Raw genomic sequence first — 56,786 nt, 5'->3', positions numbered from 1 at the left:
TCGCCACCACCGAGCCCGGCGCGGGCTCCGACGCCGCGTCGATCGTGACAACGGCGACCCGCACGGACGGGGGATACCTGCTCAATGGCCAGAAGTCCTGGATCTCCAACGCGGGGGAGGCCGAGCAGTACGTCGTCTTCGCCAAGACGGACCCGGCGCGGCGCTCCCGGGGCGTCACCGCCTTCCTCCTCCGCAAGGACACCACCGGGGTCGCCTTCGGCGAGCCGATGCGGAAGATGGGACAGCGCGCCATCGTCTGCCGGGAGATCTTCTTCGCCGACGCCTTCGTGCCCGAGGAGAACCGCCTCGGCGGGGAGGGGCAGGGCTTCCACGGGCTCATGCGGACCTTCGACATCTCGCGCGCCGTCCTCGGCGCGGCGGCGACCGGCGTGGCGAGGGCCGCGTACGAGTACGCACGCGACTACGCCCGTACCCGGCAGCAGTTCGGCAAGCCGATCGTCGAGCACCAGGCGGTGGCGTTCCGGCTCGCCGACATGCGGACCCGCATCGAGCAGGCCCGGCTGATGACCTGGCGCGCGGCCAAGCGCCTCGACGCCGGTCTGACCGCGACGACCGAGGCCGCCATGGCCAAGCTGACGGCCTCGGAGACGGCCGCGTACTGCACCTGGGCGGCGGTGCAGACGCTGGGAGGCTGGGGCTACTCGCGCGAGTACCCGGTGGAGCAGTGGATGCGGGACGCCAGGCTGGAGGAGATCGAGGAGGGCACCTCGGACATCATGCGGCTCGTGATCGCGAGGGAACTGTGATGACCCCGGCCCTCACCGGCGGCGAGGCGCTCGCCCGCGCACTGGCCGCACACGGCGTCACCCGGGCCTTCGGCATCCCCGGCACCCACAATCTGGAGCTGTACCGGCATCTCCAGCCGTACGGCATACGGCATCTGACCGCTCGTCATGAGCAAGGCGCGGGCTACGCGGCCGACGCGTACGCCCGGGTGAGCGGCCGGCCCGGCACCGCGATCACCACCACCGGGCCCGCACTGCTGAACATCGCGGCGGCGGTGGGACAGGCCTACTCCGACAGCGTGCCGCTGCTCGTCGTCTCGCCCGGCATGCCGCTGCGCCACCCCCGGCAGTCCACCGGCCTCCTGCACGAAATGCGCAGCCAGACGCAGGCGTTGCGGGGCGTCGCGGCCTTCAGCCACCGGGTCGCGTCGGTCGACGAGATCGGCGCGGCCGTGGCCCGTGCCTTCACGCTGTTCCGCCGGGAGCGGCCGCGGCCGGCGCACATCGAGGTGCCGCTGGACCTGCTGGAGACCGCGGAGCCGGTGGGCCCGACGCGGCACGCGCCGCCCGCCGGGCCACCGCCGCCGGACGAGCCGGCGGTGGGGCAGGCGGCGGACGCCCTGCACGGGGCGCGCCGCCCGGTGCTGGTCCTCGGCGGAGGAGCACGGGCTGCGGCCGCCCCCTGCCGGGCGCTCGCCGAGGAACTGGGGGCGCCGGTGGTGACCACCGCCAACGGCAAGGGCGTGGTGGACGAACGCCACCCGCTGTCGCTGGGCGTGTCGCTGCACAGCCCGGCCGTGCGGAAGTGGCTGGCGGACCGTGACGTGGTCCTCGCCGTCGGCACGGAGCTGGCCGAGTCCGACGTCTGGGGTCCGCTCCCGGCCCTGACGGGCACCCTGATCCGCGTCGACGTGGACCCCGCCCAGATGTACGCCGGCCTCCCGGCGGACGTGGCCCTGGTCGGCGACGCACGCCCCCTGCTGGACGCGCTGCTCGCGGCGTACCGCGAGCGAGGACCGCGCAAGGCCGCCGAACCCACCGCCGAACCCGCCGGTGTCACCGCGCTGCGCGCCGCGCGCGACGACGAGACCCGCGGCCGGGACGCACGTTGGACGCCGTACCTCCGGGCCGTGCGCCGCGTCCTCGCAGAGGACGCCGTCATCACCTCCGACAGCGCCCAGTGCTGTTACTACGGAGCCCTGCCCCATCTGCCCGTCGGCCCCCAAGGCCGCTATCTGCACCCCACCGGTTTCGGGACCCTCGGCTACGCCCTGCCCGCCGCGATCGGCGCCAAGACCGCATGCCCCGAGCGGCAGGTCGTCGCGCTCAGCGGCGACGGCGGTCTGCAGTTCTCCGTGCAGGAGCTCGCCACCGCCGCCCAGCTCGGGCTGCCGCTCCCCGTCGTGGTCTTCGACAACGGCGGCTACGGCGAGATCCGCGAGGAGATGGCGGCCCGCGGGGACACCCCCACGGCAGTCGACCTGCCGCCCGTCGACCTGCCCGCGCTCGCCCGCGCCTACGGCGGGCACGGCACGGCGGTCCGCTCGCCGGAGGAGCTCGCCGACGCCCTGGCCGACGCGCTGGACACCTCCGGACCCACCCTCGTCACCGTCCCCGAGGAGATCTCCCGATGACCACCGCCCCTCTCATCTCCCTCACCTGGACGGACCATGTCACCGGGCGCCAGGGCCATCTGGTGATCGACCGGCTGGTGCGCGGCGTGTCCAGCGGCGGGCTGCGCATGCGCGAGGGCTGCACCCTCGACGAGGTCACCGGGCTGGCCCGGGGCATGACGATGAAGGAGGCCCTCCACTACGACCCCCGGAAGCGGTACATCCCGCTCGGCGGGGCCAAGGGCGGCATCGACTGCGACCCGCGCGACCCGCAGGCGTACGGGGTGCTGGTGCGCTACCTGCGGGCGATGCGCCCGTACATCGAGCGCTTCTGGACCACCGGCGAGGACCTCGGTCTCACCCAGGACATCGTCGACAGGGCGGTGGCCGAGGCCGGTCTCGTCTCCTCCGTCCAGGCCGTCTATCCGCTGCTCGACGACGAGGCCGCGGCGCGTCGCCGGCTCGCGGACGCGTTCGCCGTGGAGGTGGACGGCATCGGGCTCGACGAGCTGGCGGGCGGCTGCGGGGTCGCCGAGTCGGTGCTGACGGCACTGGACCGGGCCGGCGTCTCCCGCGAGGGCACCCGCGTCGCCGTCCAGGGCTTCGGGACGATGGGCGGGGCGACCGCCCGTTTCCTGGCGCGGGCCGGGCTGAAGGTGGTCGCCGTGGCGGACGTCAAGGGAACGATCGCCAACCCCGAGGGCCTGGACGTGGAGGCGCTGCTGGCCGCGCGCGACGCGTACGGGACCGTGCACCGCACCGCCCTGCGGGCGCACGACGCCGAACTGCCCGCCGGTGCCTGGCTGTCCGCGGACGCCGAGGTGCTGGTCCCGGCCGCCGTCTCGTACGCGGTCGACACGGCCAACCAGGCGCGGGTCACGGCCCGCTGGATCGTCGAGGCGGCCAACATGCCGGTGCTGCCGGACGCCGAGGACCTGCTGTCGGCACGCGGCATCACCGTGCTGCCCGACGTGGTCGTCAACTCCGCCACCAACGCCTGGTGGTGGTGGACGCTCTTCGGCGACATCGGCGCCGACGCGGACGAGGCGTTCGCCCACATCCGGCGCTCCATGCGCGCCCTGGTCGAGCAGGTGCTGACACGGGCCGAGCGCGACGGGACCAGCCCGCGCGTCGCGGCACACGCGGTCGTGGCGGACCGGCTTCCCGTCATCGCCGAACGCCTCGGCTGGTACGCATGAGCCTGGACACCCTCTTCGACCCGCGCTCCGTCGCCGTCGTCGGAGCCTCCGCCAACCCCGCCAAGTGGGGCTACCGGCTGGCGTCCGGCGCCCTCGCCGGACGTTCCCGGCGCACCGTCCACCTGGTCAACCAGCGGGGCGGCGGGCTCGACGGCGTGCCCTTCCTGCCCGCCCTAGGCTGCCTGCCGACCGTCCCCGAGCACGTCGTGGTGGCGGTGCCGCCGCAGCAGGTGCGGCCCGTGGTCGTCGAGGGACTCGCGGCGGGCGCGCGGTGCTTCACCGTGATCACGTCCGGCGGGGCAGGCGCCGACGAGGAACGCGAACTCGCCGCCCTCGTCACCGCGCACGGCGGTCGGCTGCTCGGCCCCAACTGCATGGGCGTCGTCGACACCACCACCGAACTCAGGCTCAGCTGGGGCGACTTCCCGGCGGGTGCGGTGGGGCTCGTGTCGCAGAGCGGCAACCTCGCGCTCGAGATCGGCCGGCTCCTCGCGCGCGCCGGACAGGGATTCTCCCGTTTCGTCTCGCTCGGCAACCAGCGCGACATCGACGCGGCGGACGCGCTGGGCGCACTGATCGCGCACGACGCGACACGGGTCGTCGCCGCATACGTGGAGGACTTCCGCGACGGGCGCCGCCTGGCCCGCACCCTGGCCACCGCCCACACGGCAGGAAAGCCCGTCCTGCTGCTGTCGCTCGGTCGCAGCGAGGCATCCCGTCGCGCGGCGGCCTCCCACACGGGAGCGCTGGTGAGCGCCCGGGCGGTGGTGGAGGCGGTGTGCCGCGACACGGGGGCGCTGCTGCTGGAGTCGGCGGGCGAACTCGTGGACACGGCGGTGCTCCTGACCGCGGCCGGCCGCCGCACCGGGCTCGCCCGGCCGCGCGCCGTCCGTACCGCCGGGACCCAGGGGCCGTCGTCACCGGCCCCGGCCGACGGCGCCCCACCACAGGCCCGCAGGCGACGGGCCCTGCGCGTCGCGGTCGTCGGGGACAGCGGGGGGCAGGGAGCGCTGGCCGCCGACGCGCTGTCCGCCCGCGGACTCCACGTCCCCGTACTGGACGAAGCGACCCGGGCCGCCGTCCGCGGGCACCTGCCCGGCCGGAGCGGATGCGGCAACCCCGTCGACCTCGCGGGCGCCGGGGAGGCCGACCTCCGCAACTACGCCCGCATCGCACGGGCGCTGCTCCACGGAGGGGACACCGACGCCACCGTCCTCACCGGCTACTTCGGCGACTACGCCACCGCCGACCCGGACCAGGCCGACCAGGAGTGCGCGGTCGCCCGGGAGCTGGGGGAGGCCGCACGAGCGTCGGGCCGGCTGCTCGTCGTCCACACCATGGCCAGGGACACCCCCGCCCTGAGAGTGCTCCGCGAGCACGGCGTACCGGTCTACGAGCGCATCGAGCAGGCCGCGACCGCCCTGGCCCAGGCGGCGCGGCAGGACCGGACGGCACCGCAGGCGCCGCCCCCGCTGCCGCCCCCCGCCCCGAGCGGCCTCCCCGACGGGGACTACGAGACCGTCCGTACGCTCCTCGGATCCCGCGGAATCACCTTCCCAGCCGCCGAGTTCGTCACCACCGCCGACGAGGCGGCCACCGCCGCCCGCCGCACCGGCTATCCGCTCGCCCTCAAGGCCATGGGCCTGGCCCACAAGACCGAGGCGGGCGGGGTGGCCCTGGGCATCGCCGACGAGACCGCGCTGCGCACCGCCTTCGCCCGAATGCGTGACGCCACGGGCGCCACGCGGTACGCGGTCGAGCAGATGGTCGCCCACCGGCACTCCGTCGAACTCATCGCGGGGGTCCGGCGCGACCCGTCGTTCGGGCCCGTCGCCATGGTCGGGCTCGGCGGGGTCACCGCCGAGCTGCTCGCCGACACGGCGCTCGCCCTCGCCCCCCTCACCCCGGAACGGGCCCGCGGCCTGCTGCTCTCGCTCCGCCACGCGCCGCTGTTCACCGGCTGGCGCGGCGCCCCCGCCGTCGACATCGACGCCGCCGCGGACGCGCTGTGCGCACTGGCACGGGCCGCGGCCGAACACCCCGAGCTCGCCGAGCTCGAAGTCAACCCACTGCTCGTCCACCCGGACGGCGCGGTCGCCCTCGACGCCCATGGAGTGCTGACATGACCTCGGAGTCCGGCCGCTTCGCGGACCGTACCTACCTCGTGACCGGCGGCGGCAGCGGCATCGGCCGCGCGATCACGCTCGCGCTGTGTGCGGCGGGCGCGCGCGTCGCGGTCGCGGGCCGTACCCCCGAGCGGCTGGAGGAGACGGTCGCCCTGGTCGAGAAGACCGGCGGCGAGGCCCTCGCGGTGCCGACGGACGTACGGGACCCGGAGGCCGTGGACGCGCTGGTGTCCGCGTCGGTGGAGCGCTTCGGCCGGCTGGACGGCCTGGTCAACAACGCGGCCGGCAACTTCGTGGTGCCGGGCATCGACCTCTCCCCGGGCGGCTGGCGGGCGGTCGTGGACATCGTCCTCAACGGCTCGTACTACTGCACCCGGGCGGTCGCCCGCCGCCTGCGCGAGCAGGGTACGGGCGGATCCATCCTCTCGGTGATCGCCGCCTACGCCTGGCACGGGCATCCGGGGACCGTCCACTCGGCCGCCGCGAAGGCCGGTGTCCTGGCCATGACCCGGACGCTCGCGGTGGAACTCGCCCCGCTGGGCATCCGGCTGAACTGCATTGCCCCGGGCCCCACGGAGACGGCAGGCGCGGGCGCCGCCCTGTGGGCCACTCCCGAGGCGCGCGAGCAGGTCCTGGCCACGGTTCCGGCGGGCCGGCTCGCCGACCCCGCGGAGATCGCCGAGGCGTCGCTGTTCCTGCTGGGCGACGGGGCGTCGTACCTGACGGGCGAGTGCCTGACGGTGGACGGCGGCCAGTGGCTGGGCAAGCAGGTGTACGGACGCACGGGCGCCTAGGGCGCGTATCGAGTCGTGATCATCGGGTGGTCCTGATGAGGTCTTTGATCCAGATCATCGAGGCGTGCAGGTGGAGACTGGGGAGATAGCTGTCGGGAGTCTTGTTCGTATCGGGTGTCTCACCGTCCCGGTTCCGGCCTCCTGGTACGTCCCGCTCCGGGGCGGGTGCGGCACGTGGAGCCGACGTGAGCCGACCGGTGCACTGATGTCCGGGCGGGGACTCATGGGACATGGCCCGGCACCCGGCTCAGGTTCCGGGGAGGATACGGCGCGTTTCGTAGGCCCACATCGCGATCTCGACCCGGTTGCGGGCGCCGAGTTTGGCCATCAGGCTGGCCAGATGCGTCTTCACCGTGCTGAGGCTGATGTGCAGTGCATCGGCGATCTCGGTGTTGGTCAGCCCGCGAGCGACGGCGAGGAGCACCTGCTCCTCGCGGGCGGTGACGGGTGAGACCGGCTGGGCCACGGGCCGGCCGGCGGGCAGGTCCGCGAATGCCTGGAGCAGACGGACGGTGACGCTGGGCGCGATGAGCGCCTCACCGCCGGACGCCGACCGTACGGCCTGGGCCAGAAGGTCTGGTCCCGTGTCCTTGAGCAGGAATCCGCGGGCGCCGGCACGCAGCGCGCCGTAGACGTACTCGTCGAGGTCGAACGTGGTGATGACGACCACGGCCAGCGGGTCGGCGACGCCCGGGCCGGCGACCAGCCGGGTGGCCCCGAGCCCGTCGAGTACGGGCATGCGGATGTCGAACAGGCAGACGTCGGGGCGTAGTTCGCGGGCCAGACGTACCGCTTCCCGCCCGTCGGCGGCCTCGCCGACCACCTCGATGCCGGGCTGGGCGTTCAGCATGATCCGCAACCCGGTGCGGATGATCGTCTGGTCGTCAGCGACGAGGACGCGAATGGACACCGCTCTCGCTCCTCGCTCTCGGCAGTTCGGCTTCGACATGCCAGCCCCGGTCGGTACCCGGGCCGGCTCGTAGTGTGCCGCCGAGCAGGGTCGCACGCTCGCGCAGTCCGGTAAGTCCGTATCCGTCGCGACCCCGGCCGGTGCGCCGGCCGTTGTCGCACACGCTCACCCGTACCGTGTGCCGTTCCGCGGCGACCCGGACGACGAGCTCGGTCGCGTCGACCGCATGGCGCAGCGCGTTGGTCACCGACTCCTGCACGATCCGGTAGACGGCCGCGTCCACGGCCGGGGGCAGCGCGTCCAGTTCGCCGTCGAGCCCCAGGTCGACCCTGAGGCGACCACCCGGGGTGCGCACCAGGCGCTCCAGATCCGCGACACCGGCAGGCGGCGCCAGCTCGGCGCCGACCCCGCGGTCGCGCAGCGCGGCGACCATGGCCCGCATTTCCTCCAGCGTGCGCGCCCCTTCCTCCTCGACCCCCTCCAGCGCCTCGACGGCGGCGGACGGGTCGGTGCCCGCGAGCACCCGGCCCGCCTGGGCGATGATCACCATGGCCGACACGTGGTGGGCCACCGTGTCGTGCAGTTCCCGGGCGAGCTGCTCGCGCTCGCGGGAGCGCACCTGCTCCAACTGCCGCTCGCGAGCGGTCACCCGGAACCGCACGGCAGCCCCGACCACGCCGGGCAGCAGCAGGAAGACGAAGCCCACGACCTTTTCGACGACCGGGGTCTCGTCCGTGACGACACACAGCGCGCCGGCCGCGAGGATCACCGCGCCGCCCAGCACGATCTCGCGTCCCGATCCCCACCGGGGCAGCGCGTACACCAGCACGAGCACGACCGCGCCGGTGTACAGGCCGACGGGCTCGCGCGGTGCGGCGACGAGCGAGGCCACCGGAAGCAGGATCACCGAGCCGAACGCCAGCGTCACCATCGCCAGCGGGCGGGTCCGGCGCCACAGGGGCAGCAGGCACAGCCATACGGCGAACACCACCGCCACCGGCCGCCACACGACGTTCTCGCGCAGGGTGGCCTCCAGCGCCACACCGGCAAGGCCCGCGGCGAGCAGTGCCCAGTCCCGCCACACCCGGGCGGGCGCGTCGGGCGGCCGGGGTTCGGTCCACAGGGTTCGCAGGTCGTCTCGGAGCACGGTTCTCAGCCTAGGGACCGCGGCGTGCCGCGCATCGGCCGAAAGGACGGGTCGTCACTCCGCCCCGGGGCCGACGGATCCGCGGCCCGCGGGCCGATGCCGCGGAGCGCCGTGGCGACGAGCCTCGGCATCGGCGGCCGTACAAGGACGGCCGACGAGGTGGTTGGAGGACCCCGATGCTCTCGAAAGCCCTGTTGCGCCTGGGCGCAAGCTCCGCCCGCCATCCCTGGCGGGTGATCGCGGCATGGCTGATCGCCGCCACGCTCGCCGTCCTCGCCGCCGTCGCCTTCGGCGGGCGGACCGCGGACTCGATGACCGCTCCGGGACTGGACTCCCGACGGGCCGCTGAACTGATCGAGCGGGCAGGCACCGGCCAGGAGGGGATGACCGCCCAAGTGGTCGTCACCCCCCTCGACGACGGTGCGACGTTCTTCGACGACGACGGCGCGCGCACCGCTCTCACGCGGCTGCGGGCCGAGGTGCAGCGGCTGCCGCACGTGCTCGGCACGAGCGACCCGGCGGGGGCGCTCGACGAGGGCGGGGACACCGCCGTGCGCGGCGGCCTCGTTTCGGCCGACGGGCGGATCGCGGTCGTCCGGGTGCAGTACCCCGACCAGAGCCGGCTGTCGGCCGAAGACCTCGACGCCCTCGTCGATCTGGGCGACCGGCTGCGGGCCGAGCTGCCGCTGCGCATCGAGATGGGCGGGAACCTCTTCTACGTCTTCTCCGACCCCGACGGCGGCGCGAGCGAGCTGATCGGCCTCCTCGCCGCGGCCGCGATCCTGTTCCTGGCGTTCGGTTCGCTCGTCGCCGCCGCGCTGCCGATCGGCATGGCGGTCTTCGGGCTGACTGTCGGGGTCGCCACGATGACGGTACTGGCGGGGGTGACAGAGGTCCCCACCTTCGCACCGGTCCTGGGCAGCATGGTCGGGCTCGGAGTGGGCATCGACTACGCACTGTTCGTGCTCGCCAGGCACCGGGAGTACCTCGCGTGCGGCCTCGATCCGCAGGCGGCGGCCGGACGGGCGGTGGCAACGTCGGGGCGGCCGGTGGTCTTCGCCGGCGGCACCGTCGTCGTGTCGATCCTCGGCCTGGCGGTCGCGAATGTGCCGTTCATGACGGTGGGCGGGGTTGCCGTCTCGATCGTCGTCCTGACGATGGTGCTCGCGTCGGTGACGCTGCTGCCGGCCTTCCTCGGCGCGGCGGGCCCGCGGCTGGGCCGGGCCGGCCGGATCGGCCGGGCACTTCGGGCCGGGCGGTCGGGCCGCCTCGGCCGACGGCTGGACACGGCGGCGGGCGCCGTCCCCGCCGTCGGGTGGCGGCGCTGGCTCGGGCACGTCGGCCGGCATCCGGTGCCGTACGCGGTCGGCGCGGCGGCGCTGCTGCTGACGGCGACGCTGCCCGTGCTCGGCCTGCGCGTCGGCCTGCCCGACGACGGCTCACTGCCGCAGAGCCGTACCGAGCGCCGGGCCTACGAACTCGTCGCCGAGGGATTCGGCCCGGGCACCAACGGTCCCCTCGTCATCGCCGCGGACCCCGCCGGTGATCCGGGAGTGGTGGACCGTCTCGTCGCGCGGGTCGCGGCGGATCCGGGGATCGCGTCCGTCGCGCCGGTGCGCATCGATCGGGCCAGCGGCGTCGCGACCCTCGTGGTGTTCCCGACCACCAGCCCTCAGGACGAGGCCACGGCCGACACCATCGCCCGGCTGCGCGCCGAGGTGCTGCCCGCGGCGATCGGGCAGGGCCCGGCCGGGGCCCACGTCGGCGGGGCCGCCGCGAGCCTGTCCGATGTGGGCCGACGCACCAGCGAACGTCTGCCGGTGTTCGTCGCCGCCGTGCTGGCGATGTCGTTCCTGCTGCTGATGCTGGTCTTCCGCTCGGTCGTCGTACCGCTCAAGGCGGTACTGCTGAATCTGCTGAGCATCGGCGCGGCCTACGGCATCATGGTCGCGGTCTTCCAGTGGGGCTGGGGAGGCGCACTCATCGGGCTGGAGGCGACGGTTCCGATCGTTTCGTTCATCCCGATGTTCCTCTTCGCCATCCTGTTCGGCCTGTCGATGGACTACGAGGTGTTCCTCCTCTCCCGCGTACGCGAGGAGTACCTGCGCACCGGCGACAACGGCACCGCGATCGTTGAGGGCGTCTCGCGCACCGCCCGGATCATCACCTCGGCCGCCCTCATCATGGTGGCGGTCTTCCTGTCCTTCGCCGTCGCCGAGGACCCCTCCACCAAGATGTTCGGGCTCGGCCTGGCCACCGCGATCTTCATCGACGCCACGGTCGTACGCATGGTGCTGGTACCGGCGACCATGACACTCCTCGGCCGGACCAACTGGTGGCTGCCGAAGTGGCTGGACCGGATGCTTCCCCGCGGCCCGGTCGGCACCGACGACACCGACGCGGAATCCACGGGTGAGGCCCCGCGTCCACGGCTGGTTGACCGTTGACTCGACTCCTGCCCGCCCATGGCGTCCGGCGCTTCAGCGCGTCACCTGGGGCCAAATCGGGTCGTGATCATCGGGTGGTCCTGGTGAGGTCCTTGATCCAGATCATCGAGGCGCGCAGGTGGAGACCGGCGAGGTAGCTGTCGGGAGTCTTGTCGTATCACCTCACCCCGCTTCGCGGCTTCCGTGATCAGGCCCTCCAGAAGGGCCTCGAAGACGCCGGCGTCACGCCACTGCCGGAAGCGGTTGTGGACGGTCGACCAGGCGCCGAACTCCGTCGGCATCTCCCGCACTGCCCGCCCGTCTTGAACCGCCGGATCACGCCCTCGAACTGCTGCCGCAGTCGCTCGGGGTACGGGCCGCACTCGCCGATCGGCAGGTACGACTCGATGAACTCCCCATCCCGATCGGTCAGTTGTACTCGCGTCACGTAAGACCGTCTATCGGACCAGACCGTGCCACGAAGGCACATCCCGCAAATTGATCACGACTCGCTGCGCGCCCTGGTGCCGGACCGGAGCGCAAAGCGACAACAGGGGGGACGGTCCGAGGCCGTCCCCCCTGTCGCTGTGCGGGAGCAGTCCCGCCGGATGCTCAGTTCTTGGTACGCCGCGTCTTCGCCCCCAGAGAGTAGAAGACGAGGCCGATGCCCGCGATCACGAGGAGGGGTACGACCTGGCTCAGTGTGTACGCGAGGCGCTGGCCGGCGAAGGCCTCGGGCAGCGAGTCGGCGGAGGAGCCCTCCGTGCCGAACCAGCCCACCCCGAAGCCCGGCCAGATCAGCACCACCACCGTGAAGGCGACCAGGCCGGTCGCGAGGACGGTGACCGTCCAGGCCCCGAAGCGTCCGCCCGGCACGGAGTACGGACGCGGCGTGTCAGGGTACTTGCGGCGCAGTACCACCAGGCTGGGGAAGGTGATGACGTACGAGATGAAGGTCGAGCAGATCGTCAGGCCGAGCCCCGCGGCGAAGTACTTCTCGCCGTCGCCTTCGGTGAGGTTGAGCGCGACCACGAGCAGGACGGACGCGAGGACCGCGGACAGCAGGTTCACCCGCACCGGCGTGCCCCTCTTCTCGGAGATCGTGCCGAGCCAGGCGGGCCCGGCGCCGTCCGCGCACGCGACTGCCTGGGCGCGGTGCGCACCCATCGCCCAGGTGACGCCGGAGGTGAGCAGGCCGATGATGAGGCCCGCGGCGGCGATGCCGCCGAAGACCGCGCCGGCACCGGTGAGGGTGACCGTGCCGTCGGCGGTGATGGAGCCGCCGTAGACGGTGAAGACGGCCTTGCAGGCGTCGATGAAGCCGCCGAGGCTGCCGATCCGGTCGCTGGGCAGGACGAAGAGGATGCCGAGGATCGGGCCGCCGTAGAGCAGCAGCGCGGCGAAGCCGGAGCGGAGGATGGCGAGCGGGATGTCGCGCCGCGGGTTGCGCATCTCCTCGGCGGCGGAGCTGGGCAGCTCGAAGCCGACGTAGTTGAAGATCAGCACGGGGACGAGCGCCACGAACCCCACGTACGTCGGTGTGAACTCCCCTGCGGGCAGCGCGTGCACACCGTTCCGGACGGCGAAGACGACGACCGAGACGAGGAAGAAGCCGAGGAGCACGATGCGTGCGACGGCTCCGGCGATCGGGACCCATTTGCCGATCCGGACGGACTGGACGACGGCGAGCGCGCCACCCCAGATGAAGACCAGTCCGGCGGCGTACTTCCACAGACCGGGGAGCGGGGTGAAGAACTCCTCCCAGGTGGTGAGGGCGATGATGCACAGACTGCCGCCCACCCACACCGGGTTGGAGATCCAGTAGAGGATCTGGTTGAGGCCCGCGGTGAGCCGCCCGAAGGCGAGCCGGGTCCAGACGTACGGTCCGCCCTGGACGGGGAAGGCGGAGCCCAGTTCGGCGACGAGGAGCCCGTAGGGGAGGAAGAAGAACAGCGCGAGGATGGCCATCCAGGTCAGTCCCTGCGGGCCCTGCGCTGCGACCGATCCGATCGTGTCGAGTCCGACGAGGGTGCATATGAGGAACAGGAGGACGTCGAAGCGGCGCAGTTCCTTGCGCAGCCGGCTGCGTTGTTCGCCCCAGCCCTCGGAGAGGTCGGGGGTGGCGGGGGCGGGCCCTTGGGCCCTGCTGGAGGTGGCGGGTGCTTGGGTCACTGGGCGGACTCCTACGGCGGCACGGGGGGTCTCGTACAGGCGCGGCACATCTACTGACTGAACGAACAGTCAGTAGCCTGCACTGTGAGCCCGGCCACACAGGACTGTCAAGAGCCGTGCGGCGCAAAGCCGTCGCCCACCTCCAGACGCCGGCAGGCGCCGGTCGGACGGGCCCGGGGGCCGGCGGTCGCGCCGCGCGAACCTGCGCCGCGAAGTGATCGCGTCAGCCCGCGCTCCGCCGAGGAAGCGGTCCTCGGCGAGGGCCTGACGGTGGCGTCCGATCTCTCGAAGGGGACGTGGATCAGTCGCCGGCTCCGCGGCCCGGATCGCTGCCGGTCCCCGGCCCGGCGGGCCCCGCGGGTGGTCCCGGCGGCGATCCGGTCACCCCCGGCCCCCGCCTGCACGGGGCACCCGCCGCATCTGGGGAGCGTCCGGTCCGGCAGGGCGTAGACAAGCCCGCTGTTTCGGGAGTTTCCTGGTAGGACACACGATTCTTGCGAGTGGGCGCCGGCCGGTGAGGAGGCGCTGGTGTACGACGTCACGATGCAGGTCGAACTCACGGCCACCGGACCTGACAGCTGCCGGATGACGATGGCCGGGGAACTCGGCGTGGTCACCGCCCCGGGCGTCAGGCAAGCCCTCCGCGCCGCCGTCGCCGAGTACCAGCACATCGTCGTGGACCTGGGCAAGGTCCACTTCTGCGACTGCACCGGTGTGAGCGCGCTCCTGGCGGGTGCCCGCGCCGCACGCGCCCACGACGTGGACCTGTGCCTGCGGGCCGTGCCGTGCTCCGTGGCCCGCATCCTGCGGCTGTCAGGCAGCGGCGGGGCGTTCACCATCGAAGCGGAGCAGACGGTCCGAGGGCCGGCTTCCGACGAGGGTGGCGAGCGTCGCCGGGAGCCCGGCCTCGGTACCGATCAAGCGCGGTGACGGCGTCGACCGTGCTCGGCGGCGCCGGCACGGCTGCCCGGCTCGTGGAGCACACCCCGCGCCGCCGGGGCGCGGCGCGTCCGTCCCCTGCCCGAGCGGCTCGCCCGTCCTCTGTCCGAGCGGCGCGCCCGGCGGCGGTGACGCCACCCCCCAGTTGCTGCCGGGCGTCACGCCGGGCGGACCACATCCCGTCCGGCCCGACCGCATCCGGATGATCGTCACTCCGCGGGGACGGCTGTGGGTTCCAGCCGGATCACGATGCTCTTGGCGGTCGGCTGGTTGCTGGTCCCCGCCACGCTGTCCAGCGGCAACAGGACGTTGGTCTCCGGGTAGTACGCGGCGGCGCAGCCGGGTGTCGTCGGGTAGGGGACCACCTCGAAATCCTCGGCGCGGCGCTCCGCGTCGTCCCACACGCTCACCAGATCGACGTGCTGTCCCGCCGCCAGGCCGAGTCCGGAGACGTCCTGCGGGTTCACCAGCACCACGCGGCGGCTTCCGTGGATGCCCCGGTAGCGGTCGTTGTCCGAGTAGGGGATGGTGTTCCACTGGTCGTGGGAACGCAGGGTCTGCAGGAGGAGGTGCCCCTCGGGGGCCTGCGGCATCTCCCAGGCGTTGCGGGTGAACAGGGCCTTGCCGACAGCGGTGGGATAGACCCCTTCGTTGACGGGATTGGGCAGCCTGATGCCACCGGGCCGGACCACCCGCCGGTTGAAGTCCCGCAGCCCCGGCACGACGTGGGAGATCCGGTCACGGATGGCTCCGTAGTCGGCTTCGAACCGATCCCACGGAACGCCGGCCCTGCCGTCGAGGGTCCGGCGGGCGAGCCGGCACAGGATGGCGACCTCGCTCAGCAGGAGCGTGGAGGCCGGCTCCAGGCGCCCGCGGGAGGTGTGCACCTCGCTCATCGAGTTCTCCACGGTGACGAACTGCTCGCCGGTGGCCTGGATGTCGCGTTCGGTGCGGCCCAGGGTCGGCAGGATGAGCGCGGTCCGCCCGCAGACCGTGTGGGACCTGTTGAGCTTGGTGGAGATGTGCGCGGTGAGGCGGCATCGCCGCATGGCGTCCTCGGTGACGGCACTGTCCGGAGCGGCGCGGACGAAGTTGCCCGCGACGCCGAGGAAGACCTTGACACGGCCTTCGCGCATGGCCTTGATCGAGTTCACCGAATCGAGTCCGTGGGCGCGAGGCGGTTCGAAGCCGAACTCCTGTTGCAGCGCGTCGAGGAAGGCGTCGGGCATCCGCTCCCAGATGCCCATCGTACGGTCGCCCTGGACGTTGCTGTGTCCGCGGACCGGGCAGGCCCCGGCTCCGGCCCGGCCGAGGTTCCCGCGCAGCAGGAGGAAGTTCACGATCTCCCTGATGGTGGGGACACTGTGCCTCTGCTGTGTCAGCCCCATCGCCCAGCAGACGATGACGCGTTCGCTGCGCAGGACCTCGTCCCGGACCTTCTCGATCTCGGCCCGGGGCAGTCCGGTCGCGGCGAGGACGTCCTCCCAGGCGACGGCCCGGGCGTGCTCGGCGAACTCCTCGAAGCCACCGGTGCTGGAGCTGATGAACTCATGGTCGAGCACGGTGCCCGGCCGTGCGTCCTCCGCCTCCAGCAGGAGCCGGTTCAGGCCCTGGAAGAGCGCGAGGTCGCCACCGCTGCGGATCTGGAGGAACCGATCGGCGATCCTCACGCCGCGCCCGAGCACCCCGCGGGCCTTCTGCGGGTTCTTGAACCGCAGCAGTCCGGCCTCCGGCAGGGTGTTCACCGCGATGATCCGGGCGCCGTTGAGTTTGGCCTGCTCCAGCGCGGAGAGCTGCCGCGGATGGTTGGTTCCCGGGTTCTGCCCCACCAGGAAGATCAGGTCCGCGTGGTGCAGGTCCTCCAGGCTCACCGTGCCCTTCCCGGTGCCCAGGGTCTCGTGCAGGGCGACGCCGCTGGACTCATGGCACATGTTGCTGCAGTCGGGCAGATTGTTGGTGCCGAAGACCCTGGCGAAGAGCTGCAGAACGAACGCGGCCTCGTTGCTGACCCGGCCGGACGTGTAGAAGACCGCCTCGTCCGGCGAGTCCAGCGCCTTCAGTTCCTCGGCCAGCAGCCCCAGGGCGTCGTGCCAGCTGATCGGCTCGTAGTGATCCGCATCGGGCCGCTTGACCATCGGCTCGGTGAGCCGGCCCTGCTGGTTGAGCCACAGATCGGACCGCCGGCCCAGTTCGGACACGGTGTGGTCGCGGAAGAAGTCGGCCGTGACGCGCCGTGACGTGGCCTCGTCGTTGATGTGCTTGGCGCCGTTCTCGCAGTACTCGTTGCGGTGCCGGTGTCCGGGAGCGGGATCCGGCCAGGCGCAGCCGGGGCAGTCGATCCCGTCCACCTGGTTCATGGTCAGCAGTGTCAGTCCGGCTCGCCGGGGCGACGTCTCATCGAGGGAGTACTCGAGGGCGTGGGTCACCGCGGGTACTCCCGCGGCCCACTTCTTGGGCGGACGCACAGTGAGCCGTTCGTCCGGCTCTTCGCTCGGTGGCTTCTTCATCGGGCGTGTCTCTCGCTCTCTCGCGCTCCGGCGGGCGGGTCAGCCGACAGGCCAGTGGGGGACGCGGCTTCTGGGCGGTTCCGGCTCGGACGGCTGGACGTGACCGTTGCGGACGACTCCCCGCCAGGCCCCGCCCTCCTGGCCCAGGCCCTCGATGAACGCTTTGAAGTGACCGAGCTCGGCCCGGACCACACGACGTGTGAGTCCGGGAGCCCGGATGAGGAGGCGCGTGACCCCGTGCGGCGCGATGTGCATGCGCACGACGACCTCGGTACGGTCCGGCGCCGTGGCGCGGAACGACACCTCACCCCGGTGGCCGGAACGCCGGTCCAGGCTCCGCCACGCCACGAGCGAGTCGGGCACCTGTTCCACGATCTCCGCCTGGAACTCGTGTCGCAGGGGACCGGATCCGATCACCCAGAGGGTGAGGTTGGGGCGGAGCTGCTCGACCTTCCGCACCACGGACATGAACCGGGGAAAGCTCTTGAACTGCGTCCACTGGTTGTAGGCGGTACGCACCGGGACCGCGACTTCGACCGTCTCTTCAAGGGTGTACATGGCCCACCTGTCCTCAGGCGTTGCTGATCTCAGTGTCACCGCCTGTCCGGCGGGCCGCCATGTGACGGTGCGCGACGCCGCGGTCGGTTCCCGGACGGGTGGCCCCTCACGTCGTCGGGCTCGCGCCGGCCACGATTGTCCGAGCGGTCCGCACATTGCGGGACGCACCGTGCGGACGCGGGGGCGGTTGTGCCGACGGGAGGGCCCGCTGCGGATCTCGGGCTACGACGCTCTGGGCTTGCGCCCGGCCGGCTTCTTCGCGGCCGTCTTCTTGGCCGCGGTCTTCTTCGCCGTCGCCTTCTTCGCGGGCGCCTTCTTCGCCGCGGCCTTCTTCTTCGGCATCTCGTGCACCGTCGCGTGCTCCTCGCCGCGTGACTCCTTGGCGGCCTTGACGGACGCGTTGAGCGCGGCCATGAGGTCGACGACCTGCCCGGCGGCCTGCGGTTCCTCCGGGGCCGGTGGTGCCTTGCCCTCCGCCTTCGCGGCGATGACCTCTTCGAGTGCCTCGCGGTAGTGGTCGGTGAGGTCGGGCATGTGGTCCTCGGTCAAGGCGTCCATGAGCTCCACGGCACCGTCGATCTCGGAGTCGCCCAGTTCCACCGGCGGTGGCGCGAGCGACTCGGGGGAACGGATCTCGTCGGGCCAGTGCATCGAGTGGAGAACGATCGCCTCGCCCTTCACGCGCAGGAGCCCGAGCCGCTCGCGGCCGCGCAGCGCGAAGTGCGCGACCGCGACCTTGCTGGAGCGTTCCAGGGCCTGGCGGAGCAGCTTGTAGGGCTTGGCGGCGACCTGTCCGGCAGGCTCGAGGTAGTAGCTGTCGCCGATACGGACGGGATCGATGGACTGCGCGGGGACGAACGCGGCGATCTCGATCGACTTCGCGGTGGGCAGCGGCATGTCCGCCAGGTCCTCGTCGGTGACGGCGACGATGGTGTCCTTGTCGACTTCGTAGCCTTTGATGATCTCGGCGTCACTGACCTGCTTGTCCTCGAGCTCGCAGATCTTGCGGTACCGGATCCGGCCGCCGTCCTCGAGATGGATCTGCCGCAGTGCGATGTTGTGGCTCTCGGTGGCGGGCACCACCTTGATCGGGATGGTCACAAGCCCGAAGCTCACGGCGCCGGACCAGATGGGGCGGGGCATGACGAACCTCCGTGACATCCCCGAGCACGTATGTGTGTCTTCTGCATGTCTTCTCAACAACCGCACCACATTCTCAGCGGCACACTGCATTCCCGGACCCCATATGGCCCGGCGCTGATACATGCAGCTGGGCGCCCTCACTCGTTGGAGTGAACAACAGTGTCCGCCGACCTGCTGAGGTCTGCGACTCCATGGGCGCTCGTTCCGCCGGCACACGGACCAGAAGCACCTCGCGGGTAGGTACTGGTCAGCGGCCATGCGTGTTCACACCTCCCGACTGTTCACGGAGGAGAAGGTCAAGGCCGTCCGTGCCGCGTTCGGCGCGTGACCCCGTGCCGTGCCGGGCTTCCCACTCCTCGCTGGAGGCGCGTACACCCGGGTGCGGGTCACTTCGCGGTCGCGGTGGCGATGAGGGCCTGGAGTTGCTCGGCGGTGTGGTCGAGGGGCCGGATGCTGCGCCGGGCGCGGCACATGGCGACCGTGCCCTCGACGGCCGCGACGACGAGCGTGGCGAGCTGCGCGGCCTCGGCACCGTGCGCCTTGAGCGAGTCGGCCAGCAGGGTCTCCCACTGCTCGAAGACCTCGGCCGCGGCCGTCAGCGCGGGCGGGATGTCGCCGTCCTGGGGCTCCTCGATGGCCACGGCGAGAACGGGGCAGCCGGCATGGAAGTCGCTGTCGACGACGATCTTGCGCCACAGGTCGAGGAACGCCCTCAGCCCTTCCAACCGGGCCCGCCTCGAGTTCCTTGCGCAGGCTGCCGGCGACCCACTCGCCGGTGAACCGGATCGCTTCGGCGGCCAGTTGCTGCTTGCCCTCGGGGAAGTAGTACACACAGACAACGTGTGGGCGGCGGCGATCCCCCGCCGCCACCTGGCCCGGCTGCGCCTGGCGCGCGCAGCCGACCGGCTCGCGACCACCACCGAACCGGCCGGTTCCATCGGCAAGGCGGTGGGATACGCACCAGTTGCGCCGCCCCCTGCCGCACCGTCGTGCCGGCGGACCGGTTCCGAGGGGCCGGACGCCGGCGCGGCGAGGGCGCCGGCCGTGTCAGACGTGCGTGAGCAGACGCTCCAGCGGCCGGGGAACGCGATCGAGGTCCAGGTGCGCGATCAGCGCCTGCGCGTAGAGCGCCTTGCGCCCGCTGTGCGTGCCCATGAACCGTCGCAGCTGGTGCTCGACAGGCCGCCCCCGCTGCGCCGGCTGGCCCTGGAAAGTGTGGAACGGGCGCGTCTCGCCCTGGGCCTCGATCACCTGCTGGACCCCCTCCGCGCCGAGAGCGCGGATCAGCTCGTCCTCCAAGTCGGCGACGCACACGTGGAATCCGAGTGTCTCCAGTCCGGCGTGCGTGAGACCGGATCCGAGCCCGACCCGCTCCAGATGGCGCCGGAAATGCCGCTCCTCGCCGATGTCGCAGAGACCGGCCAGTGGAAGGTCGAGCCCCGCAGGACCGCACACGTCCAGGAAACGCCCGATGCTCGTCGCACCTCCGAGCGGTACCACCGCGACGCCCTCCGCACCGAGGACGCGCCCGTGGCGCGTGGCCAGCGCTTCGAGCGCGACCTGATCACTGCTTCCCTCGACGAGCACGATCGTCCGCACACCGCCGGCCAGGTCCCGCGCCACCGCGGCGGCGGCACCCGCCCCCGCTCCGCCGCCCGCCCACGCAACCAGTGCCAGGCGAAATCGCCTCAACTCGTCCACCAGACCTCGCTTCCCTTCGTCATCCTGGCACGGCCGAGATCCGGTACGCACGCGTGTTTCTCGGGAGCGACGGCTCGGCAGACCGGGGGAGGAGACGGCATGCCCGGCGGCGGCTACTCGGGCAGTGGCCGGTCGTCGATGACGTTCTTCATGACGAGGAGGTCAGGCGCTGGACGCCCGGCAGTGGCCGGCTGCTCGTCGTAGAGCTGCTGGCAGGCGGCGAGGCCGGTGGTGGCGACGCGCAGCAGGTAGTCGGGCCTGGCAGTGGACCCCTGCTGGTGTTCACCCCGGGCGCGGACTGGGCGTACGCGATCTCGGCCGGTCCGCGGGACCGGTCGGTCGCGGCGGCCGTCGCCGTGCTGACAGCCGGATACGCCGGGTACACGCTGCTCGCCGTCGCGGGCCTGGTGGTGATGGTGGCGAGCTCGGCGACCGTCCTCACCGCGCTCGCCGTCGCCGGCGCGGCCTCCCTGATGTGGCTGGGCTGGGGCGTGCTGTCGTGCGCGGCGGTGCCCGGCGCGTCCACCGCGACCTTGGCCTCCTCGCGCGGCCGGATCATGCTCAGGGGCGCCGGGATCAGCGGCCTGACCCCCAAGGCGCTCCTGCTGTACTTCTCGCTGTTCCCGCAGTGCATCGACCCCGCGGGCGGCTGGCCCGTATCCACGCAGACGGGGCTGCTCGGCACGCTCCACATGACGGCCTGCGCCCTCGTGTACCTCGCCGTCGGCGTCCTCGCCCGCACCGTGCTGAAGACGAGGCTCCGGGCGGCCCGGGCCGTCACCCGCGTCTCCGGGGCCACGATGATCGCCCTCGGCGGGTTCCTGCTGGTGGAACGCCTGGCCGCCTGACGCCCGCCGCGCCGTCCCGCGAGCGCGAGTCCGCCGAGCGCGTCGCCTTCGTGCCCAGCGTTGTGGTGCAGGCTCCCGACCTGCGCGATGACCGGCGTCATCACCGGCAAGGGCGGATTCACGCCCACGTTCGTCACCAACGGGCGGTTTCATCGGCGACACGGTCCGAGGCGGCGTGTCCTGACCGCGAGACGCAGCCGAACGCCCCCGCGACGCACTGAGGCGCGGGGGCGTCGTTGTGTCGGTGTCTGCGCTGTCGCAATGAAACGGGACTCGCCGGACCAATGGTTCCGTGACATCCGTCACAGCCCATTTCGGGCGACAGGAGGGTCGATAGTAGATGGCCCCTTGTCGACATAAGGTTATTTGTCCATCTCGGTACGGACATGCCCCGGGCGGCGTTCAGCCGCCTTCGGCCGTCTCGGCGCATTCCTCCGCCTCTCGGTCGACGGGGGTCTTTTGATGGGACGTCAAAAGGATCGAACCGTTCCACATGCGGGCCAGCACGCCCGTATGCCCATGGCAAGGGCCGCCCGCTTCTACTAGCAGAGGTAGTAGAGGGCGTGCGTTGCCCTCGGCGCGCAGTGCTTCTAACAATGGCTGCCCGCAAAGGCGTCCCCGCAGGTCACACACAGAGTGGGCCGGGCAACCGCTCTCGGTGGCGCTCCGCGATGACGAGTGAGGTCACACATGAGCAAGCACCGCAGAACGACGCACCGCCGGAAGATAGCCATCGCCGCCGTCACCCTGGCGGCCGTGGGTGTGCCCTCTGTCGCCATGGCCTGCATGGACTCGGAGGGGACCGACAACAGCCGCTCCTACGGGCAGTGGGAGAGTGCAAGCTACGAGCGAGGGTGGGACGGGGACGAGTCCGAGCTGTGGTGGGACGGGGAGAAGTGGGACAGGAAGCCGACCGCGAAGGCGTCGCAGTCCCCCACCGCGACGCCGAGCACCTCTGAGCCGGCGGCGACGAAGCCGGCCGCGCCCAAGCCCACCGCGACGAAGCCGGCGGCGCCCAAGCCGGCGGCGCCCAAGCCGGCGGCGACGAAGCCGGCCATGCCCAAGCCCACCGCGACGCAGTCGGCCACGCCCAAGCCGGCCGCGCCCTCCACCGCGGCACCGGCGTCGGGCGATGTCGCCCGCGTCGTGGAGCTCGTCAACAGTGAGCGCAGCAAGGCCGGATGCTCCCCGGTGACGTTGAACGAGAAGCTGAGCAAGGCCGCGCAGGACCACAGCGAGGACATGGCGGCGCACCGGAACATGTCCCACACGGGTTCCGACGGGTCGGACGCGGGTGAGCGGATCACGCGTGCCGGTTACAACTGGAGCACCTACGGCGAGAACGTCGCCTACGGTTACGAGACCCCCGAGAGCGTCATGGCGGGCTGGATGTCCAGCCCCGGCCACAGGGAGAACATCCTCAACTGCGCGTTCAAGGAGATCGGCGTCGGCCTCGCGCAGCCCGGCGACTACTGGACGCAGGACTTCGGCACCGCCCGGTAGGCGGCGCCGGCGAATCGCCGCAGGGACAGCTGGAGGCCCCGCCGTGATCACACGGCGGGGCCTCGTCGCTCTGTGGCCGGCGGTCGGCCGGCGCCTTCGTGTCACCCAGGGCTCGTCCCCCGGCCGGTCTCCGGGCCCGGTCGGATGCGGTCGCCCTGGGCCGGCCCACTCGTCCACCCGGAGAGGGGAGTGACGCTCACGGTGCGGTGGACGCCGGGGTCACCGACGGGTGGGTCCACAGGCCCTGCGCCTGGAGTTTCGGCAGTACGCCCTCGCCGAACCAGTACGCCTCCTCCAGGTGCGGGTATCCGGAGAGGACGAACTCCTCGATGCCGAGGGCGTGATACTCCTTGATCCGCTCTGCTACCTCGTCGTGGCTGCCGACCAGCGCGGTGCCCGCGCCGCCGCGCACCAGACCGATGCCGGCCCACAGATTGGGGTGAATCTCCAGGCGGTCACGGCTGCCGCCGTGCAGGGCGAGCATGCGCCGCTGGCCCTCGGACTCGCTGCGGGCGAGGCCCGCCTGGACGGCCTCGACGGCCTCGTGGTCGAAGCCGTCGAGGAGCCGCCTCGCCTCCGCCCAGGCCTGCTCGGCCGTGTCCCGGGTGATGACGTGCAGCCGGATGCCGAAGCGGAGGGTGCGGCCGTGCTTCGCGGCCAGCCCCCGGATCCAGGAGATCTTCTCGGCGACCTGGGCGGGCGGCTCTCCCCAGGTCAGATAGACGTCCGCGTGGCGCGCCGCCACCTCGCCCGCGGCAGGCGAGGAGCCGCCGAAGTAGACATCGGGTACCGGGTCGGGCAGCCGGGCCAGCCTGGCGTCCTCGACCCGGAGGTGCTCGCCGTCCAGGTCGACGGCCTTGCCCTCCCACAACTCCCGTACGACCTCCAGGAATTCGCCGGTCCGGCGATAGCGCGCGTCCTTGTCGAGGAAGTCGCCGTAGGCCCGCTGCTCCCGGCTCTCGCCGCCGGTGACGACGTTGAGCAGGAGCCGGCCGCCGGTGTGGCGCTGGAAGGTCGACGCCATCTGCGCGGCGAGCGTCGGCGAGACGAAGCCGGGACGGAAGGCGACCAGGAATCTGAGCCGTTCCGTGTTCTGGCTGACCATCGCCGTGGTCAGCCAGGCGTCCTCGCACCAGGCGCCGGTGGGGGTGAGCGCTCCGACGAAGCCGAGGCCCTCGGCGGCGCGGGCGATCTGGCTCAGGTAGGCGACCGTCGGCGGCCGGTCGCTTCCCGACTCCGAGGCAGGGGTGCCGTGGCCGCCGCCGACGACGTGGCGGCTGTCACCGCTGGTGGGGAGGAACCAGTGGAAGGTGAGGGACACGCGGGGGTCTCCGATCAGGGGTGTTCGTCACAGAACGCCGGGCCGGGGCGTTCGGGTACCGCGGGGGATGCGGCGGCCGGGGAGGTGTCAGGGGGAGGCGAGGAGTCGTCCCGCGTTCGCCAGGACGTACCCGGCCACGTTCGAGCCGAGCGTGATTCCAGCCTCGTCGGCCGACCGGGTGTGGATCCCGGAGAAGACGCGGGCGTCGACGTTCTCGTCCGACAGCTGCTTCCAGGCGGTGTATGTCCGGATCACACCGGGTGCGGTGGGGCTGGTCAGGGTGAAGGGGGCGGTACGCGGCCCGACGAGCGCCGACAGCACGGTCTCCGATGCGCCCGAGTAAGTGGTGTGGCCGCTCGGGTGGTCCGGGTGCGCCGGGGTGGTGTGCAGCGGAGTCCACCCCGGGTCGGGAGCGATGGCGCCGGTACGGATCGCGGTGACGGGACGCCATCGCTCGTAGGTGTACTTGCTGTCGGAGGTGGCGATCTGCGTGTCGACCAGCGCGACGTGGAAGAGCGCGACCAGCCGCGCCTGCCCGGCGGCTCCCTCGCCCGATCGGGAGAGCGCGACACGCAGCGGCTCGGTGTAGAGAGTGAGGGAGGAGCCGAGCCAGAACGCGGCCGTCTCGGTCCGGTGGGCGCCGCGCACCGTGCTGTCCGCCGCGCCGTACGCCCGCACCTCCGCGAGATCAGCGGCGTAGCGCCGGGATTCCAGGGCCGGCGGCGGGCCGAGCCGGAACTGGCTCTGTTCCGTGAGCAGGAACGGCTTGGCGAACCGGTTGCCGTACTGGGTCGCCGGTGCGTACGCGGGTGGCGTCGGCTGCCACACACCGGGTGCCGCGGGGGGCACGGGGTAGGGTGCGTTGACCGATGCGGGGTCCAGTCCGTCGCCCTCCCTCCATGCAAGGACGAGGTCCGCCTGCCGCACTCCGGCCGCGACCCCGCGCTCCTCCGCCGGTCCGTCGGGGATCTCCTCGAGCGTCTGCCTGAACGTCGCGTCCAGCTCCTCCGCACGGCTCGGGACCAGCGTCGCCAGCGCACGGTGCACGGCGCCGGCCAGGGCGGCCTCCTGGTACGCGCCGCGCTCGACGCCCGCGGGCACGCTGCGGGCGGCCCGGGCGGCTGCGAGCCAGCTGATGGCCCAGGTACGGCTGTTGGTGATCTGGGTGGGCGCCCCGGCTGACGCGATGGTCTCGGCCGTGGCGTCGTACCAGGTCAGCGCCGTGGAGCTACGGCCGGCCGCGGCGGACTGGGGGACCGCGGCGGCTTGCGGAACGGCGATGGACGCCGTCAGCAGGGCCGCCGAGCCCAGGGCGACGAGGGCGGGCCGGAATCCGGACGAACTCACGCGTTCTCCTTCAGTGTGGTCGGTGTGCTCGGTGAGGCGTGGCTGCCGGTCGGCCGCGGCAGCCCGTAGTGATCGCGCAGCGTGGCGCCCTGGTACGCGGTGCGGAACAGGCCGCGCTCGCGCAGGATCGGCACCACGTGCTCGGCGAAGAGGTCGAATCCGCCCGGCAGCCAGGGCGGCATGAGGTTGAAACCGTCGGCCGCCCCCTGTTCGAACCACTCCTGGATCTCGTCGGCGATCCGCTCCGGTGTACCGGCGATCACGCGGTGGCCGCGAGCGCCGGCGAGGCGGTGCAACAGACGGCGGACGGTGGGTTGTTCGCGGTCGATGATGTCGAGAATCAGCTGGAAGCGGCTGCTGTTGCCGCGCTCGCCCCGGGCCTCGATCAGCTCGCGCGGGACCGGGCCGTCGAGCTGGTCGGCACCGAGCTCGATGCCCAGGAGGCGGTGCAGGAGCTCGAGGGAGTACTCGGGCTGGGTGAGTTCGTCGAACTCCTCGCGCAGCGCGCGTGCTTCCGCCTCGGTCGAGCCGATGAACGGACTGATGCCCGGCAGGACGAGGACCCCGCCCGGGTCCCGGCCGAGCGCCGCGGCCCGCGCCTTGATGTCGGCGTAGAACTCCTGGCCGCTGTGGAGCGTCTGGTGTGCGGTGAACACCGCCTCGGCGTGGCGGGCCGCGAAGGCCCGGCCGTCCGGGGAGGAACCGGCCTGGACGTAGACCGGGCGGCCCTGGGGCGTGCGAGGTGTGTTCAGCGGCCCGCGCACCCTGAGATGACGGCCCTCGTGGTCGATGGCGCGGATCCGGTCGGTGTCGGCGAAGACGCCCGTCTTCTGGTCGGCGACCAGTGCCTCGTCCTCCCAGCTGTCCCACAGCTTCGTCACGACATCGACGAACTCGTGCGCCCGGTCGTAGCGTTCGGCGTGCACCGGGTGCTCGTCGAGGCCGAAGTTCCGCGCTGCCTGCGGGGCGCCGGTGGTGACGATGTTCCAGCCGGCCCGGCCGCGGCTGAGATGGTCCAGCGACGCGAAGAGGCGGGCCAGGTTGTAGGGCTCGGTGTAGGTGGTGGACGCCGTGGCGATCAGCCCGATCCGTTCGGTGGCCGCGGCGATGGCGGACAGCCAGGTGAACGGCTCCAGCCGGAAGCGGCTGGCGTAGCGGACGTTGTCGGCGAGGGAGGGGCCGTCCGCGAAGAAGACCGCGTCGAACGCGGCCTGTTCGGCCGTGCGGGCGAGATCCTGATAGAAGCGGATGTCCAGGATGCGGCTCGGATCGGTGCCGCGGTAGCGCCAGGCGGCCTCGTGGTGACCGCCCGGATAGACGAACAGGTTCAGGTGCAGTTGCCGTCGCGTGGTCATGCCGGGCTGCCCTCCTCCGCGAGGTCCACTCCCAGCCGTGCGAGCAGACGGTCCCGCAGGGACGCGTACTCGGGGCTGCCGTGGCGGCGCGGTGCCGGGAGCTCCACGGGAAGGTCTGCCGCGATCCGGCCCCGGTCCAGCACCACCACCCGGTCCGCGAGGGCGATCGCCTCGTCGACGTCATGGGTGACCAGCAGAACGGCGGGCCGGTGCAGAGCGCACAGTCGGCGCAGCAGTGCGTGCATCCTGATCCGGGTGAGGGCGTCCAGCGCGCCGAACGGTTCGTCGGCGAGCAGCAGATGCGGTTCGCGTACGAGGGAGCGCGCGAGGGAGACGCGCTGCTGCTCACCTCCCGACAGTTCCACGGGCCAGGCCCGCTCACGCCCCTCGAGCCCGACCTCGGCGAGGGCGGCCCTGCCGCGCTGTCGCGCGTCCGGTCCGGTCAGCCCGAGGACGACATTGTCGAGTACGCGTTTCCAGGGCAGCAGCCGGGCATCCTGGAAGACGACGGAGATCTGGTCGGGTGCGATGAGTTCGCCGCTCCCCTCCACCTCGCGGTCGAGCCGGGCCAGCGCTCGCAGCAGTGTGCTCTTGCCGGAGCCGCTGCGCCCGAGCAGCGCGACGAACTCACCGGGTGCTATGCGCAGTTCGAGCCCGTCGAGGACCCTTTGGTCGCCGAAGGAGCGCACCAGAGCGCCGATCCTGACCGCCGTGCGGTCAGTCACGCGGTCAGTCGCCTGTTCCTCGGTGACGGTCAGTCCGCCAGCGTACGACGCCATGACAGCGTCCTCCTCTCCACGAGCCGTACCAGGCCATCGGAGACGAGCCCGAGGAGTCCGTACACGACGAGGCCGACGATGATGACGTCGGTCTGTCCGTACGTCCGCGCGAGCTCCATCATGTAGCCGATTCCGCTGGTCGCGTTGACCTGTTCCACGACGACCAGCGCGAGCCACGCGGCGGTCACCGCGAAGCGCATGCCCAGCAGGAAGCCGGGGAGGGCGCCGGGCAGCACGACGTGGCGGACGAACCGCAGCCTGCTGAGCCGCACGGTCTCGGCCAGCTCGGCACAGCGGTTGTCGATCGTGCGCAGTCCGTTGTGGGTGTGGATGTAGACCGGCACGAAGACGCCGAGCGCGATCGTGACGACCTTCATCGTCTCGCCGATGCCGAACCACAGGATCAGCAGGGGGATCAACGCCAGGGACGGGACCGCCCGCTTGATCTGCACAGGCCCGTCGATCAACGCCTCGCCCAGCCTGCTGAGTCCGGATACGACCGCGAGCAGCAGCCCGCCGGCGACGCCGAACACCAGGCCCAGCAGGGCGCGTCGGGCGGAGGTCGTGAGGTGGGACTGCAGCCGGCCGTCGGCGATGAGGTCCCCTGCCGAAGCCGCGATGACCCACGGCGCGGGCAGGCTGCGGGCGTCGATGAGGCCGGCGGCGGAGCCTGCCGCCCAGGTCGCGAGCAGCAGCAGCGGGCCGGCGGCCCAGCCGTACGGCAGGGGGCGGCCAGGGCCGAGCCGCTTGCGGCTGCGCGACGGGCGCCGGAGGGCGGCGGGCGCTGCTCCTCGCGCGGCCGGCGGCTGCGGGTCGTTCGTCGCCGGAGGCTGCTTGCCGAGGACCGTGGCACTCATGGTGTCTTCCCTTCGCCGTTCCCGTCATCGGCGATGGCGGCGGCGGCCACGGACTCGTATCGCCGGTCGAAGAGGATCTCCGCCTTGAACGCCTCACGGCGCTGCTTCTTCGCCAGCAGATCGATGGTCTGCTGCTGACGCCGGATGGCGCCGGTCCAGTCCGCCGGAATGTCGGGGTGGCCGTTCCGCTCGACGAGATATTCGCCGTCCTCGTGGCTCAGTCCCTGGTCCTTGACGTAATAGCCTTCGACCCATTCCTTGGGGTGCTTGTCGATCCAGATCTGGGCCCGCGCCCAGAACGCGATGAGCTCCCTGACGGCGGAGGACTTCTGCGCGTCGCTGACGGTGTCGGTGAGCGCCCACAGGTGCTCGGGGTCGTCCCGCAGGCCGTGCTTGACGGTCGTTCCGCCGGCGTTGCCGTATGTCGTCAGATAGCGCTTGACGTTGACGTCTCCGATGGGAGCGGCATCCACCTGGCGATTGCCGAGCGCCGTGGGATAGACGTCGTCGGTGCTGGCCAGTTCGACGAGCTGGACGTCCTGCTGCGTGAGTCCGGCCTTTTCCAGGATCCGCAACACGAGCGCGCCCTGCGCCTGGCCGGGGCTGTAGGCGATCTTCTTGCCGCGCAGGTCCGCGAGCGTCCTGATGCCCGCACCAGGAGCGACGCCCAGCTCGTAGACCGGGTGCCGGAGCGGCTCCTTGCGGAACTTCGCCGCCACCAGCTTGGTGTCCAGGCCTGTCCAGTGCGCGTTGATCGACGGGATCTCCGCGGCCGAGCAGAGGTCGAGGGCGCCGGCGCGGAAGGCCTCGGAGCACTTCGGTCCGCCGCTGATGTTGGCCCACTCGACCTTGAAGGGAAGTCTGTCGATCTGCCCCGACAGCTCCAGTGCGACCCTGAGCTGCGGTGCGCCGACGGTGAGGGTGGTGTCCGGGGAGACCGCGGCCGGAATCTTCACCGCGGAGACGTCTTTGCCGGTTGCCGTCGACTGTGCGGTGCCCGCGCAGGAGGTCAGCAGAAGGGCGGCCGAGAGCGTGATGGCGAGGGCTGTTGGTGTGGATGCGGGTATGCGCAAGCGAGGGGACATTCGTGCCTTCACAGAGCGAGAGAAGCCACCAGGGCGTGGATGAGCCCGGATCGTGGCGAAAGAGAAAAGGGGGAAACCGAAGCAGACGGGCAGCGCGGTGGGATCAACCGCGCACCGCGGTGGGATCAGCTACACACCGCGGTGGCGACGCGCATCAGGTCGATGGCCCGCCTCTTCCGAAACCGCTGGGAGATCCGCATACCGGTGAACCTAGCCACGGGCCGGAAACCCGGTCAAGAAGCACCGGCTGGTTCGCCGCCGCTGCAACGACACTGTCGTAGGCGGTCCATGTGCCCGTTACAACGCGGCCCCGGCGGGGGGAAGTTCATCCCCAGGGGACGTACGGTCCGACAGCCGTCGGACCGTACGTCCCTCAGCGGTCGGAGCCGTCGGCGTCGTTCCCCGGGTCGAGCCACGCGCCGATGCGCGGCAGAGCCCGGGGCCCGCTGTCCTGCTCCACCGAGCCGACAAGATCGGCGATCGAGACCTCCTGCAGCGACGCTCGCCAGGCGGCATCGGCGGCAGCCATCGCGCGGGCGATGGGGCACGGCTTCGCACAGTCCTGGGGCGGCGTCCCGAGCGGACCCCGCTGGCGGATCTCGGTGCACACGAACGCGGGGCTCGCCCCGTCGACCGCCTGCACCACGTCCAGGACCGTGATCTCGGCGGCAGCCCGGGTCAGCACGTATCCGCCCGTCTTGCCCTGGACGGACTTCACGAGGCCCGCCCGCGACAGGGCCTGCATCTGCTTGGCGAGGTAGCTGGGCGAGACGTCGTGCAGCTGCGCCAGCCGGGCAGCCGGGACCGGTGCGCTTGCCGCCGTCAGCACCACACAGCAGTGCAACGCCCACTCCACGCCGCCGGACAGTTTCATGTGCCCTCCCACTTGACTCGGACACATCCTATCCGAGTAGTATCCCGGACATCAGATATCCGAGTTTGCGGGCGGGCGGCCGCACTCGGCTCACGGAAGGGCAGGATCATGAAGATCACGGTCATCGGCGGCACCGGACTGATCGGTTCCCGGCTCGTCTCCGCACTCCGCGACGCCGGGCACGAGGTGGTCGCCTCGTCCCTGTCGACGGGAGTCGACCTGCTCACCGGCGCGGGGCTCGACCAGGCGCTCGAAGGTGCGGACACGGTCGTCAACGTCACGAACTCACCCACGTTCGACGAGGCGTCCCCGGCCTTCTTCCGCACCACCATGGGGCACCTGCTGGCCGCGGGCGAGCGCGCCGGCGTTCGCCATCAGGTCGTCCTCTCGATCGTGGGTGTCGACGAGGTGCCGCGGCTGGACTACTACCGCGCGAAGACGCTCCAGGAGGACCTGCTGCGCCACGGGCCCACGGCGTACTCGATCGTGCGCGCAACCCAGTTCTTCGAGTTCATGGAGGCGGTCATGTCCTGGACAGCCGATGACCACACGGTCCGGCTGCCCTCCACGCGCATCCAGCCCATCGCGGCAGCCGATGTGGTCGACGCCCTCGCCGACGTCGCCACCGCCTCGCCGCTCCAGGGCGTGATCGAGGTCGCCGGCCCCGATGTCCTTCCCCTGGACGAGCTCGGTCGCCTCACGCTGTCGACCCGGCAGGACATCCGCACCGTGGTCACCGACGAGCAAGCGGGCATGTTCGCCGCCGTCGACGGTGACGTTCTCGTCGCAGGGCCCGACGCGCGCCTGGCCCCCACCCACTACAAGGACTGGCTCGGCATCTCTCGCTAGCCGACCTCCGGCTGGGCGGCCAAGGCTCCCGCCGCGAACCACCCTCATCACTCCGGCTCCGGTCGGCGCCGGGCATCTCACGGTTCGAATGAATCTGAGATGGGCATGTCAAGACAGCCATGCCCAAGCCCGTCGTCGACCAGGAGGATGAGTGAAGACGAGTTCACGGATCCGAAGGGCGGCATTCGTCCTCGGCAGCTCCATCGCGCTGCTGATCGCCTCGCCGGGCACCGCTCTCGCCGCCCCGCCCACGGCATTACCCCCCAACGCGGACGGGCTGGAGCAGACGTTCCAACCCGCCTACGACTACGACAGGGACGGCTGCTACCCCACTCCCGCCATCGGCCCGGACGGGTCCGTCAACGGCGGCCTCAAACCGTCCGGTGCCCTGAGCGGCCAGTGCCGCGACTCATGGGATCTCGGCAGCACCAACGGATATGCGCGGTACAAGTGCAACAACGGCTGGTGCGCGATCATGTACAGCCTCTACTTCGAGAAGGACCAGGCCGTACCCGGCATCGGGCTCGGCGGGCACCGCCACGACTGGGAGCATGTGGTGGTCTGGGTGCAGAACAATCAGGCGCAGTACGTGTCCACCTCGGCCCACGGCAGTTTCGCCGTCCACAGCCGTGACCGGATCCTGTGGGACGGCACGCACCCGAAGGTCGTGTACCACAAGGACGGCGTGAGCACGCACTGCTTCCGTCGCGCGAACGCCAACGACGAGCCTCCCGAGAACCATCACCGCAGCTGGCAGTTCCCGAGCCTGGTCGGCTGGAACGGCTACCCCACGGGCATCCGCGAGAAGTTGAGCCAGGCCGATTTCGGAAGTGCCGTATTCGGCCTGAAGGACGGCACCTTCGCCCACCACCTCGCGAAGGCCAAGCCGGCCGGGATCGCGTTCGACCCCAACGCCTGATGACGCCCGGCACGGCACGACGGAGAGCCCCGGCAACCAGGTCAGGTCGCCGGGACTGCCCGTCGTGTCACGAATGCCCGACCGCGCCGGACCGCGCAGCGGGGGAGAGGTTCACCATTGCCTGTGCCAGTACAGGGCGTTCATGGCTGCCCGCAGCGGTGCGGCGCCGCGTTGCAGGGATCCCCAGGCGCCGCCGTTGTTGGTGTACCGGAGCGGATACACGCCCGTCCTGCGGGTGCGCAGATCCGCGTGGTCGAGGTTCGACCGCTCCGAGTAGCGCACCAGGTGCTGCGCCCAGACGTCCGCCGGCGCGGCGTTCCCCGCACTGACACCCCAGTCGGCGTTCGAGCCGACAAGGGTCCAGTCCGTTCCCCCCTGCGCCTGGGGGAGCCTCGGTCCGAGCCAGCGCCGGAACTTGCTGTTCGGGTACATCTCCTGGCACTGACGGTTGATGACACAGTGGGCCGCCCGTACGCCCTTGTGCGGGGTGCCCAGAGTGACGACGTCCTCCACGAACAGCGTGTCCGGCCAGGTCGGGTCGCCCTGTTCGTATCCGGCCACCGCGGCACGGGCGATGAGCCCGCCCATGGAGTGGCCGACCAAGTCGACGGTCTGCCCCTTGGAGGAGTACCTCCGGTGGATCTGCCACGCGAGCTCACGCCCCAGATCCTTCAGGGACGTGTCGGCGGTGCCTTCTCCCTCGGGGTCGATCCGCACGTCGCACCCCGCGTCGTCCGTCTTGTAGAACCCGACGCGGTGCAACTCGCCCTTCCACTTCGACTTGTTGAACAGCTTGGCGGCGGATTTCCACTTGTCGCCGCACTTGTCGCCGGGCGTGTACCCCTTGATGAAGAAGACCGGCCGCGACGTGCTGTTCTCCCGGGGAGGCGCTGAGGCCCCGGTCGCCGCCTGTCCGGCGGTGGTGGCATCGGAGGGAGTGACAGCGCCGGCCGCGGTGGTCGCCGTGAGCAGGAGAACGGCGCTCACCGTGCAGGTCGTGAGGGATGAACGGAGTCTCATGTGAACTCCTGTCGGTCGTGGACTCTGACAGTCGTCGACTGTTCCGCAGAGTCCACGCTCCGACCAGGCTGTTTCCGTGTCCGGGACGGATCTGGGCTGTCCCGGACAGCCCAGACCGCAGGAGCAGCGCTTTCCCTCTCGAGCGTGGGTGGGGCAGGGCAGTGCATGCCGCGAGAGGAAGGCGTCAGGGGCGGATTCCGTCGCAGGCGATGGGCAGGTGTCGCGGCCCGCGGAGTACGGCGTTGTACCGGTAGGGGGGCGGGTCCTCCAGCAGGCGCGGGTTCTCGAGTCTGCGGGCGAGTTCGGACAGGGCGAGTTGCGCTTCGAGCCGGGCGAGTGGTGCGCCGAAGCAGCTGTGGATGCCGCTGCCCAGGCCGAGGTGCTGGATGTCCTTGCGGTCCGGGTCGAAGCGGTCGGGGTTCTCGAAGCGCTGGGGGTCGCGATTGCCGGCTGCCAGGACCAGCCACAGGGAGGCGCCCTTGGGGATGGTGGTGCCGTTGATCTCGATGTCCGCGACGGTGGTGCGCTGCGGCACCAGCTGTACCGGCGGTTCGAAGCGGAGCAGTTCCTCGACGATGGGCACGGCGAGTCGTGGGTCGGTCCGCAGCCGTTGCAGGACGTCGGGGTTGCGCAGCAGGGTCAGCATTCCGTTGGTGACGAGGTTGACGGTGGTCTCGTGCCCCGCGATCAGCAACAGCGCGGCGGTGCTGAGCAGTTCCATCGTGGTCATCGTGCCGTCCGGGCCCTGGGCCGTGGCCAGCTCGGAGAGCATGTCGTCCCTGGGGTTCTTGCGGCGCTCCTCGATCAGGCCGGCCAGGTACATGCCCAGTTGCATACGGGCGTCGTGCGAGACCTTGCCCCGCTCCTTGGGGTCCGCGTCAGGATCGGGGTCCAGACTCGCGGCGATGGTGTCCGCCCAGCCGTGGAAGCGTGCCTCGTCCTCGCGCGGCACCCCGAGCAGCCGGCAGATCACCGTCACGGGGAAGGGGTAGGAGAACTGGTCGACCAGGTCGATCCGGCCGGGGTCCCCGATGCCGTCGATGAGGCCCGAGACGATGTCGTGCAGTTCCTGGCGCATCCCGTCGACCCGGCGGGGGGAGTGCGGCGGGCCGAAGGGCCGGTTGGTCATGCGCCGCAGCCGGTCGTGTTCCGGCGGGTCGAGCCGCAGGAAGCCCGGTGGCAGGGCGCTTTCCTCTTCCTGGGCCGACTCGGCCAGCGGGTCGTGGGCGGCCGAGGCCAGATTGCGGGCGTCGGAGCTGATGCGGGGGTCGTGCAGCAGGCTGCGGATCTCGTAGTAGGTGCTGACGACGTACGGCCCGTCGGCTTCGTGGTGGACCGGTGTCTTGCGCAGCTCCTCGTAGATCGGGTACGGATCGGGGCGGTTGGCGTAGTCAAGGATCTGGTGCAGCAGGGATGGCGTCATGGCGGGTCCTCGTGGCCGTGCGGGTCAGTGCGCGGGGGTGAACGTCATCCGGCGGTCGGCCGGTGAGTATCCGCTGAGGGTCACAGTGGGGCCGTGGGTGGGGATCGACGGGTCGGGGAAGTCGGCGTCCATCGGCCGCTGTCCGTCCGCGCGCCGGTCCACCGTGGGGAACGGCGGCGGGAACGGTGCGGTGGTCTCGATCTGTTCCTGGTAGAACGGCAGCCATCGGGCGTGGTCGAAGGCGACCGCGCCGATGACACGTCCCTGGTACCCGTAGACGCCGACGAACCGGTGATCCTCCAGCGTGCCCTGGGCGATGACGATCTCGGTCCCGAGCGACGGCACACCGACGGACTTGATGTTCACGCCGAACTGGGAGGACCAGAAGGCCGGCACCCACATGTGGGGGATGCGGTCGGTGCTCTCGCTGAGCATGTTGTGGGCCGCGGTCCTGGCCTGCGAGACGGCGTTGCCCCAGTGCTCCAGCGACAGGAACTGGTAGCCGAACAGGGCGTGCGGGGAGCGGGCGACGTCGCCGGCGACGAAGATGTCGTCGGTCACGATTCCGCGGATGTCGAAGGCACGGCAGCCGGCGTCGCAGGCGATGCCGCGGGGCCCGGCGCCCAGACCGGAGCCGGCGAGCCATTCGGTGTTGCGGGTGGCACCGAGCGAGACGACCACCACGTCGGTCTCGACGGTGGAGCCGTCGGACAGGTGCGCGGCGCGCACCCGTCCCGAGGCGTCGCCCTCCAACGCGGTCACCATGACCCCGCAGCGCAGGTCGACGCCGTGCTTGCGCTGGAGGTCGGCGGCGACCGCGCCGACCACCCCGCCGAGGGCGCCGACCAGGGGCGCCGCGCCGCGTTCCGCGACGGTGACGGCGAGGCCGCGTTCGCGGCAGGCGGAGGCGATCTCCGAGCCGGTGAATCCGGCGCCGATGACGAAGACCCGCTTGGGGCCCTCGGCGAGCCGCCGTGCGAGTGCGGCGCCGTCGTCGCGGGTCCGCAGCACGAAGACGCCGTCGAGTTCCGCCTCGGCCTCGCGCGGCCACGGCCGTGCCCGCACGCCGGTGGCGATCAGCAGCCGGTCGTACGGCACCTCGTCGCCGTCGGCGAGCCTCACCCGCTTGGCGGCCATGTCCAGGCCGGTGGCCGGGACGCCGAGCCGCCATGTCGCGTCCAGCGCACGGCGCCTGGGCAGTGCGGTGCGGTCCGCGGTGGCCATGCCCAGCAGCACCTGCTTGGACAGCGGGGGCCGGTCGTACGGCTCGTACGGCTCGTCACCGATCATCGTCAGGGAACCGGCGAAGCCCTCGTCGCGGAGGGTCTCCGCGGCGCGAAGGCCCGCCAGCGAGGCCCCGACGACGACGATGCGGCCCTCGCGTTTGAGCCTTTCCAGCCATCCGTCACCGTTCACCGGACACCGCCTCGGCCGGTGCGTCCACCGCGTCCACGAGGATGGCCTGGACGGGACAGGCCGCAGCGGCCTGTGCCACTTTGTCGCGCTGTTCCTCGTCGGTCTCCGGGGTGTACAGCAGCCCCTCCTCGCCGTGCATCGCGAAGACGTCGGGGGCGAGAAACGCGCACTGCATGTACCCCTGACAGTGGTTCAGGTCGACGACAAGCTTCACCAAGGGAACGGTCCTCTCCGATCGTCCGGGCCCCTGCGACCACCCTCTGCGGCCCGAGCGGATACGGCGACGAGGGCCGGACCGTTCGGGTGAGCGCTGTGGCCGGTCAGGCCGGAGCGGCCGGCCGGGGGCCGGCGGGGTGCCGGCCCGACAGGATGTACAGGCCGACGATCAGCGCCCAGGCCGGGAAGACCAGTTCGCACCAGGGCAGGTCCGCTCCCGCGACGAGCAGGATCAGGCCCGTCACGTAGCCGAGGACGACGAGCGGGCGGGGGAAGACGCCGAGGCGGCGGCCGATGGCCGAGGTCGTGAAGATGAACACGGCCGCCATCCGCATCGCGTACGTGGTCAGCAGGGTGTAGGCGAAGTGGCGGCCGAACGGGGTGTGCTGCTGGCTCTCGTCCAGCACGGTCCCAGCCGCCGCGGCACTGGCGAACAGCGTGGCGACGAAGACGAGGCCGCTGCCCAGGAACACGGTGGACACGAACCGGTCCTCGTCGTCGCCGGCCTGCTCGCGCAGGGCTCCCATGAACCACAGGAAGGCGATCCCCGCGAACGGGAGCAGCGCCAGCGCCGTCTGCACAGCGCTCCGCTGCCCGGCATCGACGGCGACGTCGTCCCCGCCGGCTCCCTGGGGGAGCGCGATGCGCACCAGGACGATCGCCGCGGCCATCAGCAGTGCGAACACGACCCCGGCGATCCCGGCGGCCCGGGGTGTCCCGAGGCGCTCGTGCTTGTGGTCCATGGTCCCTCGCTCTCTGTCCGGACGTCCTTCGTCCAGACAGCAGCGATCCGGGGATCCGCGCCACCGGGGCGGCCCGGAAGAGTCCCGCTTCAGCCCATGGACGGTGCCACCCGGCAGCCTTCACAGGACTCCGCCGGCTCAGCCCCGCCCGGGGTGGCGTCCCGCCGGCTGTTGTCGCCCCTCGCAGGCCACGACGTGCGCGTAGGCTGTCGATCATGGCTGGTGAGAGTGATCTGCAGAAGCTGCTGGCTGGGATGCGCCCTGAACTGAACGCGGGCCGTTACGTGTTCGCCACGGTCGACGACGGTGTCGTCCCGCCCGGCGTGACCCCGGTCGTCACGGTCGCCGAACGGGAGGGCCTGACGCTGGTCCTGTCGCAGGAGGAGGCCGACGCGGCGGGAGTGGCGTACGAGTACGTGGCGGGCTGGATCACGCTGCGGGTCCACTCGGCGCTCGAGGCGGTCGGTCTGACCGCCGCCGTGGCGCGAGAACTCGCCGATTCCGGGCTGAGTTGCAATGTTGTCGCCGGTTTCCACCACGACCATCTGTTCGTGCCGTACGAGCGGGCCTCTCAGGCGGTCGCGGTGCTGGAGGATCTCGCGCGACGGTCAGTCTGAGGCGTTCGCGTCACACCGGCGGCCGGTGTCGCCGGTGTGGCGCCCGGCTCTCGCTACTGGCCCACCCGGCCGTCGACACACTCCCGCAGCAGGTCGGCGTGGCCGCAGTGACGGGCGTATTCGTCGACCATGTGCACCATCAGCTCCCGAATCGAGATCTTGTCCTTCCCGACACGCTCGCCCAGATCCGGGTGCTCGGCCAGCGCCGCGTCGGTCGCTGCCTGCTCGCGCTCCAGATCGACGTACGCGGCGTCGACCACGGCCTGCTCGGCGACAGCTCCGTGGAAGTCCGCGTCCTTCGCGCCGTACAGCTTGGGCAGCGGCTCATCGTCGCTGAGCCAATTGCGCCAGTCCCGTTCCACCTCGGCGAGGTGCCGAAGCAGGCCGAGCAGGGACATCGTCGACGGCGGAACCGACCGCCGGGCCAACTGCTCCGCATCCAGGCCCTCGCACTTCATCCGCAACGTCAGGCGGTAGCCCGACAGGAAGTCCCGCAGCGTCGCGAGCTCGCCTTCCGGACTGACCCCGTTGATGTTGCGGGGGTCGTCGTCCGGATCGGCCCACATGTCGGGGTGGACGGTTGCCTGGCTCCATCGCGCGGGCTGGTCACTCATGCGTTGCATGGTGGCCTGCTGCCACCCCACTTCGCCACTGTGTTTCTCCCGGACGGCGATCACAGCCGTCCAGCCCTTTCGGCCGGGTCCTGCACGGCGCCCTCGAGTTGCCGCACCGGCCAGGAGTTTCGCCGAACCCCGCCTACTGGCCGTTCCGTTCACTGGTCAACAGGCGTTCGAGCCGGTCGAATCGGTCGTGCAGGGCTTGGACGGTTTCGTCGCGCAGATGGTGCGCGCGGCCGAGCCGCCGTTCCTCCCGCCCGACGAACCAGGTGGCCAGTGCGGCCGTGACCATGCCGTACGTCGTGATTCCGACGACCATGACGACCGACCCGACGACCCTGCCCCAGAGGGTGACCGGGTAGAAGTCCCCGTAGCCCACGGTGGTCGCCGTCTCGATCGACCACCACAGCGCCTTCGGGTACGACGTCAGGTTCGCCCCGCGTGCCCCCTCCTCGGCGGCCACGACGGCCCAGGAACCGCCGAGCATCACCAGCACGAGGACGGCTGTCGCGCCACCCGCCGCCTTCAGGTGCAGTGACCGTCCTTCCCGGCCGAGCAGCACGGCGACCGCCCTGGTGAGGAATCCGGGAAGCATGATCACTCCTTCCGCCCGCGCCCAGTGTCCATGCGGGCCGGTGCCCCGGCACGCCGGGCGGGGCGTTCGGGTCCCCGTCGAGAGGCCGGCTGGGCCGACCGGGTACGGCGTCATGCCCAGACGGAGCGCGAAGGAGCTGCCGACGCGTTGCCGCCATCGACGAGCCCCGCGCGGCGCGGCAGTTCGCCGCGCGTGACGAGCAGCGGCTCACGTCATGTCCGAGGCCGAGGTGAACCGGGAAAGGGCCGTCGCCGCGGGACGACGGCCGGTTCAGGGCGTCCCCGCTCGGCGCACGGATGCCGCCGGGGGGCGTTCGCGCAGGGCCCCGTACGCCAGGAAGTACGCCGGCACCCGGTTCAGCCGGTGCGAGGTGGTGACCAGCTCGGCCAGGCGCTTGGCGCGCTTCGGATCGCCGAACGGAGGCCGGCCCAGCAGCAGTGGTTCGATGACGTGGGTGTGGGCGAAGCGCTGAAGGCCCTGGGTGGCGGCCGTGGTCGGCAGACGGCGGCGCTGGACACGGCGTACGGCCGTTCGCAGGCCGGCCGCGTTGTCCCCCAGGGGCCCGACGAGGTGTCGGGCGGCAGCCACGGCGTCCTGGACGGCCAGGTTGATGCCGATGCCGAAGACCGGCGACATGGCGTGCGCCGCGTCGCCGATGCACAGCAGCCCCGGCCGGTGCCAGCGCCGGAGCCGGTCGAGCCGTACGTCGAGCAGCTTCACCTCGTCCCAGGACGCGAGGGTGTGCATCCGGTCCGCGATCCACGGGACGGCGGCCCCGTACGCGTCCCGGAACCGGTCGAGGCCGGCCGCGCGGAGCCGTGCGTCGTTGCCCTTGGGGATCAGTGCGGCGCACTGCCAGTAGTCCCCGCGGTCGATCATGGCGCTGAGGAACCGGTCGCCGACGCCCCCCACCAGCCCGTGCGGGTCGCCGTCGCGCCGTGGCAGCCGGAACCACCAGGCGTCCATCGGGCAGCGGAACTTCCGCAGCCCCAGGCCGGGCAGCGAGCGGGCCAGCGAGCCCCGGCCGTCGCAGGCCACCGTGAGGGTGGCCCGCAGCTCGCCGGTGCGGCCGTCGGGCGTGCGATAGGAGACCCCGCTGACGCGTCCCCGTTCCATGAGGAAGGACGTCGCCTCGGTGCTCATGCGCAGGGAGAAGGCCGGCTCCCGCCGGGCCTCGTCGGCGAGGAGGTCGAGCAGGTCCCACTGCGGCACCAGCGCGACGTAGTTGTACGGGCCCCGCAGCGCGCCGATGTCTCCGACGGTGACCAGTGAGCGGTCGTGTCCGAGCGGCAGCTGGATCGTCGTGACCCGGCGCTGAGGCAGCCCGGCGAAGCGTTCACCGAGGCCGAGCTCGTCCAGGAGCGCGAGGGTGGTCGGGTGCACGGTGTCGCCGCGGAAGTCGCGCAGGAAGTCGCCGTGTTTCTCGAGGACGGTGACCTCCACTCCGGCCCGGGCCAGGAGCAGGGCGAGGACCATTCCGGCAGGACCACCGCCCACCACGCAGCATGTGGTCCGCTCCACCGGCTCCACCGCGTTCTTCGCCTTCATCACGCGCCTCCGCTCACAGGTTCCACGAATCGCTCAGACCTGGGTATATACCCTCAAGTAACAGCAAACTGCTCATATGGGTGTTATGTGCCCGGGAGGCATGATGAGCCAGCAGCCGGTCCTTCTCCCCTACGCCGACCCGGCCTTCGTGGCGGATCCCTTCCCGCTCTATCGACAGCTGCGCGAGGACGGCCCGGTCCGGCGCGCCGTCGTCGCGGGCGGGCTGGACGCCTGGCTCGTCACGCGCTACGAGGACGGGCTCGCCGCCCTGTCCGACCCGAGGCTGAGCAGCGACGTCCGTGACGCCTCGGACCCCCGGCTCCTGGAGCAGCTGCCCGAGTTCGAGCGGGAGTCGATGATGCGGAACATGCTGCGCTCCGACCCGCCCGACCACACGCGGCTGCGCCGGCTGGTCTCGAAGGCGTTCACCGCGCGCAGGGTCGCCGAGCTGCGGCCACGCGTCCAGGAGATCACCGACCGGCTGCTCGACGCGGTCGTGCCGGCCGGCCGGGCCGAACTCGTCGCGGACTTCGCGCTGCCCCTCCCGGTCACCGTGATCAGCGAGATGCTCGGCGTACCGGTGGACGACCGGTACGACTTCCAGCGGTGGACCGACGACATGCTCGCGCGCGGGGAGAAGATGCCGGACCCGGCCGTCGTGAACGAGGCCTGGCAACGGATGCGGGCGTACCTGACGAAGCTCCTGGAGACCAAGCGCGCCCGGCCAGGGGACGACCTCCTCAGCGCGCTGATCAGCGCCCGCGACGAGGGGCAGCGGCTGAACGAGGACGAGCTGATCGCCATGACCTTCCTGCTGCTCGTGGCCGGGTACATCACGACGGTCAACCTGATCGGCAGCGGCATCGCCGCGCTCCTCGCTCACCCCGACCAGCTGGAGCTGCTGCGGGACGATCCCGAGCTGCTGCCCGGCGCGATCGAGGAGTTCCTCCGCTACGACGGCCCGGTCAACCCGGGCATCCCCCGCTTCGCACGCGAGGACGTCCGGATCGCGGGCGTGAGCGTCCCACGCGGCGCGACCGTGCTGATCGCGTCCGCGATCGCCGACCGCGATCCGGCACGGTTCCCCGACCCCGACCGGCTGGACGTCACCCGGCGTGACATCGGCCATCTGGCGTTCGGGCACGGCATCCACTACTGCCTGGGGGCGCCGCTCGCCCGGCTGGAGGGCCAGATCGCCATCGGGACGGTGCTGCGCCGCCTCCCCGGCCTCGCCCTGGCCGTGCCGCGGGCCGAGCTGACGTGGCGGCCCGGCGGACTGCGCGGTCCGGTGCGGCTCCCTGTCACGTTCACCCCGGGCACCCGGGCGGGCTGACCACCGCTCGCTCACCGGGGCGACAGCGCGGTCGTTCCCGTCACGGGATGCTGGGGAGCGGAGCGCAGACGCCGCGGCCCCCGTCGCCCTGAACAGGGCGACGGGGGCCGCGGCGTGACGCCGGCCGGGTCAGGCGACCGAGGAGGCGACGGTGTCGGGGTTCTCGTCCGGGTCGGCGGCGGGGATCTCGTCGTCGTCCAGGGAGGTGTGCTTCGTCTCCTTGCCGAGCAGCACCGCGACCAGGGTCAGCGCCGCCATCGCGGAGAGGCTCTCGCTGTAGGAGACCCCGCGGGTGCCCGGCGCCTGGTCCGGTCAGCCGTCGGCCGGGGCGGGCGGGCGACGGGCCTGGACGAGCGTGCAGGACAGCGGTGTGTCGTCGGGCGCGGTGAGGACGTCGATGTGGTCGGCGATCAGGCCGTACTGGGTGAGGAGCTCCTCCCAGAGGACAGGGGTGAGCACCCACATAGCGACGGACATCGGTTCACCGCCCGCCAGGGGAAGGACCTCGCGGCGGGCGGCGACCGTCGTGGACGGCCCGTCACCTCCGAAGGTCGTGTGCAGGGCGGAGAACACGAACCTGCCGCCCGGCAGCAGTGCCTTGGCCACGACAGGCAGGAGACGGTGCGGGTCGATGTAGGGGACGGCGTGAATCGAATAGACGACGTCGTACGGCCCGGCCTGTTCGAGGTGTTCGACGGCGTCGGCGTGGATCAACCGCAGACCGGGCAGCTCGCCGTAGCGGGCGACGGCGCGCTCGTGCTGTGACGGGGACGCCTCGACGGCCTCCACTGCGACGCCGTGGCGTGCGAGGTGAGCGGGGTACTTGCCGATGCCGGACCCCAGGTCCAGGATGCGGCGGCCGGCCAGATCGCCGAGGATCTCCTCGCCGGGGCCCTGGGCGGACCAGTATCCCCAGGAGAGGCGGTCCACCTCGGGAACCTCGGTGCCTCGGGCGAGATGGTGCTCTCCGTAGGCGGTCCAGACGCCGAGGGTCTGCGCTTCGATGTCCGACACGGCGGCTCCAGGGAGGAGTTCAGGGGCGGAGGGCGTAGCAGCGGAGGTGGCCGAGGTCGGCCTCCCGTACGACGGACCACCCGGCGGTGAGTGTCTCCACGTCGGCGACGGTGATGCCGAGTTCCTTCAGGGGATCGGTGTCTTCGTGCCGGTCGGCGAGGCCGGTGACGACCCAGAAGGTCCCGCCGGGCACGAGCAGACGGCGTACGCGGTCGACGAAGCGCGGCTTGTCCTCGATCCACCGGTAGACGAGGCGGCAGGTGGCAACCGCGTACGCCGGATGCGGGAGTTCGGCCACGTCGTCGTGGACGAAATCCATCAGGTGCCACACGGGCCCCGGCTCGGGACCGGTGTTCGCGGCGACCGCGAGGGCGCTGGGGGCCACGTCGATGCCGGTGGTGCGGTAGCCGAGCCGGTGGTGCAGATGGCGGGCGAGCCCACCGTCGCCGCTGCCGATGTCGAGGGCCGGCCGTCCGTGCCCCGGGGCGAGGTGCCCGGCCAGGAGCGTCGTCTCGTGGTCGGTGACCTGTAAGTATCGGCGGCCAGAGGCCCACAGCGTCTCCCAGCGGGTGGCGGGCGTGGTGGTCATCGGGCTCCCTTCAGGGGCGGACGGCTCAGTCTTGCCGAAAACAGGACACCGCGGCGGCCGTGCTCAGGATCGGCAGGCCCCGCCTGCGCCCGGGGGATCCGCGGGGCGCGGCGCACTGACACGGCCCGCCGCGCACACTTCCGCGCGCGCCTGTTCCGCGGCGCACGGGTCGTTCAGGTGGCCGTCAACTCGGCGAGCTCGAAGCGGAGTCGGCGCTCGGGGTCTCATGAGTCGCGGCGCGCGACGCGACCACGGCCGGCCGCCCTTGAGGGGGACCCGGCCCGGACAGGTCAGATGACGGCGCGGATCGCCGCCTCGAACCCTTCCACGTGGCCCGCGGCGAGGGCTGCCGCCTTCTCCGCGTCGCGGTCGATGATGGCGCGCAGCAGCGGCCCGTGCTCGTGCACGTGACCCGCCAGATCGGGCAGCCGGTCGATGAACAGGCACCAGATCCGCGTGGCCAGGTTGTCGTACCTGACCAGCGTGTCCTCGAGGTAGGGATTGCGCGTCGCGGCATAGATGGCGCGGTGCAGGGCCATGTCGAGCCGGATCAGGTCCGCGCCGCTGTCGGACACGTCCGCGAGGTGGGCCAGCAGTCGGTTGAGTGCGTCGCGGTCGCCTTCGCCGGCACGTTGGGCCGCCAGGGCCGCGGCGAGAGGCTCGAGCTGCTGACGGACCTCCGAGATGTGCCCGAGATCGGCGATCTGCACCTCGGTGGCGAAGGTTCCGCGCCGGGGATAGGCGACGATCAGGCGCTCGTGCTCCAGCCGCTTGAGGGCCTCGCGGACCGGCGTGCGCCCGAAGCCGAGCTCGGCGGCGATCCGCTCGTCGTTGATGGGCTCTCCGGGGCGGATCTGGAGGGTGACGAGACGGTCCGAGATGGAGCGATAGGCCTGGTCGGCCAGCGTTCCTCGGTCCTGATCGGCGACGGTCGAAGCAGTCACTTCCCCCACATCCTCCCTTGACGCGGCCCGGTCGGCCCTCTTAGCGTATCGCAGCAGAAGGTTGATATATCAGTCGTCTTTCAGTTGCTCCCCAAGAGAGTTCTCATGACTGACCACACCCCCGGCCGGCAAGCGGCCCGCTCCGCGGTCCTCGGCGCTCACCTCCACGACTTCGACCCCGAAATCGACACGGCGATCAGGGCGGAACTGGCCCGGCAGCGCGGCACCCTGGAGATGATCGCGAGCGAGAACTTCGCGCCGCTCGCGGTCATGCAGGCCCAGGGCTCGGTGCTGACCAACAAGTACGCCGAGGGCTACCCCGGGCGCCGCTACTACGGCGGCTGCGAGCACGTCGACGTGGTCGAGCAGATCGCGATCGACCGCATCAAGGAGCTGTTCGGCGCCGAGCACGCCAATGTGCAGCCCCACTCCGGCGCGCAGGCCAACGCGGCCGTCATGGCCGCCCTGCTGCAGCCCGGCGACACGATCCTGGGGCTCGATCTGGCCCACGGCGGCCACCTCACCCACGGCATGCGGATCAACTTCTCCGGCCGCCTGTACAAGGTGGCGGCCTACCAGGTCAGCGAAGTCGACCACCGCATCGACATGGAGCAGGTCCGCAAACTCGCCCACGAGCACCGTCCGAAGCTGATCGTGGCCGGCTGGTCCGCCTACCCCCGGCAGCTGGACTTCGCCGCATTCCGCCGCATCGCGGACGAGGTCGGCGCCTACCTGATGGTCGACATGGCCCACTTCGCGGGCTTGGTCGCGGCCGGTCTGCACCCGAACCCGGTGCCGCACGCCCACGTCGTGACCACCACCACGCACAAGACCCTCGGCGGTCCGCGCGGCGGTGTGATCCTGTCCACGGCCGAGCTCGCCAAGAAGATCAACTCCGCGGTCTTCCCCGGCCAGCAGGGCGGCCCGCTGGAACACGTCATCGCCGCCAAGGCCGTGGCCTTCAAGATGGCCGCCCAGCCTGAGTTCACCGAGCGCCAGCGCCGCACCCTGGAAGGCGCCGCGATCCTGGCCGAGCGGCTGCTGGCCGAGGACACCGAGGCGGCCGGAGTCAGCGTGCTGACCGGAGGCACGGACGTGCACCTGGTCCTGGTGGACCTGCGCCATTCCGAACTCGACGGACAGCAGGCCGAGGACCGGCTGCACCGGATCGGCATCACCGTCAACCGCAACGCCGTCCCCTTCGACCCGCGTCCCCCGATGGTCAGCTCCGGTGTCCGCATCGGCACCCCCGCACTGGCCGCCCGCGGTTTCGGCGCGGAGGAGTTCACGGAGGTCGCCGACATCATCGCGACGGCCCTCCTGCCCGGTTTCGACGACCAGGTGGCCGGCGCGCTGCGCGCACGCGTCCAGGTCCTGACCGACCGCTTCCCGCTGTACCCCGTCGATCCGAAGCCCGCGGCCCAGGAGGCTGGTCAGTGATGCACCCGCACGACACCACTCCCTCCCGCCCGTCTTCCGCCACCACCCTCAGTCGGGCTTCGCGCCCCGCCGCCGGGCCCGGGGACGCCCTGCCCGACCACCCCGACTTCCTGTGGCGCAACCCCGACCCCAAGCCGTCCTACGACGTCGTCATCGTCGGCGGCGGCGGACACGGCCTGGCCACCGCCTACTACCTGGCCAGGAACCACGGCATCACCAACATCGCGGTCCTGGAGAAGGGCTGGCTCGCGGGCGGCAACATGGCCCGCAACACCACCATCATCCGCTCCAACTACCTGTGGGACGAGAGCTCCGGCATCTACGAGCACTCCCTGAAGCTGTGGGAGACCCTCGAGGAGGACCTCGACCACCCCATCCTCTTCAGCCAGCGCGGTGTGCTCAACCTCGCCCACAGCCTGCAGGACATCCGCGACAGCAAGCGCCGGGTGTACGCCAACCAGCTCAACGGCATCGACGCCGAGTGGCTGGAGCCGGACGAGGTCGCGAAGGTCTGTCCCATCGTCAACGTCTCACCCGACGTGCGCTACCCGGTGCTGGGCGCCACGTACCAGCCGCGCGCGGGCATCGCCAAGCACGACTACGTCGCCTGGGGCTTCGCGCGCAGGGCCGACGCCTACGGCATCGACCTGATCCAGGACTGCGAGGTCACCGGCCTCGACATCCAGGGCGGCCGCATCACAGGGCTGCGGACCACGCGAGGCAACATCGCCGCCGGCAAGGTCGCACTCGCGGCCGCAGGGCACTCCTCCGTGCTCGCCTCCATGGCCGGACTGCGGCTCCCGCTGCAGAGCCACCCGCTGCAGGCACTGGTCTCGGAGCTGCTCGAACCGGTGCACCCCACGGTGGTCATGTCGAACGCCGTGCACGTGTACGTCTCCCAGGCCCACAAGGGCGAGCTCGTCATGGGCGCGGGCATCGACAGCTACAACGGCTACGGTCAGCGCGGCGCGTTCCACATCCTGGAGCGCCAGATGGCCGCCGCACTGGAGCTCTTCCCCGTCTTCGCCCGCGCCCACATGCTGCGCACCTGGGCCGGCATCGTCGACGTCACCCCGGACGCCTCACCCATCGTCGGTCCCACACCGGTCGAGGGCCTCTACCTCAACTGCGGCTGGGGCACCGGCGGTTTCAAGGCCACACCGGGCGTCGGCTGGTGCTACGCGCACACCATCGCCACCGGCAAGGCGCACCCCTACAACGCGCCCTTCACCCTCTCCCGCTTCACCACCGGCGCCCTGGTCGACGAGCACGGCGCAGCCGGCGTCGCACACTGACCGCCGCCCCAGCCAAGGAGATCGACATGCAGCTCATAGCCTGCCCCTGGTGCGGTGAGCGCGAGGAGACCGAATTCCACTACGGCGGACAGGCGCACGTCGCCTACCCCGACGACCCGTACGCGCTCGACGACGAGCAGTGGGCCCAGTACGTCTTCTTCCGCGACAACCCCAAGGGTCCGTTCGCCGAGAGGTGGGTGCACTCGGCCGGCTGCCGGCGCTGGTTCAACGCCCTGCGCGACACCGTCACCCACGAGTTCCACGCGGTCTACGGCATGGGCGAGGAGCGCCCCGTCGACACCGGCACCGCACCCGCCGCACAGCAGCACAAGGGCCAGGAGGCCAGCTGATGAACAACCCGTTCCGTGCCCGCGGCCACGGCCACATCGACCGCGACACCACGCTCTCCTTCACCTTCGACGGCACCGTCTACACCGGCCACCCCGGCGACACCCTCGCCTCGGCCCTGCTGGCCAACGGGGTGCACCACGTGGCGAGCAGCATCAAGTACGGAAGGCCGCGCGGCGTGCTGGCCGCCGGGGCCGAAGAGCCCAACGCGCTCGTGCAGATCGAGGAACCCTTCCCCGAGCCCATGCTCACGGCCACCACCGTCGAGCTCTACGAGGGTCTCGTCGCGCGGGGGCTGTCCGGGCAGGGCCGGCTGAGCAGCCGGCCGGACGAGGCCCGCTACGACACCATGCACGCGCACTGCGACCTCCTGGTCGTCGGCGCCGGCCCGGCCGGACTGTCCGCCACGCTCGCGGCCGCACGGTCCGGAGCCCGCGTCATCCTCGTCGACGAACTCCCGCAGGCCGGCGGGTCGCTGCTCGGCAGCCAGGAACTGCTCGACGGCGCACCGGCGACCGACTGGGTCGACGACGTCGTAGCGGAACTCGACGCCTGCGCCGACGTACAGATCCTGCAGCGCACCACCGCCTTCGGCTCCTACGACGACGGACTGGTCCTGGCCCTGGAGAAGCGCACGGACCACCTCGGTGCCGCGGCGCCCGCGCACATCTCACGGCAGCGGATCTGGCGCATCCGTGCCCAGCAGGTCGTCTTCGCCACCGGCGCCTACGAGCGGCCGGTCGCCTTCGACGACAACGACCGCCCCGGGATCATGCTGGCCGGCTCGGCGCGCACCTACCTGGGCCGCTTCGGTGTCCTGCCCGGCCGGCAGGCCGTCGTGTTCACCACGAACGACAGCGCCTACCCGGCAGCGCTCGAACTGGCCGACGCGGGCCTGCGGATCGCCGCGGTGATCGACGCCCGCGACGAGGTGCCCTCGCACTGGCGCACCGCGTGCGACGAGCGCGGCATCGAGGTACGCGCCGGCCATGTCGTCACCGGAACCAGCGGCGTCGAACGCGTCTCCCGCGCCCACGTCGCCGCCTTCAGCGAGGGACGCCTCGGTGACCGGCAGGGGATCGACTGCGATCTGCTGCTCGTCTCCGGCGGCTGGAACCCGGCCGTCGCCCTGTTCAGCCAGGCCCGCGGCTCCCTGCGTTACGACGCCGGCATCGGAGCGTTCGTGCCCGCCGAGGCGCTGGACAGCGTCCGTACGGCGGGAGCGGCAAGCGGTACGTTCACCCTGAGCGGATGCCTGACCGACGGCGCGGACGCCGCCTGGCGTGCCCTGGCGGCCCTCGGAAGGACCGGCCGGATGATCGCCCTGCCGGCCGCCGCCCCGCTTCCGGAAGCGGCACCCGGCCGGGTGCTGTGGCGCGTCCCGAGCCCTCAGGACCCGGACGGCTCGCACCAGTTCGTCGACCTCCAGCGCGACGCCCATGTCGCCGACGTGCTGCGGGCGACCGGGGCAGGTCTCAGGTCGGTGGAGCACGTCAAGCGCTACACGACCATCGGCACCGCCCACGACCAGGGCCGCACCTCGGGCGTGATGACCTCGGGCATCGTCGCCGAGGCGCTCGGAGTGGACGTCGCCGACCTCGGCACCATGCGCCTGCGCCCGCCCGCCGTGCCGGTGGCCTTCGCCGCCTTCGCGGGCCGCAACCGCGGCGAGCTGTTCGATCCGGTCCGGGTGACCGCACTGCACCCCTGGCACGTCGAGCACGGCGCCCTGTTCGAGGACGTCGGCCAGTGGAAGCGCCCCTGGTACTACCCGCAGAGGGGCGAGACCATGGACGACGCGGTGCTGCGCGAGTGCCGGGCGGCCCGCACCGGCGTCGCGATGATGGACGGCTCCACCCTCGGCAAGATCAACGTTCAGGGCCCGGACGCCGGCGTGCTCCTCGACCGGCTCTACACCAACATGATGAGCACGCTCGAGGTGGGCCGGGTCCGCTACGGCGTGATGTGCGGCGTCGACGGCATGGCCATCGACGACGGCACCGTGATCCGGGTGGCCGAGCAGGAGTTCCTGCTGACCACGACCACCGGCAACGCGGCCAGGATCCTCGAGTGGATGGAGGAGTGGCTGCAGACGGAGTGGCCCGACCTGCGCGTCCACCTCACGTCCGTCACCGAGCACTGGGCGACCATCCCCCTGGTCGGCCCCCGCTCCCGTGACGTACTGGCCCTGGTGGCCCCCGGCCTGGACGTCGGCAACGACGCCTTCCCGTTCATGTCCTGGCAGGACGCCACCGTCGCCGGCATTCCGGCGCGCGTGTGCCGCATCAGCTTCTCCGGTGAACTCGCCTACGAGATCAACGTGCCCGCCTGGGACGGCATCACCGTGTGGAAGGCCCTGCACGAGGCCGGCAGCTCGTTCGGCATCACCCCGTACGGCACCGAGACGATGCACGTGCTGCGCGCGGAGAAGGCGTACCCGATCATCGGGCAGGACACCGACGGCACCATCACCCCGCAGGACCTGGGCATGTCGTGGGTCGTGTCCAAGAAGAAGGCGGACTTCGTCGGCAAGCGTTCCTTCTCCCGCGCGGAGAACCAGCGCGGCGACCGCAAGCAACTGGTGGGTCTGCTGCCCGTCGACGACCAGGTCCTCCTTCCCGAAGGCGCCCAGATCATCGCGACCAGCAGCATCCCCGCGCCACCGGTGCCGATGCTGGGCCATGTCACCTCCAGCTACCGCAGCGACGCCCTGCAGCGGACGTTCGCCCTGGCCCTGGTGCGCTCGGGAACCGAGCGCATCGGCGAGACCCTCTACGTCCCGCTGGACGGCCGGACCGTCCCCGTGACCGTGACCGAACCCGTGCTCTTCGACAAGGAGGGAGCTCGCCGTGACGGTTGAGACGCCCACCCGCCACAGCCCGCTCGCCGCCTGGCAGGACCGCCTGGCGCAGCTGCCCACCGGACTGCAGGCGAGGGAACTGCCCTTCCTGACCCAGCTCACCCTGAGGGTGCAGCCCGGCAGCCCGGCGGCCAAGGCCGTCGAGGCCTCGTTGGGCATCACGCTGCCTGACCCCCTGAGCGCCGAGATGTCCGGCGACGTCAAGGTGCTGTGGACGGGTCCGGACGAATGGCTGCTCGTGGCCCCCGAGGGCCAACGGGACGACCTCGTCGCGCAGTTGCGGGTGGCCATCGGCGACGAGTTCGCCACCGTCACCGACGTGTCGGCGCAGCGCACCACGCTCGCCCTGTCCGGGCACCTCGTCCGCACGGTCCTGGCCCAGGGCTGTGCCATCGACCTGGATCCGCGGGTGACGCCCGTCGGCTCATGTCTGACCACGGTGCTGGCACAGGCCCCGATCACGCTCGTGGTGCGGGGGGAAGCAGCCTCCAGCGCCTGGCTGCTCGTCCGCTCCTCGTTCGCGTCCTATCTGGCCACCTGGCTCGTCGACGCCTGCACGGAATACGGCGGAGGCACGGGATGAGCATCAGCGTCTTCGACATGTTCAAGGTCGGCATCGGGCCCTCCAGCTCCCACACCGTGGGCCCGATGCGCGCGGCACACTCCTTCGTCCACGCCCCGGAGCAGGACGACCGGACGGTGGTCTTCAGCTGACCCCGACGCCCCCGGGGCAGGCGTCGTGCCCGCACGACGCCGCAGCGGGCCCGCCGGGGCCTGCTCCAGGGGGTGTGCAGACCGCCGCAGGCATACGCGCGACGGCAGGGGCGGACGGGCGGGCCGGCTCATCCCGCCTGTTCTTCTGGCATTCCCGCCGGCATCACGGACCAGTACCGCACAGCTGTGTTCGTCTGCCGGGCCGGCGCCCCGCCGCCGCGTTGCCTGCGGCGACGGAGGAGGTCACGTTGCGAGGGTCGTGGCCTCCTCCTCCCAAGTCCCTGTCCCTGGGCCGCGGTCCCTGTCGAGGGCAGGGGTGCCAGGGCCACACGAGCCCAACGGGACAGCACGCACAGCGCCTTCGCGGACATGACCCTGGTCGCGGCCGGCCAGTGCACCGAAGTCGACCCCCCCCCGGGGGGGCGGGCCGGCATGTCCCCGCCGGGGGAGGAACCACGGCAGGAGCGGGCCCCATCGGCCCCCGGGCTCAGGGCACTCGGGCCCGCACCAGTGCCTCTCCCAGCGGTGTACGCCGGTACAGGACGAGGCGGCCGTGGCGGGCGCTCGCGGTCAGGCCGGCCCCGGTGAGCACTGACAGGTGCTGGCTGACGGCCCCGGGGGTGACGGCCAGGCGGCGGGCGAGCTCGGTGGTCGAGGCGGGGGCGTCGAGCAGGGTCAGCAGGCGCGCCCGCGGAACCCCGAGGAGCCGCTCCAGGGCCGGGGGCGCCGAAGGGGGCACGCTCTCGGCGAGGGTCGCCGCTCCCCGTACGGCGTAGACGACATGAGGCGGCGCGTCGAGGGCGATCATGGTCGCGACGCCGTCGACGAAGCAGCTCGGGGTCAGGAGCAGACCCCGTCCGTCGACGGGGATCTCGCCGTCCGCCGTGCGCGTCGCACTGGAGACGAGGGAGACCACTCCGTCCGCCCACGACAGTCCGGGGCTGAGCCCGCCGAAGAGTTCGCCCGCGCCCCGTTCGACCAGGACGCGGGCGCGGTGCACGAGATCGGCGTCCAGCACCGAGCGGGCACGCGGCCAGAAGGCCGGGGCGAGGCAGGTCTCCCAGTACGCCTCCAGCGCGTCGGCGATCTCCGCCAGGAGCCGGTCGGGGTGCTGGAGCCCGCGGGCCAGACGTTCGGGAACCGGTTCGCCCAGCGGCAGGAAGGTGCGTGCGAGGTCCGGGCCGAGGAGGGCCGGGTCGAGGGCGCGCAGCGTGGCGAGTTCGTCGCCGATGGCGGGGGCGGGGACGGCGGGCCGGGGAGTGAGGAGGTCGGGCACCCAGTAGCGGCGACGGGCGACCAGGGCGGTCAGCAGCCCGGTGTCGAGGGTCTCGAAGGCCGGTCGCAGCGGCCGGAAGACAGGGGCGAGGGCGGGGAAGCGCGCGGCGTGGCCGGTCCACATGCGCAGGCTGAGCACCGTCTCCTGGAGCGGGGAGTACGCGAAGGAGGTGGTGGCCAGGTCGGCCAGGGCCAGACGGAAGCGGATCATTGAGCCCCAGGCTAAAGGAATTCCACGGATGCCCGACCTGGGGTGGGCTGGCCCGCATGACCGCCACCCCTCCTTCCACCGCCGCGGTCGCACGGCACGGTCTCACCGACCCGGCCCTGCGCAGACTGGCCGTGACGACCGCTCTCGCCTCCCTCGGCAAGGGCCTGTACCTGACCGTGTCGCTGCTCTGGTTCACCCGGGGCCTGGGCTTCTCCGCCGCCTCGGCGGGCCTGGCGCTCACCGCGGCCGGCCTCTGCGGCGTGGTCTCCTCCGTCCCCGCGGGGCGCCTGGCGGACCGGTACGGCAGCCGCCCGGTGCTGGTGGCGCTCCTGCTGGCGCAGGGTGTGTGCCTGGCCTTGTACGTCAGGGCCTCGGCGTATCCGGTGTTCGTCCTGCTGGCCTGTGCCTTCGCGGTGGCCGAGCGGGGATCGGCGGCCGTGCGGGCCACGCTCTACGTCCAGGTCCTCGATCCGGAGCGGCGGGGAGCGGGACTGGGGCTGCTGCGGGCGGTGTTGAACGTCGGCGTCGGCGGCGGGGCCGGACTGGGTGCGCTCGCACTGGTCTGGGACACGCCCCGGGCCTATGGTGGGGTGCTGGCCGGCACGGCCCTGTTCTTCGTGGCCGCCGCCGTCCCGTTGCACGGCCTGAGAGCGTCAGATCCGGTGTCCGCGCGGGCGGCCAGGCCGGCCGTCGCCTTCTCCGCCCCGCTGCGCGATCTGCCGTACCTCGCGGTCACCGCCCTGAACGCGGTCGTCAACGCGCTGTACGTGATCCTCGAAGTCGCCTTTCCGCTCTGGCTGGTGGAGCACACCCAGGCACCGCCCGCACTGGTGGGGCCACTGCTGATGCTCAACACGGCGCTGGTGGTGCTGCTTCAGATCCCCGGCACCCGTCTGGCCCGCGAACTGGCCGGAGCATCCCGGGCGTTCCGTACGGGCGGGCTGCTCGTGGCGGCCTGCTGCCCGGTGGCGGCGCTGGCCGCCGACGGGGGTCCCTGGGCGGCGGGGCTCACGATGACGGCCGCCGTCACCCTGCTGACCCTCGGCGAGGTCCTGTCGCAGGCAGGGAGCTGGACGCTCGGATACGATCTCGCGCCCGCGGCCGCGATGGGCGCGTACCAGGGCGTCTACCAGCTCGGCATCTCCGCCGTCTCCGCCGCCGGTCCCGCACTGCTGACGGTGCTGGTCCTGCCGCACGGCCTGATGGGCTGGTCGCTCCTGGCCGTCGTGCTGGCCGCCGCGTCCTGTGCGCTTCCTCCGGTGGCCCGCTGGGCACAGCGCACCCGACAGCCGTGATCCCGCCTTCCTCACGGGGAGGACCGGCCCGGGGTGCCGTCCTTCGTCCACCGCGTCCGGTCCGGCCGGCAGTCTGCCCGGTGAAGGGCGGCAACCTCGCCGACGGCCCGACGGCCCGACGGCCCGACGGCCCGACGGCGCGGGGTGGAGTTCGCCCCCGTGTCGGCCCGGACGAGGCCGGAACGGCTCACCGCCCGTGACCGGACTGGCCGCGCGGCGTTGAGGGGATCATGAAAACGAAGAACATCCAACGGCTCCGCCCGCGCCCCGCGCTCCGCGCCGCAGCCGTCACGGCGGTCTTCCTGTTCCCTGTTGCCCCGGTCCATGCGGACTCCACGGGGCACCAGGAGGGCCTGGAATTCAGTTACACCGAGCCTGACATCGCCGGAGAAGGCGACAGGATCTCCTGGGAGTGGACCATCACCAACACCCTGGACACGGCGGTCGACGAGGTCGTGCTGACCCACGAACTCGCGCCCGGCCTCACGATTGTGTCCGTCTCCGAGCCCTGCGCTCCGGTGGAACAGCGAGCCACCTGTGCCTATGGCCGCCTGAAGCCGGGAGCGAGCGTCACGGGCACGGTCGTGGCCGAGGTGTCCGCAGACGGGAAGGGCAGGATGACGATCGACGGCCGGGTCACCTTCAAGCCGGACAACGGGCCCGCTGACGGGTGAGGCGACGGGCTCGGTCGGCCGGTAGTCGCCGTTGCCTCCGCACACATCCCGGCGTCAGCCGGTGCCGGTGCCGGTGCCGGTGCCGAGACGGGCGGCGAGGAGTGCGATGTCGTCGTCGGCGGAGGCGGGCGTCAGGTGGGTGAGCAGGCGGTCGCACAGCTCCTCCAGGGAGGGCGCGGGCTGTGCGAGGAGGTGGGTGAGTTCGGTGAGGCGTTCGTCGATGTCGCTGCCGCGGGCTTCGACGAGTCCGTCGGTGTACAGGAGGAGTGTGCTGCCGGGCGGAAGGGTGACGTCAGTGGTGGTGTAGGGAGTGCCGCCGACGCCGAGCGGGACACCGGGTGGCACGTGCAGGAGGCGGGCGGTGCCGTCGGGTGCCATGAGGGCGGGCGGGGGATGGCCGGCGCGGGTGATGCTGCATCGGCCGCTCACCGGGTCGATGATCGCGTAGAGGAAGGTGGCGAGCATCGGCTCGGCAAGGTCTTCCAGTGCGGCTTCCAGCTGGTGCAGGAGGTTCTCGGGCCGGAGGTCGAGGCGTGCCAGAGCGCGGACGCTCGCGGACAGCCTTCCCATGACGGCTGCGGCCGCGGTGCCGTGTCCCATGACGTCGCCGATGGCGAGCGCGGTTCTGCCGTCGGCCAGGCGGATCACGTCGTACCAGTCGCCGCCGACTTCGTTGACGTCGCTGGCCGGCAGGTAGCGGTGGGCGACTTCGATCATCGAGGGCTGGGGGATGTGCTGGGGCAGCATGCTGCGCTGGAGGATGAGGGCGGTGTCGTGTTCTCGGTGGTAGAGGCGGGCGTTGTCCACGCAGACGGCGGCGCGCGCCGCGAGTTCCACGGCGAGGGTCATGTCGTCGTCGGTGAACGGGCCGACGGGGCGGACGCGGTACAGGCTGGCGAGGCCGAGCACGACACCGCGGGCGAGCAGGGGGACCATCATGAACGAGTGGACTCCCTGCTCGAGGAGTTGTGCCGGGGCCGTGGAGTGGCGGGCCGCGGGGGCGATGGCCTTCTCGTCGAGGCGTGCGATGAGGAAGGGTTCACGGTCCGCGAGGGCCTGGGTGTAGGGCGCTCCTGCGGGGAAGATGAGGGTTCGTCCGAGCGGCGCCAGGATGTCCGCGATCCGCGACCCTGCCAGGGGAGCCTTTCCGAGCCGGCGCAGGGCGGTGCCGCCGAGCAGACCCGCGCCGAGTTCGTCGCCCGTGGCGAGCGAGTCGAGCACATCGACGGTGACGGCGTCCGCCAGGGCGGGCACGGCGACGTCCGCGAGCTCTTGCGCGGTGCGTTCCAGGTCGAGACTGGTGCCGATCTTGACGCTTGCCTCGTTGACGAGCGCCAGGCGGCGCCGGCCCGTCTCGGCTTCGAGGTGCGCCTGTTGTTGGGCGGTGATGTCGATCAGGGAAGCGGTCAGCCCGATCGGTCGGCCGTCGGGGTCTTCCAGTCTGACGTAGGAGCAGGACCAGACGCGGTCGTGTTCGGGATCCGCGGGGGTGCGGCCGGTGCGGCGGAAGTCGAGGACCGGTTGCCCGGTGGCCAGGACCTGACGCATGGCGGATTCCATGTCCGCCGCGTTCACGGTGGGCAGCAGCTCCACTACGCGGCGTCCGATGTGGGCCTTCTCCGGCAGACCGTTCATGGCCTGCAACGCCTGGTTCACGCGCAGGAACCGCAGATCGGTGTCGAGCACGGCAATGCCGACGGGGGAGCGGACGAACAGCCCGTCCCAGACCGCGGAGGAACCGCGGATGCCACGGGCGGTGTGGGCGTCCGCGGCGAAGATCAGTACGGTGGTGCCGCCGCGCTGACGCTCGGGGACGGGCGCCGCCCAGATCTCCAGTTCGAGGGGATGTCCGTCGCGGTGCCACGCGGTAACGGTGGCTATGACCCCGCGGTCGGTTGTCGCGCTGGCCCACAGGGACCGGCCGAGGCTGTGGTCGGCGTTGCCGGGGTGCAGCAGGTCGGCGATGGGCCGCCCCACGACTTCCCGCGAGGGGTAGCCGAGCAGAGCCTGAGCTCCGTGGTCCCACCGCACGATCGTCCCGTCGGCGCTCGTGGCCACGACGGCGACCCGCAGCTCGCCCAGCCAGCCGCCCGCATCCCAGGCAGCACCACCGGTCACATCGTCCACGGGTGCCCGCATCACCACACTCCGCATCTGCCCCGCACGCCCGCTCCCGTCTTCCAGTATCGACGCGGAACCGCCACCTCGCCCCTTCGGAACCCAGGCGTATCGGCACCCCTGACCTGGGAGGGCCGGCGCGCCACTGACGGGCAGCTGCCTCGCCGTGGCCGCCGTCGCGGGAACGCTGCCGACCTCGCCGGCACGGGCGGACGAGCCCTCCTGCAGCGCCCCCTACCACCGGCAGAGGGTCCGGTTCCTGGACGCCGACAGCGGCGTCGCCGACCGGACCGCGCAGGGCGGGTGCGCCGTCAACTCCCCGGCGGCGAGGGGGCGTGGGTCTTCTCGCCCGAACAACCACGGCGCGGGAGGCGGTGGCGGTCGCCGTACGCCGTCTGCCCTCATGGCTCGGCCCTGTCACGCGCGGAGCCCTGACTGCCCGACGGGAAGAGGGGCGGACTCGGAGCAGCTCCAGGCTTTGTCCCGACAGTGGAAAAAGTGGCACCAGAGTCGTGCACAAGTCCTTCCCAGTTCGGCAAAGCGCTGCTACGTTCCTCTCGAAAGCCTGACGGCTCAGCCGACGCAGACAGGCACTCGGTCCCCAGCTGTAGGCGCGGGGAGGGGAGGGGTTCGTGAGACGCATGACGGCTCGACCTGCGAACGTCCATCAGGCGCGACTGCTCCGGCTGCTGCGTGACGAGGGTCCCAACTCCCGGGCGCAGTTGGGTGATCTGGTGGACCTGTCCCGTTCGAAGCTGGCTGT

General features: G+C 71.7%; 48 protein-coding genes and 4 pseudogenes (1 of these 52 running past the window's edge). 22 read left to right on the top strand and 30 right to left on the bottom strand.

The window, feature by feature from the left end:
• The 5 genes in view from AB0K02_RS24765 to AB0K02_RS24745 are tightly spaced (each overlapping or abutting the next) and all read left to right on the top strand, a layout consistent with a single transcriptional unit that may run on beyond the window.
• On the top strand, positions 1-767 hold the 3' portion of the coding sequence (locus AB0K02_RS24765) for an acyl-CoA dehydrogenase family protein (RefSeq protein ID WP_365994713.1). The gene continues 391 nt to the left of window position 1, outside the view; the window shows 767 of its 1,158 coding nt (coding positions 392-1,158); its start codon lies off the left edge, out of view; its stop codon occupies positions 765-767.
• On the top strand, positions 767-2,380 hold the full coding sequence (locus AB0K02_RS24760; protein WP_365994712.1) for a 5-guanidino-2-oxopentanoate decarboxylase: 1,614 nt from the start codon (positions 767-769) through the stop codon (positions 2,378-2,380). The genes AB0K02_RS24765 and AB0K02_RS24760 overlap by 1 nt, the downstream gene beginning before the upstream one ends.
• Positions 2,377-3,558 carry a Glu/Leu/Phe/Val dehydrogenase dimerization domain-containing protein gene (locus AB0K02_RS24755; RefSeq protein ID WP_365994711.1) on the top strand — a complete coding sequence of 394 codons (1,182 nt, stop codon included), beginning with the start codon at positions 2,377-2,379 and terminating at the stop codon, positions 3,556-3,558. The genes AB0K02_RS24760 and AB0K02_RS24755 overlap by 4 nt, the downstream gene beginning before the upstream one ends.
• Positions 3,555-5,684: an acetate--CoA ligase family protein gene (locus tag AB0K02_RS24750; protein WP_365994710.1), complete on the top strand. Its 2,130-nt coding sequence runs from the start codon at positions 3,555-3,557 to the stop codon at positions 5,682-5,684. Before AB0K02_RS24755 ends, AB0K02_RS24750 begins: the two co-directional genes overlap by 4 nt.
• Positions 5,681-6,478, top strand: a complete 798-nt coding sequence (locus AB0K02_RS24745) for an SDR family oxidoreductase (protein ID WP_365994709.1) — start codon at positions 5,681-5,683, stop codon at positions 6,476-6,478. The genes AB0K02_RS24750 and AB0K02_RS24745 overlap by 4 nt, the downstream gene beginning before the upstream one ends.
• Before the next feature lie 247 nt (positions 6,479-6,725).
• On the opposite strand, the gene AB0K02_RS24740 is transcribed toward AB0K02_RS24745, so the two are convergent.
• On the bottom strand, positions 6,726-7,388 hold the full coding sequence (locus AB0K02_RS24740) for a response regulator transcription factor (RefSeq protein ID WP_215185653.1): 663 nt from the start codon (positions 7,386-7,388) through the stop codon (positions 6,726-6,728).
• The gene (locus AB0K02_RS24735; protein WP_365994708.1) at positions 7,363-8,535 is read right to left on the bottom strand and encodes a histidine kinase; all 1,173 of its coding nucleotides are present in this window, start codon (positions 8,533-8,535) and stop codon (positions 7,363-7,365) included. Before AB0K02_RS24735 ends, AB0K02_RS24740 begins: the two co-directional genes overlap by 26 nt.
• A 176-nt stretch (positions 8,536-8,711) precedes the next feature.
• Between AB0K02_RS24735 and AB0K02_RS24730 the strand changes: the two genes are divergently transcribed.
• The gene (locus AB0K02_RS24730) at positions 8,712-10,982 is read left to right on the top strand and encodes an MMPL family transporter (RefSeq protein WP_365994707.1); all 2,271 of its coding nucleotides are present in this window, start codon (positions 8,712-8,714) and stop codon (positions 10,980-10,982) included.
• Positions 10,983-11,146: 164 nt separating this feature from the next.
• On the opposite strand, the pseudogene AB0K02_RS24725 reads toward AB0K02_RS24730, so the two are convergent.
• A pseudogene (locus AB0K02_RS24725) lies at positions 11,147-11,409 on the bottom strand (transposase); the annotation flags it as partial.
• A gap of 164 nt (positions 11,410-11,573) precedes the next feature.
• A complete protein-coding gene (locus AB0K02_RS24720) occupies positions 11,574-13,133 on the bottom strand; it encodes an APC family permease (RefSeq protein WP_365994706.1) in 1,560 nt (519 codons plus the stop codon).
• A gap of 528 nt (positions 13,134-13,661) precedes the next feature.
• Here AB0K02_RS24720 and AB0K02_RS24715 point away from each other — a divergent pair.
• A complete protein-coding gene (locus tag AB0K02_RS24715) occupies positions 13,662-14,063 on the top strand; it encodes an STAS domain-containing protein (RefSeq protein ID WP_365994705.1) in 402 nt (133 codons plus the stop codon).
• A 218-nt stretch (positions 14,064-14,281) separates the two neighbouring features.
• On the opposite strand, the gene AB0K02_RS24710 is transcribed toward AB0K02_RS24715, so the two are convergent.
• From AB0K02_RS24710 to AB0K02_RS24690, 5 genes and pseudogenes are all read right to left on the bottom strand, one after another.
• The gene (locus tag AB0K02_RS24710) at positions 14,282-16,579 is read right to left on the bottom strand and encodes an FdhF/YdeP family oxidoreductase (RefSeq protein WP_365994704.1); all 2,298 of its coding nucleotides are present in this window, start codon (positions 16,577-16,579) and stop codon (positions 14,282-14,284) included.
• Positions 16,580-16,618: 39 nt separating this feature from the next.
• Positions 16,619-17,137: an SRPBCC family protein gene (locus tag AB0K02_RS24705; RefSeq protein WP_365994703.1), complete on the bottom strand. Its 519-nt coding sequence runs from the start codon at positions 17,135-17,137 to the stop codon at positions 16,619-16,621.
• Positions 17,138-17,359: 222 nt separating this feature from the next.
• A complete protein-coding gene (locus AB0K02_RS24700) occupies positions 17,360-18,280 on the bottom strand; it encodes a Ku protein (protein ID WP_365994702.1) in 921 nt (306 codons plus the stop codon).
• Positions 18,281-18,666: 386 nt separating this feature from the next.
• Positions 18,667-19,108, bottom strand: a pseudogene (locus AB0K02_RS24695) (TetR/AcrR family transcriptional regulator); the annotation flags it as partial.
• A 219-nt stretch (positions 19,109-19,327) separates the two neighbouring features.
• Positions 19,328-19,981, bottom strand: a complete 654-nt coding sequence (locus tag AB0K02_RS24690) for a TOPRIM nucleotidyl transferase/hydrolase domain-containing protein (protein WP_365994701.1) — start codon at positions 19,979-19,981, stop codon at positions 19,328-19,330.
• A gap of 53 nt (positions 19,982-20,034) precedes the next feature.
• On the opposite strand from AB0K02_RS24690, the gene AB0K02_RS24685 reads away from it, so the two are divergent.
• Both AB0K02_RS24685 and AB0K02_RS24680 read left to right on the top strand, forming a co-directional pair.
• Positions 20,035-20,829 (top strand): LysE family translocator, encoded by a 795-nt coding sequence (locus AB0K02_RS24685; protein ID WP_365994699.1) that lies wholly within the window; start codon positions 20,035-20,037, stop codon positions 20,827-20,829.
• 690 nt (positions 20,830-21,519) lie between these two features.
• Positions 21,520-22,332: a CAP domain-containing protein gene (locus tag AB0K02_RS24680; protein ID WP_365994698.1), complete on the top strand. Its 813-nt coding sequence runs from the start codon at positions 21,520-21,522 to the stop codon at positions 22,330-22,332.
• 196 nt (positions 22,333-22,528) lie between these two features.
• Here AB0K02_RS24680 and AB0K02_RS24675 read toward each other — a convergent pair whose 3' ends face one another.
• From AB0K02_RS24675 to AB0K02_RS24645, 7 genes are all read right to left on the bottom strand, one after another.
• Positions 22,529-23,653 (bottom strand): LLM class flavin-dependent oxidoreductase, encoded by a 1,125-nt coding sequence (locus tag AB0K02_RS24675; RefSeq protein ID WP_365994697.1) that lies wholly within the window; start codon positions 23,651-23,653, stop codon positions 22,529-22,531.
• Positions 23,654-23,740: 87 nt separating this feature from the next.
• The gene (locus tag AB0K02_RS24670; protein ID WP_365994696.1) at positions 23,741-25,000 is read right to left on the bottom strand and encodes a vanadium-dependent haloperoxidase; all 1,260 of its coding nucleotides are present in this window, start codon (positions 24,998-25,000) and stop codon (positions 23,741-23,743) included.
• Complete coding sequence (locus tag AB0K02_RS24665; protein WP_365994695.1) at positions 24,997-26,355, bottom strand: LLM class flavin-dependent oxidoreductase; 1,359 nt, start codon at positions 26,353-26,355, stop codon at positions 24,997-24,999. Before AB0K02_RS24665 ends, AB0K02_RS24670 begins: the two co-directional genes overlap by 4 nt.
• Positions 26,352-27,134 (bottom strand): ABC transporter ATP-binding protein, encoded by a 783-nt coding sequence (locus tag AB0K02_RS24660; protein WP_365994694.1) that lies wholly within the window; start codon positions 27,132-27,134, stop codon positions 26,352-26,354. The genes AB0K02_RS24665 and AB0K02_RS24660 overlap by 4 nt, the downstream gene beginning before the upstream one ends.
• Positions 27,110-27,991, bottom strand: a complete 882-nt coding sequence (locus AB0K02_RS24655) for an ABC transporter permease (protein WP_365994693.1) — start codon at positions 27,989-27,991, stop codon at positions 27,110-27,112. The genes AB0K02_RS24660 and AB0K02_RS24655 overlap by 25 nt, the downstream gene beginning before the upstream one ends.
• Positions 27,988-29,064: an ABC transporter substrate-binding protein gene (locus AB0K02_RS24650; protein WP_365994692.1), complete on the bottom strand. Its 1,077-nt coding sequence runs from the start codon at positions 29,062-29,064 to the stop codon at positions 27,988-27,990. Before AB0K02_RS24650 ends, AB0K02_RS24655 begins: the two co-directional genes overlap by 4 nt.
• A gap of 385 nt (positions 29,065-29,449) precedes the next feature.
• Positions 29,450-29,950, bottom strand: a complete 501-nt coding sequence (locus tag AB0K02_RS24645) for an Rrf2 family transcriptional regulator (protein ID WP_365994691.1) — start codon at positions 29,948-29,950, stop codon at positions 29,450-29,452.
• A gap of 108 nt (positions 29,951-30,058) precedes the next feature.
• Between AB0K02_RS24645 and AB0K02_RS24640 the strand changes: the two genes are divergently transcribed.
• Both AB0K02_RS24640 and AB0K02_RS24635 read left to right on the top strand, forming a co-directional pair.
• A complete protein-coding gene (locus tag AB0K02_RS24640; RefSeq protein ID WP_365994690.1) occupies positions 30,059-30,799 on the top strand; it encodes an NAD(P)H-binding protein in 741 nt (246 codons plus the stop codon).
• A gap of 151 nt (positions 30,800-30,950) precedes the next feature.
• Positions 30,951-31,718, top strand: a complete 768-nt coding sequence (locus AB0K02_RS24635; protein WP_365994689.1) for an NPP1 family protein — start codon at positions 30,951-30,953, stop codon at positions 31,716-31,718.
• Positions 31,719-31,829: 111 nt separating this feature from the next.
• Here the strand turns inward: AB0K02_RS24635 and AB0K02_RS24630 are convergent, their stop codons facing one another.
• The 5 genes from AB0K02_RS24630 to AB0K02_RS24610 form a co-directional block, all read right to left on the bottom strand.
• Entirely contained in the window at positions 31,830-32,738 is a 909-nt protein-coding gene (locus tag AB0K02_RS24630) for a hypothetical protein (RefSeq protein WP_365994688.1), read from the bottom strand.
• Between the two features lie 184 nt (positions 32,739-32,922).
• Positions 32,923-34,161 (bottom strand): cytochrome P450, encoded by a 1,239-nt coding sequence (locus AB0K02_RS24625; protein ID WP_365994687.1) that lies wholly within the window; start codon positions 34,159-34,161, stop codon positions 32,923-32,925.
• A 24-nt stretch (positions 34,162-34,185) separates the two neighbouring features.
• Positions 34,186-35,577: an FAD-dependent oxidoreductase gene (locus AB0K02_RS24620; RefSeq protein ID WP_365994686.1), complete on the bottom strand. Its 1,392-nt coding sequence runs from the start codon at positions 35,575-35,577 to the stop codon at positions 34,186-34,188.
• Complete coding sequence (locus AB0K02_RS24615; protein ID WP_365994765.1) at positions 35,567-35,791, bottom strand: ferredoxin; 225 nt, start codon at positions 35,789-35,791, stop codon at positions 35,567-35,569. Before AB0K02_RS24615 ends, AB0K02_RS24620 begins: the two co-directional genes overlap by 11 nt.
• Before the next feature lie 106 nt (positions 35,792-35,897).
• On the bottom strand, positions 35,898-36,536 hold the full coding sequence (locus AB0K02_RS24610) for a hypothetical protein (RefSeq protein ID WP_365994685.1): 639 nt from the start codon (positions 36,534-36,536) through the stop codon (positions 35,898-35,900).
• A gap of 215 nt (positions 36,537-36,751) precedes the next feature.
• Between AB0K02_RS24610 and AB0K02_RS24605 the strand changes: the two genes are divergently transcribed.
• Positions 36,752-37,153, top strand: coding sequence for an ACT domain-containing protein (locus tag AB0K02_RS24605; protein ID WP_365994684.1), 402 nt, complete (start codon positions 36,752-36,754; stop codon positions 37,151-37,153).
• 53 nt (positions 37,154-37,206) lie between these two features.
• Here AB0K02_RS24605 and AB0K02_RS24600 read toward each other — a convergent pair whose 3' ends face one another.
• The 3 genes from AB0K02_RS24600 to AB0K02_RS24590 all read right to left on the bottom strand — a co-directional run bounded on the left by AB0K02_RS24600 (position 37,207) and on the right by AB0K02_RS24590 (position 39,886).
• On the bottom strand, positions 37,207-37,776 hold the full coding sequence (locus AB0K02_RS24600; protein ID WP_365994683.1) for a DinB family protein: 570 nt from the start codon (positions 37,774-37,776) through the stop codon (positions 37,207-37,209).
• A 133-nt stretch (positions 37,777-37,909) separates the two neighbouring features.
• On the bottom strand, positions 37,910-38,365 hold the full coding sequence (locus tag AB0K02_RS24595; RefSeq protein ID WP_365994682.1) for an ion channel: 456 nt from the start codon (positions 38,363-38,365) through the stop codon (positions 37,910-37,912).
• Positions 38,366-38,635: 270 nt separating this feature from the next.
• Positions 38,636-39,886 (bottom strand): FAD-dependent oxidoreductase, encoded by a 1,251-nt coding sequence (locus tag AB0K02_RS24590; protein ID WP_365994764.1) that lies wholly within the window; start codon positions 39,884-39,886, stop codon positions 38,636-38,638.
• Between the two features lie 130 nt (positions 39,887-40,016).
• On the opposite strand from AB0K02_RS24590, the gene AB0K02_RS24585 reads away from it, so the two are divergent.
• The gene (locus AB0K02_RS24585; RefSeq protein ID WP_365994763.1) at positions 40,017-41,246 is read left to right on the top strand and encodes a cytochrome P450; all 1,230 of its coding nucleotides are present in this window, start codon (positions 40,017-40,019) and stop codon (positions 41,244-41,246) included.
• A 129-nt stretch (positions 41,247-41,375) separates the two neighbouring features.
• On the opposite strand, the gene AB0K02_RS24580 is transcribed toward AB0K02_RS24585, so the two are convergent.
• The 4 genes from AB0K02_RS24580 to AB0K02_RS24565 all read right to left on the bottom strand — a co-directional run bounded on the left by AB0K02_RS24580 (position 41,376) and on the right by AB0K02_RS24565 (position 43,793).
• The gene (locus AB0K02_RS24580) at positions 41,376-41,504 is read right to left on the bottom strand and encodes a hypothetical protein (protein WP_365994681.1); all 129 of its coding nucleotides are present in this window, start codon (positions 41,502-41,504) and stop codon (positions 41,376-41,378) included.
• A 54-nt stretch (positions 41,505-41,558) separates the two neighbouring features.
• Positions 41,559-42,260 (bottom strand): class I SAM-dependent methyltransferase, encoded by a 702-nt coding sequence (locus tag AB0K02_RS24575; RefSeq protein WP_365994680.1) that lies wholly within the window; start codon positions 42,258-42,260, stop codon positions 41,559-41,561.
• Between the two features lie 19 nt (positions 42,261-42,279).
• Complete coding sequence (locus AB0K02_RS24570) at positions 42,280-42,849, bottom strand: class I SAM-dependent methyltransferase (protein ID WP_365994679.1); 570 nt, start codon at positions 42,847-42,849, stop codon at positions 42,280-42,282.
• A 290-nt stretch (positions 42,850-43,139) separates the two neighbouring features.
• Positions 43,140-43,793 (bottom strand): GntR family transcriptional regulator, encoded by a 654-nt coding sequence (locus tag AB0K02_RS24565; protein WP_365994678.1) that lies wholly within the window; start codon positions 43,791-43,793, stop codon positions 43,140-43,142.
• A 105-nt stretch (positions 43,794-43,898) separates the two neighbouring features.
• Here AB0K02_RS24565 and glyA point away from each other — a divergent pair, with 105 nt between their 5' ends.
• From glyA to AB0K02_RS24535, 6 genes and pseudogenes are all read left to right on the top strand, one after another.
• Positions 43,899-45,233, top strand: a complete 1,335-nt coding sequence (gene glyA, locus AB0K02_RS24560; protein ID WP_365994677.1) for a serine hydroxymethyltransferase — start codon at positions 43,899-43,901, stop codon at positions 45,231-45,233.
• Positions 45,233-46,528, top strand: coding sequence for a sarcosine oxidase subunit beta family protein (locus tag AB0K02_RS24555; protein WP_365994676.1), 1,296 nt, complete (start codon positions 45,233-45,235; stop codon positions 46,526-46,528). Before glyA ends, AB0K02_RS24555 begins: the two co-directional genes overlap by 1 nt.
• Positions 46,529-46,554: 26 nt before the next feature.
• A complete protein-coding gene (locus AB0K02_RS24550) occupies positions 46,555-46,878 on the top strand; it encodes a sarcosine oxidase subunit delta (protein WP_365994675.1) in 324 nt (107 codons plus the stop codon).
• Entirely contained in the window at positions 46,878-49,736 is a 2,859-nt protein-coding gene (locus AB0K02_RS24545; RefSeq protein ID WP_365994674.1) for a 2Fe-2S iron-sulfur cluster-binding protein, read from the top strand. The genes AB0K02_RS24550 and AB0K02_RS24545 overlap by 1 nt, the downstream gene beginning before the upstream one ends.
• Positions 49,726-50,319, top strand: a complete 594-nt coding sequence (locus tag AB0K02_RS24540; protein ID WP_365994673.1) for a sarcosine oxidase subunit gamma family protein — start codon at positions 49,726-49,728, stop codon at positions 50,317-50,319. The genes AB0K02_RS24545 and AB0K02_RS24540 overlap by 11 nt, the downstream gene beginning before the upstream one ends.
• Positions 50,316-50,426, top strand: a pseudogene (locus tag AB0K02_RS24535) (serine dehydratase beta chain); the annotation flags it as partial. The gene AB0K02_RS24540 and the pseudogene AB0K02_RS24535, both read left to right, overlap by 4 nt.
• A 511-nt stretch (positions 50,427-50,937) precedes the next feature.
• Here the strand turns inward: AB0K02_RS24535 and AB0K02_RS24530 are convergent.
• Entirely contained in the window at positions 50,938-51,936 is a 999-nt protein-coding gene (locus AB0K02_RS24530) for a winged helix-turn-helix domain-containing protein (RefSeq protein WP_365994672.1), read from the bottom strand.
• Between the two features lie 56 nt (positions 51,937-51,992).
• Between AB0K02_RS24530 and AB0K02_RS24525 the strand changes: the two genes are divergently transcribed.
• Positions 51,993-53,231, top strand: a complete 1,239-nt coding sequence (locus AB0K02_RS24525) for an MFS transporter (RefSeq protein ID WP_365994671.1) — start codon at positions 51,993-51,995, stop codon at positions 53,229-53,231.
• Positions 53,232-53,461: 230 nt separating this feature from the next.
• The gene (locus AB0K02_RS24520) at positions 53,462-53,905 is read left to right on the top strand and encodes a hypothetical protein (protein ID WP_365994670.1); all 444 of its coding nucleotides are present in this window, start codon (positions 53,462-53,464) and stop codon (positions 53,903-53,905) included.
• Between the two features lie 54 nt (positions 53,906-53,959).
• Here AB0K02_RS24520 and AB0K02_RS24515 read toward each other — a convergent pair whose 3' ends face one another.
• Positions 53,960-56,044 (bottom strand): SpoIIE family protein phosphatase, encoded by a 2,085-nt coding sequence (locus AB0K02_RS24515; protein WP_365994669.1) that lies wholly within the window; start codon positions 56,042-56,044, stop codon positions 53,960-53,962.
• A 620-nt stretch (positions 56,045-56,664) separates the two neighbouring features.
• On the opposite strand from AB0K02_RS24515, the pseudogene AB0K02_RS24510 reads away from it, so the two are divergent.
• A pseudogene (locus AB0K02_RS24510) lies at positions 56,665-56,786 on the top strand (sugar kinase); the annotation flags it as partial.

This window comes from Streptomyces sp. NPDC049597, from assembly GCF_040675505.1.
Lineage (GTDB): Bacteria > Actinomycetota > Actinomycetes > Streptomycetales > Streptomycetaceae > Streptomyces.
The sequence above is the reverse complement of the archived record's forward strand: the minus strand, read 5'-3'. Positions and strand labels throughout refer to the sequence as shown.

What these genes read in the sequence shown, in the direction of transcription:
- AB0K02_RS24595 (WP_365994682.1), bottom strand. Translation starts at nt 38,365, where the DNA reads ATGCTTCCCGGATTCCTCACCAGGGCGGTCGCCGTGCTGCTCGGCCGG.
- AB0K02_RS24525 (WP_365994671.1), top strand. Translation starts at nt 51,993, where the DNA reads ATGACCGCCACCCCTCCTTCCACCGCCGCGGTCGCACGGCACGGTCTC.
- AB0K02_RS24665 (WP_365994695.1), bottom strand. Translation starts at nt 26,355, where the DNA reads ATGACCACGCGACGGCAACTGCACCTGAACCTGTTCGTCTATCCGGGC.
- AB0K02_RS24645 (WP_365994691.1), bottom strand. Translation starts at nt 29,950, where the DNA reads ATGAAACTGTCCGGCGGCGTGGAGTGGGCGTTGCACTGCTGTGTGGTG.
- AB0K02_RS24730 (WP_365994707.1), top strand. Translation starts at nt 8,712, where the DNA reads ATGCTCTCGAAAGCCCTGTTGCGCCTGGGCGCAAGCTCCGCCCGCCAT.
- AB0K02_RS24755 (WP_365994711.1), top strand. Translation starts at nt 2,377, where the DNA reads ATGACCACCGCCCCTCTCATCTCCCTCACCTGGACGGACCATGTCACC.
- AB0K02_RS24600 (WP_365994683.1), bottom strand. Translation starts at nt 37,776, where the DNA reads ATGCAACGCATGAGTGACCAGCCCGCGCGATGGAGCCAGGCAACCGTC.
- AB0K02_RS24570 (WP_365994679.1), bottom strand. Translation starts at nt 42,849, where the DNA reads ATGACCACCACGCCCGCCACCCGCTGGGAGACGCTGTGGGCCTCTGGC.
- AB0K02_RS24705 (WP_365994703.1), bottom strand. Translation starts at nt 17,137, where the DNA reads ATGTACACCCTTGAAGAGACGGTCGAAGTCGCGGTCCCGGTGCGTACC.
- AB0K02_RS24625 (WP_365994687.1), bottom strand. Translation starts at nt 34,161, where the DNA reads ATGACGCCATCCCTGCTGCACCAGATCCTTGACTACGCCAACCGCCCC.
- AB0K02_RS24605 (WP_365994684.1), top strand. Translation starts at nt 36,752, where the DNA reads ATGGCTGGTGAGAGTGATCTGCAGAAGCTGCTGGCTGGGATGCGCCCT.
- AB0K02_RS24655 (WP_365994693.1), bottom strand. Translation starts at nt 27,991, where the DNA reads ATGAGTGCCACGGTCCTCGGCAAGCAGCCTCCGGCGACGAACGACCCG.
- AB0K02_RS24530 (WP_365994672.1), bottom strand. Translation starts at nt 51,936, where the DNA reads ATGATCCGCTTCCGTCTGGCCCTGGCCGACCTGGCCACCACCTCCTTC.
- AB0K02_RS24585 (WP_365994763.1), top strand. Translation starts at nt 40,017, where the DNA reads ATGAGCCAGCAGCCGGTCCTTCTCCCCTACGCCGACCCGGCCTTCGTG.
- AB0K02_RS24640 (WP_365994690.1), top strand. Translation starts at nt 30,059, where the DNA reads ATGAAGATCACGGTCATCGGCGGCACCGGACTGATCGGTTCCCGGCTC.
- AB0K02_RS24700 (WP_365994702.1), bottom strand. Translation starts at nt 18,280, where the DNA reads ATGCCCCGCCCCATCTGGTCCGGCGCCGTGAGCTTCGGGCTTGTGACC.
- AB0K02_RS24750 (WP_365994710.1), top strand. Translation starts at nt 3,555, where the DNA reads ATGAGCCTGGACACCCTCTTCGACCCGCGCTCCGTCGCCGTCGTCGGA.
- AB0K02_RS24545 (WP_365994674.1), top strand. Translation starts at nt 46,878, where the DNA reads ATGAACAACCCGTTCCGTGCCCGCGGCCACGGCCACATCGACCGCGAC.
- AB0K02_RS24580 (WP_365994681.1), bottom strand. Translation starts at nt 41,504, where the DNA reads ATGGCGGCGCTGACCCTGGTCGCGGTGCTGCTCGGCAAGGAGACGAAG.
- AB0K02_RS24630 (WP_365994688.1), bottom strand. Translation starts at nt 32,738, where the DNA reads ATGAGACTCCGTTCATCCCTCACGACCTGCACGGTGAGCGCCGTTCTC.
- AB0K02_RS24550 (WP_365994675.1), top strand. Translation starts at nt 46,555, where the DNA reads ATGCAGCTCATAGCCTGCCCCTGGTGCGGTGAGCGCGAGGAGACCGAA.
- AB0K02_RS24660 (WP_365994694.1), bottom strand. Translation starts at nt 27,134, where the DNA reads ATGGCGTCGTACGCTGGCGGACTGACCGTCACCGAGGAACAGGCGACT.
- AB0K02_RS24555 (WP_365994676.1), top strand. Translation starts at nt 45,233, where the DNA reads ATGCACCCGCACGACACCACTCCCTCCCGCCCGTCTTCCGCCACCACC.
- AB0K02_RS24710 (WP_365994704.1), bottom strand. Translation starts at nt 16,579, where the DNA reads ATGAAGAAGCCACCGAGCGAAGAGCCGGACGAACGGCTCACTGTGCGT.
- AB0K02_RS24610 (WP_365994685.1), bottom strand. Translation starts at nt 36,536, where the DNA reads ATGGACCACAAGCACGAGCGCCTCGGGACACCCCGGGCCGCCGGGATC.
- AB0K02_RS24680 (WP_365994698.1), top strand. Translation starts at nt 21,520, where the DNA reads ATGAGCAAGCACCGCAGAACGACGCACCGCCGGAAGATAGCCATCGCC.
- AB0K02_RS24745 (WP_365994709.1), top strand. Translation starts at nt 5,681, where the DNA reads ATGACCTCGGAGTCCGGCCGCTTCGCGGACCGTACCTACCTCGTGACC.
- AB0K02_RS24520 (WP_365994670.1), top strand. Translation starts at nt 53,462, where the DNA reads ATGAAAACGAAGAACATCCAACGGCTCCGCCCGCGCCCCGCGCTCCGC.
- AB0K02_RS24515 (WP_365994669.1), bottom strand. Translation starts at nt 56,044, where the DNA reads ATGCGGGCACCCGTGGACGATGTGACCGGTGGTGCTGCCTGGGATGCG.
- AB0K02_RS24760 (WP_365994712.1), top strand. Translation starts at nt 767, where the DNA reads ATGACCCCGGCCCTCACCGGCGGCGAGGCGCTCGCCCGCGCACTGGCC.
- glyA (WP_365994677.1), top strand. Translation starts at nt 43,899, where the DNA reads ATGACTGACCACACCCCCGGCCGGCAAGCGGCCCGCTCCGCGGTCCTC.